This is a genomic window from Acinetobacter sp. SH20PTE14 (assembly GCF_021391555.1).
In the GTDB taxonomy this organism is placed as follows: domain Bacteria; phylum Pseudomonadota; class Gammaproteobacteria; order Pseudomonadales; family Moraxellaceae; genus Acinetobacter; species Acinetobacter amyesii.
Map to the genome: position 1 here is coordinate 3,165,829 of NZ_CP090067.1, position 57,671 is coordinate 3,223,499.

The 57,671-nt window shown below is 39.9% G+C and carries 45 protein-coding genes and 4 pseudogenes (1 of these 49 running past the window's edge); 21 read left to right on the top strand and 28 right to left on the bottom strand.

Features of this window, described 5'->3' with window-relative positions:
- A pseudogene (locus LXF01_RS15465) lies at positions 1 to 278 on the bottom strand (IS91-like element ISCR2 family transposase); its annotated part reaches 1,114 nt to the left of the window's first position; the annotation flags it as partial.
- Between the two features lie 52 nt (positions 279 to 330).
- Entirely contained in the window at positions 331 to 1,035 is a 705-nt protein-coding gene (locus LXF01_RS15470; protein ID WP_001067794.1) for an IS6-like element IS1007 family transposase, read from the bottom strand.
- Positions 1,036 to 1,130: 95 nt separating this feature from the next.
- Between LXF01_RS15470 and LXF01_RS15475 the strand changes: the two are divergent.
- The 5 genes and pseudogenes from LXF01_RS15475 to LXF01_RS15495 form a co-directional block, all read left to right on the top strand.
- Positions 1,131 to 1,802, top strand: a pseudogene (locus LXF01_RS15475) (copper resistance protein B); the annotation flags it as partial.
- A gap of 23 nt (positions 1,803 to 1,825) precedes the next feature.
- The gene (locus LXF01_RS15480) at positions 1,826 to 2,047 is read left to right on the top strand and encodes a hypothetical protein (RefSeq protein WP_058870629.1); all 222 of its coding nucleotides are present in this window, start codon (positions 1,826 to 1,828) and stop codon (positions 2,045 to 2,047) included.
- Between the two features lie 66 nt (positions 2,048 to 2,113).
- Positions 2,114 to 3,189 (top strand): annotated as a pseudogene (locus LXF01_RS15485) (IS3 family transposase).
- A 505-nt stretch (positions 3,190 to 3,694) separates the two neighbouring features.
- The gene (locus LXF01_RS15490; protein ID WP_058951564.1) at positions 3,695 to 4,165 is read left to right on the top strand and encodes a TIR domain-containing protein; all 471 of its coding nucleotides are present in this window, start codon (positions 3,695 to 3,697) and stop codon (positions 4,163 to 4,165) included.
- Between the two features lie 8 nt (positions 4,166 to 4,173).
- Positions 4,174 to 5,040: a DUF4231 domain-containing protein gene (locus LXF01_RS15495; protein ID WP_058952493.1), complete on the top strand. Its 867-nt coding sequence runs from the start codon at positions 4,174 to 4,176 to the stop codon at positions 5,038 to 5,040.
- 7 nt (positions 5,041 to 5,047) lie between these two features.
- Here LXF01_RS15495 and LXF01_RS15500 read toward each other — a convergent pair whose 3' ends face one another.
- From LXF01_RS15500 to LXF01_RS15545, 10 genes and pseudogenes are all read right to left on the bottom strand, one after another.
- On the bottom strand, positions 5,048 to 7,618 hold the full coding sequence (locus LXF01_RS15500) for an NACHT domain-containing protein (protein ID WP_233944676.1): 2,571 nt from the start codon (positions 7,616 to 7,618) through the stop codon (positions 5,048 to 5,050).
- Positions 7,619 to 7,775: 157 nt separating this feature from the next.
- Positions 7,776 to 8,708, bottom strand: a complete 933-nt coding sequence (locus LXF01_RS15505; RefSeq protein ID WP_180024592.1) for an IS5 family transposase — start codon at positions 8,706 to 8,708, stop codon at positions 7,776 to 7,778.
- 55 nt (positions 8,709 to 8,763) lie between these two features.
- Positions 8,764 to 8,952 (bottom strand): annotated as a pseudogene (locus LXF01_RS15510) (site-specific integrase); the annotation flags it as partial.
- A gap of 151 nt (positions 8,953 to 9,103) precedes the next feature.
- Positions 9,104 to 9,691, bottom strand: coding sequence for a single-stranded DNA-binding protein (gene ssb / locus LXF01_RS15515; protein WP_087554243.1), 588 nt, complete (start codon positions 9,689 to 9,691; stop codon positions 9,104 to 9,106).
- 71 nt (positions 9,692 to 9,762) lie between these two features.
- On the bottom strand, positions 9,763 to 10,368 hold the full coding sequence (locus LXF01_RS15520) for a hypothetical protein (RefSeq protein WP_228130655.1): 606 nt from the start codon (positions 10,366 to 10,368) through the stop codon (positions 9,763 to 9,765).
- Positions 10,369 to 10,495: 127 nt separating this feature from the next.
- Entirely contained in the window at positions 10,496 to 12,283 is a 1,788-nt protein-coding gene (locus tag LXF01_RS15525) for a site-specific integrase (RefSeq protein ID WP_151838364.1), read from the bottom strand.
- A 12-nt stretch (positions 12,284 to 12,295) separates the two neighbouring features.
- Complete coding sequence (locus tag LXF01_RS15530; protein WP_180024593.1) at positions 12,296 to 14,362, bottom strand: motility associated factor glycosyltransferase family protein; 2,067 nt, start codon at positions 14,360 to 14,362, stop codon at positions 12,296 to 12,298.
- Positions 14,355 to 15,485, bottom strand: a complete 1,131-nt coding sequence (locus LXF01_RS15535) for a tyrosine-type recombinase/integrase (RefSeq protein ID WP_151838363.1) — start codon at positions 15,483 to 15,485, stop codon at positions 14,355 to 14,357. The genes LXF01_RS15530 and LXF01_RS15535 overlap by 8 nt, the downstream gene beginning before the upstream one ends.
- 195 nt (positions 15,486 to 15,680) lie before the next feature.
- Positions 15,681 to 17,045: an MFS transporter gene (locus LXF01_RS15540; RefSeq protein ID WP_111884498.1), complete on the bottom strand. Its 1,365-nt coding sequence runs from the start codon at positions 17,043 to 17,045 to the stop codon at positions 15,681 to 15,683.
- A 155-nt stretch (positions 17,046 to 17,200) separates the two neighbouring features.
- Entirely contained in the window at positions 17,201 to 18,286 is a 1,086-nt protein-coding gene (locus tag LXF01_RS15545) for a DUF475 domain-containing protein (RefSeq protein WP_180024594.1), read from the bottom strand.
- 207 nt (positions 18,287 to 18,493) lie between these two features.
- Between LXF01_RS15545 and tenA the strand changes: the two genes are divergently transcribed.
- Positions 18,494 to 19,159, top strand: a complete 666-nt coding sequence (gene tenA, locus LXF01_RS15550; protein ID WP_078190526.1) for a thiaminase II — start codon at positions 18,494 to 18,496, stop codon at positions 19,157 to 19,159.
- 111 nt (positions 19,160 to 19,270) lie between these two features.
- Here the strand turns inward: tenA and LXF01_RS15555 are convergent, their stop codons facing one another.
- The 3 genes from LXF01_RS15555 to LXF01_RS15565 form a co-directional block, all read right to left on the bottom strand.
- Positions 19,271 to 19,993 (bottom strand): hypothetical protein, encoded by a 723-nt coding sequence (locus tag LXF01_RS15555; RefSeq protein WP_180024595.1) that lies wholly within the window; start codon positions 19,991 to 19,993, stop codon positions 19,271 to 19,273.
- 166 nt (positions 19,994 to 20,159) lie between these two features.
- Positions 20,160 to 20,498, bottom strand: a complete 339-nt coding sequence (locus LXF01_RS15560; protein ID WP_078190528.1) for a GlpM family protein — start codon at positions 20,496 to 20,498, stop codon at positions 20,160 to 20,162.
- Positions 20,499 to 20,632: 134 nt separating this feature from the next.
- Positions 20,633 to 21,016, bottom strand: coding sequence for a hypothetical protein (locus tag LXF01_RS15565; protein WP_180024596.1), 384 nt, complete (start codon positions 21,014 to 21,016; stop codon positions 20,633 to 20,635).
- A gap of 179 nt (positions 21,017 to 21,195) precedes the next feature.
- Here LXF01_RS15565 and uvrA point away from each other — a divergent pair, with 179 nt between their 5' ends.
- Positions 21,196 to 24,027, top strand: a complete 2,832-nt coding sequence (gene uvrA / locus LXF01_RS15570; RefSeq protein WP_233944677.1) for an excinuclease ABC subunit UvrA — start codon at positions 21,196 to 21,198, stop codon at positions 24,025 to 24,027.
- A 147-nt stretch (positions 24,028 to 24,174) separates the two neighbouring features.
- Complete coding sequence (locus LXF01_RS15575) at positions 24,175 to 25,035, top strand: AbiJ-NTD4 domain-containing protein (protein WP_233944678.1); 861 nt, start codon at positions 24,175 to 24,177, stop codon at positions 25,033 to 25,035.
- 201 nt (positions 25,036 to 25,236) lie between these two features.
- On the opposite strand, the gene blaOXA is transcribed toward LXF01_RS15575, so the two are convergent.
- Positions 25,237 to 26,088, bottom strand: coding sequence for a class D beta-lactamase (gene blaOXA, locus LXF01_RS15580; RefSeq protein ID WP_442781345.1), 852 nt, complete (start codon positions 26,086 to 26,088; stop codon positions 25,237 to 25,239).
- 201 nt (positions 26,089 to 26,289) lie between these two features.
- Between blaOXA and LXF01_RS15585 the strand changes: the two genes are divergently transcribed.
- Positions 26,290 to 27,099 (top strand): toxin-antitoxin system YwqK family antitoxin, encoded by an 810-nt coding sequence (locus LXF01_RS15585; protein WP_233944679.1) that lies wholly within the window; start codon positions 26,290 to 26,292, stop codon positions 27,097 to 27,099.
- Positions 27,100 to 27,158: 59 nt separating this feature from the next.
- On the opposite strand, the gene LXF01_RS15590 is transcribed toward LXF01_RS15585, so the two are convergent.
- Positions 27,159 to 28,865 carry a GGDEF domain-containing protein gene (locus LXF01_RS15590; RefSeq protein WP_233944680.1) on the bottom strand — a complete coding sequence of 569 codons (1,707 nt, stop codon included), beginning with the start codon at positions 28,863 to 28,865 and terminating at the stop codon, positions 27,159 to 27,161.
- Positions 28,866 to 29,964: 1,099 nt separating this feature from the next.
- On the opposite strand from LXF01_RS15590, the gene omp33-36 reads away from it, so the two are divergent.
- Positions 29,965 to 30,840: a porin Omp33-36 gene (gene omp33-36, locus LXF01_RS15595; RefSeq protein WP_233944681.1), complete on the top strand. Its 876-nt coding sequence runs from the start codon at positions 29,965 to 29,967 to the stop codon at positions 30,838 to 30,840.
- Positions 30,841 to 30,899: 59 nt separating this feature from the next.
- Here omp33-36 and LXF01_RS15600 read toward each other — a convergent pair whose 3' ends face one another.
- Positions 30,900 to 31,595, bottom strand: a complete 696-nt coding sequence (locus tag LXF01_RS15600) for an ion channel (protein WP_233944682.1) — start codon at positions 31,593 to 31,595, stop codon at positions 30,900 to 30,902.
- Between the two features lie 252 nt (positions 31,596 to 31,847).
- On the opposite strand from LXF01_RS15600, the gene LXF01_RS15605 reads away from it, so the two are divergent.
- On the top strand, positions 31,848 to 32,222 hold the full coding sequence (locus LXF01_RS15605) for a hypothetical protein (protein ID WP_233944683.1): 375 nt from the start codon (positions 31,848 to 31,850) through the stop codon (positions 32,220 to 32,222).
- Positions 32,223 to 32,311: 89 nt separating this feature from the next.
- On the opposite strand, the gene LXF01_RS15610 is transcribed toward LXF01_RS15605, so the two are convergent.
- Together LXF01_RS15610 and LXF01_RS15615 are read right to left on the bottom strand one after the other, a co-directional pair.
- Positions 32,312 to 34,027 (bottom strand): cation acetate symporter, encoded by a 1,716-nt coding sequence (locus LXF01_RS15610; RefSeq protein ID WP_233944684.1) that lies wholly within the window; start codon positions 34,025 to 34,027, stop codon positions 32,312 to 32,314.
- A 1-nt stretch (position 34,028) separates the two neighbouring features.
- A complete protein-coding gene (locus LXF01_RS15615; RefSeq protein ID WP_078190540.1) occupies positions 34,029 to 34,361 on the bottom strand; it encodes a DUF485 domain-containing protein in 333 nt (110 codons plus the stop codon).
- A 181-nt stretch (positions 34,362 to 34,542) separates the two neighbouring features.
- Here LXF01_RS15615 and LXF01_RS15620 point away from each other — a divergent pair, with 181 nt between their 5' ends.
- The gene (locus tag LXF01_RS15620) at positions 34,543 to 38,031 is read left to right on the top strand and encodes a hybrid sensor histidine kinase/response regulator (protein ID WP_078190541.1); all 3,489 of its coding nucleotides are present in this window, start codon (positions 34,543 to 34,545) and stop codon (positions 38,029 to 38,031) included.
- Positions 38,032 to 38,478: 447 nt separating this feature from the next.
- Positions 38,479 to 39,228 carry a hypothetical protein gene (locus LXF01_RS15625; protein WP_171525947.1) on the top strand — a complete coding sequence of 250 codons (750 nt, stop codon included), beginning with the start codon at positions 38,479 to 38,481 and terminating at the stop codon, positions 39,226 to 39,228.
- 167 nt (positions 39,229 to 39,395) lie between these two features.
- Here the strand turns inward: LXF01_RS15625 and LXF01_RS15630 are convergent, their stop codons facing one another.
- Positions 39,396 to 40,046 (bottom strand): response regulator, encoded by a 651-nt coding sequence (locus LXF01_RS15630; protein ID WP_078190543.1) that lies wholly within the window; start codon positions 40,044 to 40,046, stop codon positions 39,396 to 39,398.
- 374 nt (positions 40,047 to 40,420) lie between these two features.
- Between LXF01_RS15630 and msuE the strand changes: the two genes are divergently transcribed.
- From msuE to LXF01_RS15650, 4 genes are all read left to right on the top strand, one after another.
- Positions 40,421 to 41,152 carry an FMN reductase gene (gene msuE / locus LXF01_RS15635; protein WP_078190544.1) on the top strand — a complete coding sequence of 244 codons (732 nt, stop codon included), beginning with the start codon at positions 40,421 to 40,423 and terminating at the stop codon, positions 41,150 to 41,152.
- Positions 41,153 to 41,191: 39 nt separating this feature from the next.
- On the top strand, positions 41,192 to 42,298 hold the full coding sequence (sfnG, locus tag LXF01_RS15640; RefSeq protein ID WP_180127389.1) for a dimethylsulfone monooxygenase SfnG: 1,107 nt from the start codon (positions 41,192 to 41,194) through the stop codon (positions 42,296 to 42,298).
- 497 nt (positions 42,299 to 42,795) lie between these two features.
- The gene (locus LXF01_RS15645) at positions 42,796 to 44,214 is read left to right on the top strand and encodes a cryptochrome/photolyase family protein (protein ID WP_233944685.1); all 1,419 of its coding nucleotides are present in this window, start codon (positions 42,796 to 42,798) and stop codon (positions 44,212 to 44,214) included.
- 124 nt (positions 44,215 to 44,338) lie between these two features.
- Entirely contained in the window at positions 44,339 to 44,953 is a 615-nt protein-coding gene (locus LXF01_RS15650; RefSeq protein ID WP_180084424.1) for a riboflavin synthase subunit alpha, read from the top strand.
- Between the two features lie 71 nt (positions 44,954 to 45,024).
- On the opposite strand, the gene LXF01_RS15655 is transcribed toward LXF01_RS15650, so the two are convergent.
- Both LXF01_RS15655 and acs read right to left on the bottom strand, forming a co-directional pair.
- On the bottom strand, positions 45,025 to 46,203 hold the full coding sequence (locus tag LXF01_RS15655) for an acyl-CoA dehydrogenase family protein (RefSeq protein WP_233944686.1): 1,179 nt from the start codon (positions 46,201 to 46,203) through the stop codon (positions 45,025 to 45,027).
- A gap of 305 nt (positions 46,204 to 46,508) precedes the next feature.
- Complete coding sequence (gene acs / locus LXF01_RS15660; RefSeq protein WP_180022761.1) at positions 46,509 to 48,452, bottom strand: acetate--CoA ligase; 1,944 nt, start codon at positions 48,450 to 48,452, stop codon at positions 46,509 to 46,511.
- A 284-nt stretch (positions 48,453 to 48,736) separates the two neighbouring features.
- Between acs and LXF01_RS15665 the strand changes: the two genes are divergently transcribed.
- The gene (locus LXF01_RS15665) at positions 48,737 to 49,315 is read left to right on the top strand and encodes a DUF805 domain-containing protein (protein ID WP_233944687.1); all 579 of its coding nucleotides are present in this window, start codon (positions 48,737 to 48,739) and stop codon (positions 49,313 to 49,315) included.
- Between the two features lie 123 nt (positions 49,316 to 49,438).
- A complete protein-coding gene (locus tag LXF01_RS15670; protein WP_078193200.1) occupies positions 49,439 to 50,410 on the top strand; it encodes a mechanosensitive ion channel family protein in 972 nt (323 codons plus the stop codon).
- Here the strand turns inward: LXF01_RS15670 and LXF01_RS15675 are convergent.
- The 5 genes from LXF01_RS15675 to prfB all read right to left on the bottom strand — a co-directional run bounded on the left by LXF01_RS15675 (position 50,396) and on the right by prfB (position 55,474).
- Positions 50,396 to 51,106: a 16S rRNA (uracil(1498)-N(3))-methyltransferase gene (locus LXF01_RS15675; protein WP_180107794.1), complete on the bottom strand. Its 711-nt coding sequence runs from the start codon at positions 51,104 to 51,106 to the stop codon at positions 50,396 to 50,398. The two genes, LXF01_RS15670 and LXF01_RS15675, sit on opposite strands and share 15 nt — an antisense overlap.
- Before the next feature lie 324 nt (positions 51,107 to 51,430).
- Positions 51,431 to 52,711, bottom strand: coding sequence for a 3-deoxy-D-manno-octulosonic acid transferase (locus tag LXF01_RS15680; protein WP_233944688.1), 1,281 nt, complete (start codon positions 52,709 to 52,711; stop codon positions 51,431 to 51,433).
- Positions 52,712 to 52,798: 87 nt separating this feature from the next.
- Positions 52,799 to 53,887 (bottom strand): alkene reductase, encoded by a 1,089-nt coding sequence (locus tag LXF01_RS15685; RefSeq protein WP_233944689.1) that lies wholly within the window; start codon positions 53,885 to 53,887, stop codon positions 52,799 to 52,801.
- 37 nt (positions 53,888 to 53,924) lie between these two features.
- Positions 53,925 to 54,224: an ArsR/SmtB family transcription factor gene (locus LXF01_RS15690; protein WP_078190555.1), complete on the bottom strand. Its 300-nt coding sequence runs from the start codon at positions 54,222 to 54,224 to the stop codon at positions 53,925 to 53,927.
- 154 nt (positions 54,225 to 54,378) lie between these two features.
- Positions 54,379 to 55,474, bottom strand: a protein-coding gene (prfB, locus tag LXF01_RS15695; protein ID WP_111884474.1) for a peptide chain release factor 2 whose coding sequence is annotated in 2 segments (ribosomal slippage) — positions 54,379 to 55,401 and positions 55,403 to 55,474 — 1,095 coding nt in all. Because the reading frame shifts where the segments join, the coding sequence is not laid out codon by codon here.
- A 181-nt stretch (positions 55,475 to 55,655) separates the two neighbouring features.
- Between prfB and LXF01_RS15700 the strand changes: the two genes are divergently transcribed.
- Together LXF01_RS15700 and LXF01_RS15705 are read left to right on the top strand one after the other, a co-directional pair.
- Positions 55,656 to 56,504: a porin gene (locus tag LXF01_RS15700; protein WP_233944690.1), complete on the top strand. Its 849-nt coding sequence runs from the start codon at positions 55,656 to 55,658 to the stop codon at positions 56,502 to 56,504.
- A gap of 326 nt (positions 56,505 to 56,830) precedes the next feature.
- Entirely contained in the window at positions 56,831 to 57,616 is a 786-nt protein-coding gene (locus LXF01_RS15705; protein WP_180131179.1) for a putative porin, read from the top strand.
- The last annotated feature ends 55 nt before the right edge of the window (positions 57,617 to 57,671 follow it).

Sequence of the window (57,671 nt, forward strand, 5' to 3'; positions counted from 1 at the left end):
AAGCTCAACACCCACTGACGCATGGGTTGTTCAGGCAGTACTTCATCAACCAGCAAGGCGGCACTTTCGGCCATCCGCCGCGCCCCACAGCTCGGGCAGAAACCGCGACGCTTACAGCTGAAAGCGACCAGGTGCTCGGCGTGGCAAGACTCGCAGCGAACCCGTAGAAAGCCATGCTCCAGCCGCCCGCATTGGAGAAATTCTTCAAATTCCCGTTGCACATAGCCCGGCAATTCCTTTCCCTGCTCTGCCATAAGCGCAGCGAATGCCGGGTAATACGGCACTGTTGCAAATAGGGATCTGAGTCGATGATTTTCCCTTCAAAAAAGCTTAGAGACCGAAAACTCTATTTACTAGCCAAACTTCTCCTAGAATATTACCGTTATAAAATAATGAAGCTTGTCCTTTGCGTAGAGCACGCATAACCTCAATACCTTTAATTGTGGCATAAGCCGTTTTCATAGACTTGAATCCCAACGTAGCCTTGATGATCCGTTTGAGCTTGCCATGATCACATTCAATCACGTTATTCTTGTATTTAATCTGTCGATGCTCCAGGTCTTCAGGACACTTTCCTTCCTGTTTTAGTCGCGACAAAGCACGGCCATAGGTATGAGCCTTATCAGTGTTTATGACTCGTGGAATCTGCCATTTTTTGACATGATTCAAAATCTTACCAAGAAAACAATAAGCTGAATGGGTATTTCGTCTAGCAGAAAGATAGAAATCAAGAGTATGGCCACGTTGGTCAACTGCACGGTATAGATATGCCCATTTGCCATTCACTTTTACGTAAGTTTCATCCAGATGCCATAAATGTCGATCTGTAGGATTACGCCAATACCAACGTAAACGTTTTTCCATTTCTGGAGCATAACGCTGAACCCAGCGATAAATCGTGGTGTGATCGACATTCACACCACGTTCGGCCAACATTTCCTGAAGTTCACGATAGCTGATGCCATATTTACAATACCAACGAACAGCCCAAAGAATGATTTCACCTTGAAAGTGCCGACCGTGGAAGGGATTCATCTGCTGTATCTCGAAATAAATAAGATATTTAGCTTATCATGTCAGCCTATTTGCAACAGTGCCATATTATTTTGACTGCAAGAAAGAGATCAGACGGATCTCACGATGATCATCTTAAAGAACATGGCGGACAAATTTATCAAGTAACAAGACTTGAAAATGCATGGATGGTTGATGAAGACGGTAAGGGCAACCTAGGAACAAAGCTTGAAACTTTGATTGGAACAGATGAAAATCGTCTATTTATTGAAGCCAATTCGGAAAAGTCAGAAAGTAATGATCCAAAATATGCTGTATCAGCACTTTATAGCCGTAACGTAGCCCCATTTTGGGATATACAAGCTGGTGTAAGATATAGCGAAGATAAAAATAGCAGCAACAGTGATCGAGTTGATGGGGTTATTGGTATATTAGGTCTAGCTCCTTATTTCTTTGAAACACAAGCATATCTTTATGGCGGTGAGAATAATTTTTGGGGAGCAAGTTTTGAATTAGAACGTGATTTGCTTTTAACTCAGAAACTTATTACTCAACCTTATATCGAAGCAGATGTAATATTTAGCGATGATTCTAACTATGCTGCAAAATCAGGTTTATCAGAACTAAAAACTGGTATCAAAACCCGATATGAGATTACTAAGCGAATTAAACCTTTCATTGATGTTGCTTACCAATTTGAAAAAGGACAGAAAGCCACTTCTATGCAAGAGGCAACAGAGTCTGAAAAGGGATGGAAATATGGTGCAGGCATCGAATTAGTTTTTTAAAATAGTATGATTTGGATTCATGAATGGTAGCTTCGGCTACTATTCATGAATTATTACTATTTATTTTCGAATCTGTAAAACTAAAAAAGCTTAATTTTTGGTCTATTTTTATGCAGTGGTTAAAAACATGCTTAAAATTATCACTTATGAGAGTTTTTGATATGCCAACTAAAAAACCAACATCTGAGCGTGATATCGCTAAAGCAGCTGCTTATATATTGCAAGAAAGCTTTTTTAAAGGGTAATCCCCCCTAAAAATAATAGGATCTAAAAGTAGAATTTTCTCTTAAGATACGAGCAGGAGATTCTGCATGAAAACATCTAAATTTACTGACAGTCAGATCATGTCCATCTTGAAACAGGCAGAATCTGGCACACCTGTAGCGACCCTTTGCCGTGAACACGGCATGAGTAATGCTACCTTTTATAAATGGCGTGCCAAATATGGTGGTATGGATACATCATTAATGGCTCGACTGAAAGAGCTAGAAGCCGAAAATACCAGACTTAAAAAGATGTATGCGGAAGAGCGATTAAAGGCCGAAATCATCCAGGAAGCGATGGCAAAAAAGTGGTAAAGCCATCTTGCCGGCGTAAGATGGCACAACAGGCAGTTGCCCAGCATGCCATTAGTATTCGTTTGGCTTGTAAAGCATTTGGCATTAGTGAAACCTGCTACCGCTATCAAGCCAAACTCAGCGATGACAATGCACTCATTGCTGAACAGCTCATTGAACTCACTGAGGAAAATTCCGATTGGGGCTTTGGTTTGTGCTTCTCGTATTTACGGCATGTTGAGAGTTGCTGCTGGAATCACAAGCGGGTTTACCGCATTTACTGTGAGTTGGCACTGAATCTGCGTATTAAACCGAGAAGAAGACTAAAACGGCATGCGCCTGAACCATTGAAAGAACCAATCCGAGAAAATCAGGTTTTGTCATTAGATTTTATGCATGATCAGCTTTCCGATGGTCGCAAGTTTCGATTATTGAATGTGATTGATGATTACCGCCGCGAAGGCCTAGCCATTGAAGCAGGGTTCTCATTGCCCACAATCAGGGTTATTCGTACGTTGAATCAATTGCTGGAGTGGAGAGAAAAACCGTAAGTGATCCGATGCGATAATGGTCCCGAATTTATCAGTCACGAATTTGTGCGCTGGGCTACTGAGCACGGTATTCGTATTGAATATATTCAACCGGGTAAGCCACAGCAGAATGCGTATATTGAACGCTATAATCGGACCATACGTTATAGTTGGCTGAGCAAGCATTTATTTGATACTTTGGATGAAGTACAAGATTATGCAACAAACTGGTTGTGGCATTACAACCATGAAAGACCACATCAAGCTAACAAAGGAAAGCCACCTCTAATGGCTGCTTAACCTCTACTTTTAACTTCGGTTATTTATGGGAGGATTACCACACAAGTGATAAATTTCAGATATTTTTAGATAAATCTAGATATTTCCAATCTAAAAAACACACTGGAAGTGAACAACAATCAGATTTGTAGAAGTTAGAAAAAGTGGGGCTCAGCGGACGCTTACACAAAATAAATTATATATGCACTTTTAACTTAACATTTTTAAAGTTTAAAAAAATAGCTCCTCTTATTTACAAAATAAAAGGAGCTATTTTACTGTTTAAGAAACTGAATTTAAATGAATTTAAAACAATAAACCTTTAAACAACTTAACAAATTACTTGGGTATATGATCTAGAACGGAAGCGTCCGCTGAGCCCCACTTTTTCTAACTCTTTTATGCACTTAATACAATAATGTTAATTTTTTTGTCGTCTTAATTCACTTTTAAAACTCTTAAACTATTTGTATGAAAATTTTGTTAAGATTTTAATCATTTTCTAATCATCAAGGCTCATAAAATTATGGGGTTACCTCGAACTTTTGTTAGCTTCAGTAGTACTGATATTCATTACTACAGATTAATGCAGGCATGGAAAGCCAATAAGCACATAAATTTTAATTTTACTGATTGCCAATTACATACTGCTATACAATCGGTAAATGAAGCTTATATAAAAAGATTATGCAGAGAACGTATCAATATGGCTGGTACATTAATTGTACTAGTAGGAAAAGATACTTATTTGAAAAATACATTTGTTAAGTGGGAAGTTGAAGTTGCCTTAGAAAAAAACTGCCGAATCATTGCTGTAAATTTAGATGGATCACGCCAATTAAATTTCTCTACTTGTCCAACTTTTTTACAAGATATTGGTGCAGTATTTGTTCCTTTTTCAGCAGAGATCGTAGCCTATGCTCTACAGTATTGGGTTAAGCAGCCAAGTGGAAACTGGTATTACCCAGATTCTATTTATCAACAACTTGGATATTGAGAGTGAGTATGAAAGAGGAAGACTTTCCAGGTTTATTTCTAGCCGCAGATAAAGTAGCGAAAAATTATCAAGATAAATTTAAACTTGTTTTAAAAACAAATTTAATTACTTTAGTAATAGCTGCAATTTTATCCTTCATTCCTATATCACATTGGATAATTCCTTTACTACAATTACTTGTACTATTAACCACTTTATTGTGTTCAATATACTTAGCCACTCAAAAACCGGAAAAAATTTGGTATTCTGGCAGAGCTCTTGCTGAATCAATTAAGACATTAACTTGGAGATATATTAGTAAAGCAGAACCATTTAATAATGAAGATAAAGAATCTAAAAGTGAGTTTATTAAAACTTTAAATCAAGCAGTCCAGCAAAATCGAGAAGTCTGTCAAAACTATTCAAATCATCTTGGTGATGAACAAATCACTAAAAAAATGATCGAAATGCGTTCAAAAGATCTAAAGACAAGACAACAAAATTATCACCTATATAGAATTAAAGACCAGAACGATTGGTATTCAGCAAAAGCAAAATATAATCAAGATAAATCAAATTTTTTCTTCATAATATTGATTATAATGAATAGTATCGCAGTCATATTAGCAGCTACAAAAATAGCTTTTGCTGATATTACACCGTGGCCTACCGATATTTTTATTGCAGCAGCAGCAAGCATTTTAACATGGATACAAGCTAAAAGATTTTCAGAACTGGCTGCTTCATATACTTTAGCTGCACATGAAATTAATATTATCAAGTCTCAAGCATTAGATGAAATGAACGAAGACGAATTTTCTGTATTTGTTGGTGATGCAGAAAATGCCTTTTCTCGCGAACACACTCAATGGGTAGCAAGAAAAGACATATACTAAATACTTACTAAGCTAAGCTTTTTTGCTTTTTTCCTATTATATTTTGTTGTTGAATAGGAAGGCGCAGTAATTGAGAAAGCTGTTGTTTTTCCTTATAGTCAGTTGGAAACATATATATATGTTGTACTATTAGTTCTTTAAGAATTCTAAAGCAAACTGGATTACTTCTTAATTGATCCGCTGTATTAGAAATTTTTGACATATCTAGCTTTTTATTAAAATGTAGATGAATGCACTGGTTTAATAAAATTAAAGCCGGTGTTTCATTTTCTTCTTTAATATTATCATAAACTTCTAAAGCTTCTTTCGATCCGATCGAAGCTGCTATTTTTCTTATTACTGCTTGCATAACATTATATGTTAAATGTGTATAAGCATTTTCAGCATACTTTTCTATTTCTTTATTTGAAAGACTAGGGTTTTCAGCTAATTGTTGTGAAATTAACTGAACTATTTCTTTTTTAGCAATATCAGTAACCTGAATAAAATATTGTAAAAACCTTAACCCTGATTTAATACTTTTTATTGCTAAATCATTTAATGCTCTTCTTTTTAATGAAGCGTGTCTATTTCTGATAATTTGGCCAGAAATTTCCATCCCTTTAAAAGCCTTATTAATATTCGCTAATATATCTTTAGAAACATCTACATAATTTGCTTCAAGTTTATTAATTTCATGATTACCTGATCTTTCAGCTAGATCCAAATTTTCATTATGTTTATCACGCTCACTTTGAACAACTCTTTGTTCAATTATTATTTCAGGAATTTGTTTCATAAACTCATCCATAAATTTAAGCTGGGATTTTTCTAAAGAAGCCTCCTCATTAAAATCAAATAGTGACTGCATTATATTATTTATTTTGTCAAGAACCCATGCATCTTTAGTATGATGTGTTATAAAAATAAGAATGTTTGCAAAGTCTTCACGATGCATATTATCTATTAAGTAATCCACTTTTACTTTAGCTTCTTCATCCTCTGAAAATGATTCAGCAATTTTCTTACCTACAAAAAAATAGAATATATATGGATATTTAAATCCTGTATAAATACCATTTTTCATTAATATTGAATGTCCTACTAATTTCTTAAGAATTATTTCTTTATCTATATTTAGAAATTCTTTTTGATAATAAGAAAAAAATTCTTCAAGTTCATAAGCATTTAAATCTGATTCTTTAACAAATATTCTCCATGCTAATTCTGTTAATACATTTAAATACTTATCATATTCTCTTTCATTTATTTTTGCATTCTCAAATGACTGGTAAATTAATTGTTGATAACAATGACCATGGGAAGATAGCTCTAAATTTAAGTTTTTATGAGCTTCAAACATTTGAAGCATCATTAATATATATATTGGCTTTGATGGAACAATATTTCTTTTAACAATAGTATTAAGTCGTTCTTTTAAATCATCACATCTTTCATATAAATATTTTTCTTGAATAGTTTCTTCAATACCTAACGAAACCCATTTTTGAATTAGTTTTTCTCTTTTCTTATGCCCTAAGCCTAATATCTCTGCCTTTGTAAAATTTAAAAGAGGTGGTATATCATTAATCATTAATAAATATGAAATTTGAGATGTATAAATTTTCTTTATAAAAATTTTATTAAATTCACTTAAAAGTATATTGCGATATTTAGGATTTAAACCGATTTGATCAACATTATCTAATAATAAAATTGCTTTATTAGAATTAATATAATCATCAAAACTTAAATTGTTATATTGTTTTTTTAACTGTTTCTTAATTATTTCTTCCGTATTAGATTTTTTAATTTCCGCTGCACTTATATATAAAGGTAAAAAACCCTTAATAAGTTGATCTCTGTAATGATATTTTAGAAGTGATGATTTACCCTGTTGCTCTTCCGCTACAATTAATATTTCATCCCATTTTCTTAATACATCTCCTGAGTCATGATAAAATTTTAATTCATCCCCTATATTTTCATTTTTTATCTCTACATCAGGGGTAATAAAGATTTGATCTAATCCTATTTTTGTAACATTTCTATGGGTTAGAGTTATTTCAGTATCATTTAACCAATTTTCAATATCTGTAGTTATACCGATATTCTCTTCAGAATCTATAATTTTATTAGTTTTCATAATCTCGACTGGCTGAAAAGTAGTAATTACAGTATTAAGACCTTGCACTACATCCAACCAAGCCTCATCTGCATCATCCCATTTAGTAATAGGCTTTGCATCTGTTGGTAATGCTTGAAGCTCTGATAAATCAGAGTTCTTATTCCACATACTAGGTCTAAGAATTACTGGTATAAGTTGTGCTTTACCTTCCTTGTGCATTTTTAATGCGGTTTGTGCTTCTACTTCTATACAATAGTCTGAATCTAGAAAACTAGAACTAATTAAAAAAAGAATAATTGTGGAATTTTGTAAATTTTCTGATATTTCATTTTCCCAATTTGTGCCTGGTACTAATTTTCTATCGTTCCATTCTTCAATCAAACCAGTTCTTACTAAGGGAGATAAATGCTCTGTTAATGCATTCTTATGATCTTCATCTTTATGTGCATAACTAATAAAAATTTTAGCCACTAAACTACCCTCAACCCCATAAAAATATTGTTAAATTTTTCATCTATTCTATAGTATTTTTAGGCTTTGTTGCACAAACCTATCTGTAAAGGGTTTTTCAGCGATAGGCTTTTTGCACAAAGATTTGAAATGCAAAGCGCCCCTAATTGAGCTAAATTTAAGGCGTAACTTGGGTAAGTGGGCGACCTAATTCCGTAAATCTGTTAAGGACTGCTACACGTGCATGGATCTCATTCACTTGGCTATCAAAACTCCTTGCACTGAGTTTATCTCCTAATAATTTGATGCAATGCATCTTAGTTTCAACCAAACTTCGCCGATGATAGCCTGACCATTTTTTCCATAGTGTCCTGCCTAAACGTTTAATTGTTCGAAGTAATTCATTTCGCTCTAGCGAGCTACTCTTTGTATCTTTCCATGGTTTCGCATTTTTTCTAGGTGGAATCACCGCATGCGCTTGCCGATCTGCAATGACCTGACGGCATTGCTTGGTGTCATAAGCTCCATCGGTATAAACAGAGTTAATCTGCTCATCTTGTGGAATCTGATTAAGTAAATCACCAAGCACCTGTGAATCACTGACATTATTGGTTTTAAGCTGAACTGCTCGTATTTGTAGGGTTTTAGCATCTATACCAATATGAAGTTTACGCCATTGGCGACGATATTCAGATCCATGTTTCTTGCGTTTCCATTCGCCCTCACCTAGAAACTTCATGCCTGTAGAGTCCATGAGTAGATGCAGCCCATCACTACTTTTTTGGTAGCTGATTACAATATCAATATGCTTTTGTCTTCTACAAAGCGTGGTGTAATCTGGAGCTATCCAATTTAATCCGCAAAGTTTAATCAGACTTTGCACAAAGCCAGTGACCTTACGTAAAGACAGACGGAATAAAGATTTAATCATTAAGCAGCATTGGATGGCTGCGTCGGAGTAGGTTTGATTTCGCCCTTGTTTGCCTTTTGATGGCGCATACCATTGCGTAGCAGGATCAAACCAAATGGCAATATTTCCGCGATTCATGAGTGCTCGGTTATATGCGGGCCAATTGGTTGTGCGGTAGATTTTGTGTGCAGGCTTCTTCATTTGAAAATTATATCGCTGAAAAACCCTTTACAGATAGGTTTGTGCAACAAAGCCATTTATGAAAAATATGGTAAAGCAGTTCAATATCTTCAAGTACCGCAACAATTGTGTTAACCGAATGCCCTCTGTTTCTCAAATAAATCATCGTATAAAGATTTGGGTATGTTAGAGGGAGACCATTACTATCAATTAAGACAGCAAATCTTTCCCCACTATTCATGACAAATCTTTTAACTGAAAGCATAAATTTTACAAAAAGTCTAAGTATTAAATATATTAAATCATAATAAAAAAAAGTTTACAGAACTATTTTAGTATCTGTAAACTTTCTCTGTAACCTACTAAATATAAAGATAAATTTTATAAACTTTACAAAAATATATCTCTAGTGTGTCTCAGAACGGTAGATCGTCATCTAAGTCTGCTGGTGCTGGTGCTGGTGTCGGTGCAGGCTGTTGTTTCGGCGCAAAACCACCCGGGTTATTGTTGCCGTAGCTATTGCCTTGAGCCGGTTGATTATTACCATAACCACCTTGGTTGCCGTAGCCGCCTTGGTTTTGGTTATTATTATAACCACCTTGATTGTTGTTAAAACGTGGTTGATTAAATTCACCACCACCTTGACCTTGCTCACCTTGTTGACGAGCTGAATCTAGCATTTGCATTTGTTCGCCACGAATTTCTGTAGTGTAACGCTCTTGACCATTTTGATCCGTCCATTGACGGGTACGCAATGATCCCTCAATGTAAACTTTAGAACCTTTACGTAAAAATTGCTGAGCGATTTCGCCTAAACGGTTGTGCAACACAATACGATGCCATTCCGTTTGCTCTTTACGCTCACCAGTATTTTTATCTACCCAAGAATCACTAGTAGCTATTGAAAACTGTGTAAGTGAACCACCATTTGGGAAACTTTTGGTCTCAGGGTCTTTTCCTAAACTGCCAATCAGAATGACCTTGTTAACCGAACCTCTAGCCATGATAACCTCTTAATTTCAATACATTTAACACTTAACTGAACACACCATATTTATCGTGAAGCATAAGGCTATCAGTCTTCCTTAAAACTTCCTTTCATGGAAATGACTTTAGAACATTCTATCTCATTTTTCATTTTTTGAATTTGTTCTTTTGCAAACTCCATTTTCGGTTTTCCATGATGCTTTGCTTCAAAACTCTTTATTGTTTTATACAACTCTGGATGCCCTCTCCCTAAAAGTGGTGAATTCAATAAGAAAGCTAATATATACAAATTTAACTCTAAATCTTGTATTTGATTTTCATCATTCCGATGAGCTGTATTTTCAAAACTATTTTCTATTTCAACCATTTGAATCAAAAGTTGATTATTTTTCTCTTCAAGCTCTGTGATCCTCAATTTGAGCTCTTTATTTGTTTCAATTGATGTCTTTTTTTTACTGAAGTCATTTTTCGGCAGATTAGCAATCTTTGTATTTATCTCATCTATCAAAGTTCCATGGATAGGTTCTTTAGTAACAGCATTTTTTGCATATAACGTAGTTTTTCCTACTGGAGACCCATCTTCATATTTAGCATTGGCAATAATTTTAGCGTGAGTAATTTTTTTTTCACCATTAGCAACTAATTGGTTCAATGATTCTCTTACTGCTTTTTGGAATCTATCCTTACTATTCACCAAAAGTTATCTCTCTCTAAGACCTATCAGTTACTTCAAGTTATCTTTTATAGTATGCAACTATACTTTTTATTAACTGAAAATATATGCCTATTATAGCATTAAGTTGCTGCATGCCAGTTATTAGCTAAGATATGGTCTCTAATATTTTTTCGGCTTTTTTTAAAAAATTTTTTGAACTCTCAACAAGCTGTACATTTTTGCTTAATTCAACAACTTCTTGATGTAATTCAATTCTTTTTTCCCAATATGGTTTACGAGAATTATCTGTAGCAAAGTTCGGGCAATTCATACATATTGAGTCTTTTCTTTTAACAGGATCTAAACCTATCCCTTCAGTTCGACATAAAGCATTTTGCAAACTTGTATGATTTATAAAACAAAATCCATCAGCATGAGCTACCACACGTAAACCAGTATCTATTATGATTTCATCTATATGATCCGCAATACTCATAACATCAAGCAAGGTAGATTTCGCTTGAATAATGCGACTGTATCTTTCTAAAGTCTTACCCATTTTTCCTGCTACAACAATTTTCTTTTGAAAAGCTCTATTCAACAAATCAAAAGCTAAATCTTGCTCATTTTTCCCCATAAATTCCCAGACTTCTTCATCATCAGTATATTTCTGAGTAAAATTTAAACTATTATGTTTTAACATTAATCTTAATTCTTCAAGGTCACCAATTTCATACCTCCAAGTCCACAGCATCGAATATGCTCGCCTAAACATATGTGGTCTTATCTCAACTCTATTAAATTTCGCAGAATCTGCAAAATATCTTAAAACCACATACAAACCATTTGTCGAGAGATAGAAACTCTTTTTTCCTTGTCCATTTGCAGAATGACCAAAAGGCAATTTTAATAAAATAGTTTCTAATCCAGACTTTACTCTTGTGTATTTAGTTAATTCTAAGATCACGTTTAAAGCATCTTTAACTTCTTGAATGACTGCTCTTTCTGTTTTTTTCCCTGTGATTGTTTTTGCTGTTTTCATTTCTAAACCAACAAGAATATCAAGATCATTATTCAGCATATTGATAACATCATCCTCTCTTGTAAGAGACAATTCATGTTTTCTTTCAGCAAGTAAGATTAGTATTATTGTTATTGCTGCTCCATATAAGGCACGCACCTGCATTTGTACTTCACTAGTTTTAACCCCCATTAACTTATGAAACCGTACATTCAATGATGTATGAGCTACAGAAGTATCAGAATGCATTTCCATATATTTATCAAAAAGATGTAATATATTTTTAGACTCTTTTACTAATTTTAAAGCATGGTTTAGTAATCCAAATATTTCTTGAGGATACAATGTCGGCGTATGACCATTTTCAATTGAATAAGCTTTAGCTAAAGCTGTTACTTTTTTTGATTTAAATGGATTAAATGTAAAAGATTCACTCAAATATTCTCGATGAGTATAAGCATGTGAAATTACAATTAATTTATTCAAGACTGTACCTTCAGTCAGATTTTTTGAGGCAATATACTCTATAAAAGATGTTATATCTTCTTGTTTTACTTCAGATAAAGAAAAACATTTTCTTTCAAAACATAACCACTCATATAATTCTCGAATAGAACGACTAAAATTAGCTAAGGAAGTAGTGGTCTTACATTTATTGGTAGGGGCATTCATTATCCAATAAGCTAATTCCTTAGCAGCACTTTTCCAATAATCCCACCTATTAAAAATCCCAATGTATTGATTAGTATCAAAAATGTTCCAATTAACCGTATATTTTGAATTATCATCCGAATGAATATGAGGTTTTAACTTCCAAACATCATCTTCATAGTTATTTAATAACCAGGGTGTATGTCTTTGGACTAGTTCTTCATCCCTTTCAACAGCATTATTATTTTTTATAGAAAAAATGTGATCTCTAGACTGTTCCATTATAAATTTTCTTTAAGATAGTGGTGGAAGTTTAATTTGCTTAGCTAATTCCAAAGCATGTTTTTTATCTACCTCTAGCACCATGGCTATTAAGCTTTGAAACTTTACTAATCTTGGTATCCAATAATTTTCCCATCTTAGAAGATTGTCAAATTTTAACTCATCTTCAGCTTCTAGAATTGCCTGTTCCCACGCAATCCATTCTGCAATTACTTCATGATCTTTAAACCATATTCTTTTTGCTTCACAGTTGAGCCACTGATCAGCAGGCTCATCAAATTCTTTATTCTTTGTTTTATTCTTATGCTCCCTATCTCCATTTAAAGCGTTATCAACTAAGTAACGCTGGAACTCTTTTGATTTATTTAATAGGATTGAATTGGTATGGACACGTTCAGTATAAATTGCCGTAGTAGTAGAATGAGCATGATTCAATAATTTTTGAATTGAAAGTAGACTAGTTCCACTTAATCTTTCAATCAAAGCTATAGTTGGTCTAAAGTTTTTCCCCGTGCAATTCCCTTGTACTAAAGGAAAAATTGAAGGTGCTTCAGTTGCTAAATCTGCTAAAAATCTCTTAATAACATTAGTCACAGTTGATGGGTCTAATGTTCGAATATATTTATTATTATTAGGAGTAAATTGTAAGAATAGAGGGATATTTTTTTCAGTCAAAATAACTTTAATCTCCTCTCTATCATCCAAAGTCTTTAGAACATCCAACATTCTTTGAGCATGACTCCTACAACAAGAAATTAGTGGATCAGATTCATTTACATCTCTATATAAAGCGTTTCCTCTAAATTTTCCTAGATAAACGTTAACCTTCTCTTTGTTTGTACTTAATTTAAAACTATTTAGATAACAATAAAATGCTACAGAATCAACATTTGGAGCTAATTCTGGATGAGACAGCAACCCTACTATAAAAGGAGCTAAAGTATCAGGATGAGGGAAAAATGCAGCTCTAACTCGATTAGGTGTCCATTCTCTATATTTAAGGTAATCTACTATACCTTTTGGCCATTGAGTTGAATCAGGTAGAATACGTCCATAATGTACAAAAAGAACCGATAGAGCTAACTCGATACTTCGTGGGTCTCTCTCTTCAGAATTAAAATAATAATCTTTAAGTTCCTTAAATTTATTCTGTTCAACTAAAGACAGATTACTAATTGCTTTATTTAAAAGCTCCAAATCTCCAGTATATTTTTCAGCACCCTTAAATAAATTTTTAACTCTGCTAGTTTTCCAATTTATAGAACGAAAGAAGTCTTCCATACCTTTAGGCCAGCATTTGACTGCTGGAATATTGTTCCCAAATTTGGAATATAATATTTGAAGAGCCTCACTTAATGTTCGCTCAGGAATCTGAAAATCCCTATTAAAATCATGCACCTTACTTATTTTATCCAAGTTAAATTTATTTATATTATCAATAATTTCTTGTACTTTATCCCAATCTTTCTCCCATTTATGTATATCCTCGATAGCTTTAGCATGTATTAAATCAATTGAAGTTAAGCAATAACTTAAAGTCTTAGCTTCTAAAGAAGCTAACGAAAAAAAACTACTAATCTCTTCAATATCTAATTTATCGAAATTATCATCATTCTCTATATAATTCCGCGCTATATCAGCAAATGAAGGTATTGGCTTTTTTTCTATGTTCTCAAAATTTGGGGGAACAATAAAATCATCAATAATTTCTTTTGAAATTAAATAGTTAATAAAATTACATGCTATTGAATATTTTTGCCACTTAGTAGATAAAGTAATATCAGGATTAGCATCCAATTGATTCTTATAAAAGGTCATTGTTTTCTTATCAATTTTTGTTGAAAATTTAGAAACAATCATCAAAAAATATTTTAATATTAGGAACTGCTTGCTAGGTGCACGCCTGCCCTGAAGATAAGACTTAATTCCCGAAACTATTTCATAAAAATTATCTAATGTACTCAAGCCACTAAGATCATAGTATTTATTTCCAACTTTTATTTCTGCTTTTGGAAAATCTACAATTGGGTCACTTTTAGATTTTTTTAGAAAAATAGGGCTACGTTGTAACTTACTCATCGATACCCTCTCCCTCTAAATGAAGACGAGCTGTGTAAATATCGAGAGTAGATTCATGCTTATGTCTCGTAAGTAATTTCACGACTTGCTGAGGATTACTAATATGATCCGCTTTTGAAAAACCTTTTGATTGGTTGGTAGCAAAACGATGTCTTAATCCATGTGTCCATACATGTTGGTCTTCTGCGAGCTCTCCACTCTTCACGACCTGATGCCAAGCTGACTTAATTTGATTTGAAAGCGTTCGTGGATGAAGCGCTTGACCAGTTTTTAAGGAAAGAAATATTTCTTTAGCTGGATCGTATATTTCTTTTTCTAAAGATGCTTTTTGTCTAAATTTTTTGATAATCTCCTGTCTTTCAAAATCTATATAGTCTCGGGTTCTTTTCAATAAATCAGAATTAACAGGAATTGAATTTCGCTTCCCCCCCTTCGTCACAATTAAATAAATATAAAGATTTTCCTCATCTATCCTACTTCTTTCTATTCTCTCTCTAGTAGGGATTTGATCAATGTTTAAGGAACAAATCTCATGAGCACGTAGTCCAGCCTTTAGCGCCCAATCCACCATTAAACTAAAACGAGTTTCGAGCCTATTAGATTTGAAATGATTTACTGCTAATACTTTACAAATCCATTCTTCTTTAGGTGCAAGCTTAAGTGGAGACTTTTTCTTAGCAAAATGCTTAATCAATGGGTGAGTAACAGAATCTTCATCTGAAATTATTTGGATTTTGAAAGAAGAAGTAGGACCAATTAAATTTTTACAGTACCCGTTATCTTCACACCAAACTAAAAAATGAATAACAGTAGTTAAAATTTGTGAAATATAAACAGGGGAATTCTGATTTCTCTCTAGTATTTGATATGCATATGCTTCTAACCAAACATCATTAATATGATCAAAGGATGCTTCTGGATTTTCAACTTCGAGTTGAGAGAAAAAATCACATAAGTGTTTACTATACGTATGAAGTGTATTTTCACTCCACACTATCCTATGTGAAAGAAAATATTTTAGAACAAGACGATTGAGAATATGATGTATATTTAAAATTACAGGAAATTTCTTATAAGTAGTCTTACCAAGTGTTACTTCAGCTAACTTATCAATATATGCCATATATACACCTTCTCTTCTCCTATCGAACTACTTTGCTAGAGTATGTTCTATAGGAAATAGTATAAATGAATACATAGCATTCTTATAGTAAAATGTTAGAGTAAAAGATTAATGAGTAATAATGACCTTATTTACACCACGCATCAGACGTATTCTTCCTATTTGTTTCTATTATTTACTTTATAAGAGTTATGGTTAAATGGCTACCTCTTTCCCTAACAAGTGCGTTAAATGTTGTCGCGCAGATTCATCCATCTGCTGCTTATCCACTTTTACATAAGCCACTTGTTGGTCAGACATCACCACAACTTCTTCAATACCACGAATTGCTAAAAGCTGAGAAGTCCATTCATCCGTTTCTTTATCTTCAGGCAAACTGAAAACCATAGACGATAAATAACGCGGCTGAGCCAACCCAAAACTAATGATCAACCATAAAATGGCTAGCCCTGTCAGGATGCCCCATCCCATTGCCGTATCATTTAGCAACAGAAGTTGCCCACCAATCATACCACCAAAAAATGCCCCCAGAAACTGACTGCTGGCGTTCACCCCCATGGCAGTCGCTTTGGATTGAATTGGAGCTGCTTTCGATAACCATGACGGTAATAATGCTTCCATCACATTAAATGCAATAAAGAATAAACCTAAGCCTGTCAGCAAAATATATTTTGATTCGAAACCAAAAATTAAGATGCCCAATCCTAAAATAATGCCACCAATGGCGGTCAAGAAAATGCCACGCATTTTGCGATATTTTTCCGCCAAAATAATACTTGGAAATGCAAAAAACAGGCTCACGACCAAAAGCGGCAAATACACCAGACCATGTGAATGTAATGGAATATTGGCAAAGTCAATCAACTGAGACGGCACATAGATAAACATCGCTGTGAGCAGTAAATGCAATGAAAAGACTGAAACATGTAAACGATTTAGATCAGGCATTTTCAGTACTTGCTTTAACTGCGTCAGATAACCTTGTTGAAAATTTTTATGATGACGCGTTACTTTCGGTACCAATAGCAACATCGCAATCGCGGCAAGTCCCATGATGGTGGTCACCCAAAATAAACCCGAGATGCCGACTAAACCTGTGAGCCAAGGCCCAAGGCTGAACGCGACCACAAAGGACAAACCGATACTCATCCCCATCATCGCCATAGCTTTTGTACGCTGTTCTTCACGTGTGACATCGGCTAACAAGGCCATCACCACCGCTGACACAGCGCCACCACCGGCTATCGCACGCCCGATAATTACGCCATAGATACTATCGGACATTGCAGCAATTGCACCGCCTAAAGCAAACAACAGCAGCCCGATCACCACCAACGGTTTACGGCTATAACGGTCTGCAATCAAACTAAACGGAATCTGTAAAATTGCTTGGGTCAAGCCATAGACACCCACCGCTAAACCAATGAGTGCCGGTGTTGCCCCTGCATATTGCTGACCTGCCACAGAGAAAACAGGAATAATCATGAACAGCCCCAGCATACGTAAGGCGAAAATACTACTCAAAGCAAAAGTTGAGCGTCGTTCAAGAGCATTCATCATAGCTGGTTAAAAATTCATTAATCTTGGAATGGGATTATAGGACATTCAGCTTAAAGCGAAGCAGGATTTTTATTGATTTTAAATATCCTGATGATTGGACAAATAAAAAGCGCAGCTGACGCTGCGCTTTTTGGGAGATTTTAGGCAAATTTAAATTAGCCTAGATTTTCTTGACGCTTTTTATATTGAATTGAGGCAATCACAGCCCAAACAATAAATGCCACACCAATTAGACCCGTTACCACTTCAGGGACATGAAGACCTGTGCCACTCGCCAACATAATGAAGGCCAAAGCACCAATCGCATAATGCGCACCATGTTCAAGGAAGATATAAGCATCTAACGTGCCTTTATCCACTAAGTAAATGGTCATTGAACGCACGAACATAGCACCAATAGCAAGACCGAGCATAATGATTACCACATCAGAGGTAATCGCAAATGCACCAATCACACCATCAAAACTGAATGAGGCATCGAGTACTTCAAGGTAAAGGAAACCACCAAAACCTGCTTTGATCACGCCCGTCGGTACGCCATTTGCGTCATGTCCAACCGCATTACCGTTTTCATCGACTTCAGGTTCGCCACCCAATAAATGACTCAGTACTTGGACACCGATATATACCACGATCCCCCAAATACCCGCCATCACTACCGCTAAACGAGAAGCTTCAGCCACGTTTGCTGCCATTACCAATAACGCAATTAGGGCAATAAACACGGACATCGCAGGAACGTTTGCAAGATTAGCTAAACGGCGCTCTAACCAACGGAACCAATGGGTATCTTTCCCTTCATCTAAGAAGAAGTTCAGGAACACCAATAATAAGAAAGCACCACCAAAGGCCGCAATTTCTGCATGATGGGCCATCAATTTAGCTGAATACTGAATTGGATCATTCAACGCCAATTGCACCACTTCCATTGCACCCATGTCTGCAGTAACAGCCACGATCACAATTGGGAAAATCAGACGCATACCAAAGACAGCAATCACGATCCCGACGGTTAAGAAAATCATTTTCCAAAAATGATCCCAACCACGGAGTACAGATGCATTGACAACGGCATTGTCAAAAGACAAAGACACTTCCATCACCGCTAAAATGGCAGTGATGGTCAGTGCTGTCAGCATGGCTTGCACGCCTGCATTTGGGCCATGATTCAGCCCCCAATATGCAGAAATAGCAAGACACACGATCGTAAAGACGATTGAGAAACCAAAATGTTTCATCATGATAGATCGACCTATTCATTCAATAAGATTTCAAAATGAGGGAATACCCAGTTTGAAGCTAAGTTTATGGCGCAATTATGCCGCTTTTCAGGATTGAAACCAAAAATTATTCGTTACATTTTGAATAAACACTCTAAGATGGAGTCTCTCAATTACATCGCATCATGGTGTAGACCCGTCTTTCATTTTTAACGACAGGAATGTTCAATGCGTTTTTCTGAAGAAGTTTGGCAACGTAATACCGCGTTATATCAGCAGATACTCCATCTACCGTTTAATCAGGAATTGGCTCAGGGCAGCTTAAGCCGCGACGCCTTTTGTCACTATGTCATTCAGGATGCCCATTATTTATTGGCCTATGGTCGTGCACTTGCAGTGTGTGCAGCCAAGGCATTTGATGCCGACGATGTGATTCAGTTTTCTGAAGCGGCAAAAATTGCCATCGTGGTGGAACGCAGTCTGCACAATGACTTTATGCAAGGTTTCAACATCAGCAAAGAACAGTTTGAAAATACCCCACTGACCCTTGCCTGCCATCATTACACTTCATTTCTAACAGCGACAGCATGGTCAGAAAGTTACCCTGTGGTCCTTGCCTCACTCCTGCCTTGCTTTTGGATCTATGCGGAAGTCGGCAAAGCCATTGTAAGCCAATCTGTGCCAAATAACCCTTACCAAGCATGGATCGACACCTACTCAGGTGAAGACTTCAATACTGCTGTACAAAACGTGATTCAAACCATTGATCGAGTGGCAGCCCGCTGCGATGCAGATACACTTGAAAAAATGCATGCGGCTTATACGAACGGCGCAAAATTAGAATGGATGTTCTGGGACAGCGCGTATCAACAGCGGACATGGCCCGTTGAATAAACCTTTGATTAAATTGTATAAAAATTTAAGGATCTAAAATTACTTTTAGATCCTTTTTTTAATACGGTTGGATTTGGTGTTTAGAATGACCTTGCAAGATCATTCAGTGTATTAGCGTTTAAAACGATACCATCCGAGGAAAATCCCCATCGCGATAATCACCAAAAAAATCGCAAAACGTGCTTCACGCAATTCACTGCGCGCTGCTTTGCGTTCCTGCATTTCTTCTGAATGAAATTGTGATTTGATCATCGGATCAAGTTGAGCAATGGCCAATAAATCTTTGGGCTTTTCACCTTTACCTAAAATCAGATACAGCCCTTTCACCTGCATTTCATTGAGTTTACCCAGTTCAATATTCAGTTGAGTTGCTTGTGCATTATAGTCAGGCACCCAATCTTCGACGCGGGCATATACATGGGCACGACTGGTATCAAAGATTGATGCATCCTGCACTTTCTTGCCCGTTTGATCTTCCAGTTGCTCACTCAAATCGGAAAATTGGGACAGTACATAGTCTTTTTTCTGTGCCAACTGCACGCCGTCAAAAGCATACTCTTGTATTTTTTGTGCAGGATTATTTTTCAATAATAAGCCTTGGGGAACGACTTTAAAGTCCAATACGGTATTGTCAGGGACTTGGTTGGTTTGTAGCACCATATATACCACAGACCATAGCTGTTCATTTTGCGCGACCGCAGGCACGCTCACGCTATAACGCTGCTCGGCTACCGGGTCAATAAACTGTTCAAACGCGAGGATTTGACTGTCTTCAGCCCACAGGATTTGGCTTGAAAACATGAGGCAGATGATCACCCAAAATTGTTTTAACATTATTTGCTCTTATCATGATTATTTGCTGTTCTGTCAGAATTATAATTAAATATTCAAATACTTACATTTAAAATCACACATTTAACGATTGGAAATTCATCATAATTTTAGCCAAATCTATAGTTTTATAAATGATCTGAATCAGTACCGATATTGGCTTTGCTGCTTACTGAAAACTCTGCCATGCATAAATTAAAACAGCCGCAGCAAGTACCCAACTCAACGTTGCTACACTCAAACATGCCGTTAAACTCATACGTGTTGCGAGCAGGTACACCATCAACAAATAAATGAAATATGGGATGAGAGACCAGAGTCCAAACAGTGCTGTTTTTTGTAATGCGGCTGCACCCTGATCATTTGCAACAATGACATGAGCAATCAACGCAAAAGTCGGAAACAATGGAACCAAACCTGCAATATAAAACGCCTTACTTTTAGACAGCAAAGCAATTAATACCACAACAAAGGCACCCATTAAGCTTTTGAGAAATAAGGACAACATGGCATTCTAAAGTTTCGAGAAAACTGCATTTTACGCCTTTTCTGCGATAGTGCTGAGGTTTTCCAATGGATTGTTATGCGCATGACACAGGAGATTTAAACGATGAACTCAAAACAGTCACAGCGCTTTTATATTTATGCACCTTTACACCATAGGCTAGATGTAAAGCGCGCCTTTTGTTGCTCAGCCATTTGCTTAAACTGCGCTTGAACTTTTAAATCTTCAGCGCTCATCAAATGTTGATTGTTTTCGACAATCGCCAAAACCAAATCAAACTGTTGAGGAATTTTTTCGCAAGCCAGCTGCTTTTTTTCAGCTTCTGTTTTGGCTTGACCTAATTTCGCAATATACAGATCAATTTTTTCACTTTCGGTATTCAGCGCCAAAGTTGCTTGTTCTAAGCTGTCATATTTTTGCGCTTTCGGTGTGTGGTTCGGGGTACATGCACTCAAAAACATACTACACATCAATAAACCCATCACACCTAATGTTGGATTGAGATGAAGTTGCCATTTCATGTTAAAAGTCCTAGATTGCTGATTTGCAGATGTTTTAGGGCATCGGCACAGACAGCTATATTTTGATTCGGCCATTTTTCTCACAAAGTCACGCATAAATCTAGGTTTAAATTACACTTGAACATTTTTCATGCGCTATCATATATAGGTTTTTCGATGAATATTTTAGGACCCCTTGCATGAGCCAAAGCCATATCCGTATTCGAGGCGCACGTACCCATAACTTAAAAAATGTGTCACTCGATATTCCACGCGACAAGTTTGTGGTCATTACGGGTCTTTCTGGTTCAGGGAAGTCCTCTTTGGCTTTTGATACCTTGTATGCTGAAGGTCAACGTCGCTATGTTGAGTCCTTATCTGCCTATGCACGCCAATTCCTTTCGCAAATGGAAAAGCCCGAAGTTGACTCGATTGAAGGCTTGAGTCCTGCGATTGCCATCGAACAAAAATCAACGAGCCACAACCCACGCTCAACAGTGGGAACAATCACCGAAATTTACGACTATTTACGTCTACTCTATGCCCGTGTCGGCACGCCGTATTGTCCTGAACATGACCTCCCGATGGTGGCTCAGACTGTGTCTGAAATGGTCGATACCGTCAAAGGTCTAGAAGAAGGCACGGCGCTTATGTTGCTTGCCCCTGTGGTCCGTGACCGTAAGGGTGAATACACCAACTTATTTGAACAATTACAAGGTCAGGGTTTTGTCCGTGCCCGTGTCGATGGTGAAGTTATTGATATCGATACACCACCCGAATTAGACAAAAAGAAAAAGCACACCATTGAAGTGGTGGTCGACCGTTTTAAAGTACGTGATGATCTTGGCAACCGGATTGCAGAAAGTTTTGAAACGGCTTTACGCATGGGCGGTGATATTGCCATTTTGTCTTGGATGAAAGGCGAACAAGAAGACCGTGTCTTCTCTGCGAAACACTCCTGCCCTGAATGTGAACGTGCCGTAGGTGAACTCGAACCGCGTCTATTTTCCTTCAACAATCCATTCGGTGCCTGCCCTGTTTGTGATGGTTTAGGCACACGCAGCCATTTTAGTGCTGACAAATTGATTCCCAATAATGAAGTTTCGATTAGCCAAGGGGCGATTCGCGGTTGGGACCGTCAACGTCCGTATTACTATAGCATGATCCAAAAAGTGGCAGATCATTTTGGTTATTCTTTAGACACACCGTGGAATGAACTCGATGCCGACACCAAAAAGAAATTCCTTTATGGTACAGGCAAGGAAAAAGTTGACCTCAGCTATATTGATGAGCGTGGTCGTTCGCACAAACGTGTACAAGCGTTTGAAGGGATTTTGCCGCACTTAGAACGTCGCTACCGTGAAACGGAGTCGAACTATGTACGTGAAGATTTAGCACAGTATTTGTCAAATGCCGCATGTGATGCTTGCGGTGGCTCACGTCTCAATGAAATTTCACGCCATGTCCGAGTTAAAGATAAAACCATCGCGCAAATCACCAAGATGTCGATTGGCGATGCTGAAAGCTATTATCAAGACCTCAACTTAAGCGGTGCCAAAGGCGAAATTGCCGACAAGATTTTCAAAGAAATCCGTGAACGTTTGCACTTCCTAGTCTCTGTCGGTTTGAACTATTTAAGTTTATCGCGTTCGGCAGAAACACTGTCGGGTGGTGAAGCTCAGCGTATTCGTTTGGCTTCGCAAATTGGCGCGGGTCTGATGGGCGTGATGTATGTCCTCGATGAACCGTCAATTGGTCTACATCAGCGTGATAATGACCGCTTGCTTGAAACCTTAGTTCGCCTACGTGACCTTGGTAATACCGTGCTCGTCGTTGAGCATGATGAAGATGCTATTCGAGCGGCCGACCATATTATTGATATTGGCCCGGGTGCAGGTGTGCATGGCGGTCATGTCATTGCCGAAGGAACTTATGATGAAATTTTGGCAAACCCTGACTCACTGACAGGTCAGTATTTATCAGGCAAGTTAAAAATCGAAGTTCCAAAGCAACGTGTACAGCCACCCAAACCTGAAGAACAAATCAAGTTAATGGGCGCTGCGGGTCATAACCTAAAAAATGTCGACCTGACCATTCCTTTAGGGGTAATGACCTGTGTAACGGGTGTGTCGGGTTCAGGTAAATCGACCCTGATTAACCGGACATTATTGCCACTTGCAGCAACTCAATTGAACGGTGCAACCACACTGACTGCGGAAAAATTTGACTCGATTGATGGCTTACAGTTCCTCGATAAAGTCGTCGATATTGACCAAAGCCCAATTGGTCGTACACCACGTTCAAACCCTGCAACTTACACCGGTTTGTTTACCCCAATTCGTGAACTGTTTGCGCAAACACCTGAAGCTAAGGCTCGTGGTTATGCCGCAGGTCGTTTCTCATTTAATGTGAAAGGTGGTCGCTGTGAAGCCTGCGAAGGTGACGGCATGATTAAAGTCGCAATGCATTTCTTACCTGATATGTACGTACCTTGTGATGCCTGCCACGGCAAGCGCTATAACCGTGAAACTTTAGAAGTTGGCTATAAAGGTCGTAACATTTCTGATGTGTTAGAAATGACAGTTGAAGATGCAATGCATTTCTTCGATGCCATTCCTGTGATTCACCGTCGTTTGGAAACCTTGAACCAAGTAGGCTTGGGCTATATCCGTTTGGGTCAGTCTGCAACCACACTTTCAGGTGGTGAAGCGCAGCGTGTGAAATTGGCACGTGAGTTGGCGAAACGTGATACAGGCAAAACCTTGTACGTGCTTGATGAACCGACGACAGGTCTACACTTCCATGATATTGCCAAATTGCTCGACATCCTGCATGAGCTACGTAATAAGGGCAATACCATCGTGGTAATTGAGCATAACTTGGATGTGATTAAAACGGCCGATTGGATTGTGGACTTAGGCCCTGAAGGTGGTGCAGGTGGCGGTATGATTATTGCCGAAGGTACACCTGAAGTTGTTGCTAAGAATAAAGTGTCGCATACAGCGAAGTTCTTAAAGCCGATGTTGAAATAACGCGATTTATTGTACTTAATCCTCCCCAACCCTCCTTTAAAAAGGAGGGAGTTTCCATTACCAGCAAAATGCTGTTCCCCTCTTTGAAAAAGAGGGGTTAGGGGAGATTAAAAATAAAATATAAGATTAAAATTTTGGGGGGAAATAATGCGTTTTTCAGAGAGATATGGATATAAACCTGTTCGAGAAATTATTCAGAAAGAAAGTATTGATGATAACTTAAAGAATGCACTGTGGAATGCCTATCATCAAATCATCTTAGAACAAGGAAAATTTAGTGATAGTTTTTATCCATCTGTAAAAAATTACACTCTTTACCCTTTATTCAGATCATATTGGGCACATTTATTTAAAAAGCCAATTGATGAAATCCCTGATACTGTTTTAGATACTACAAACTTAATCCGTGATTATTTTTTCAAAAAATTAGAGTGGTATGAGATTTATGATTTTATTGAATTTACTATTAAGTATTTGCCAAACCAACTATTACAAGGCAGATATAAAGCAACTTTTATAAGCTTTATCAATAATGCTTTAGAAAGAGAAAATAGTGCTTATCGCATTATAAATGACGAAATAACACCAATTACATCCGAACAAGAAATCCAATCCATCGAAGAAGCTTTAGCAAAAACCAATCCATATTCAGGTGTTCAACAACATTTAAATCAAGCTCTCAAATTGATGTCAGATCGTCAAAATCCTGATTATCGAAATTCAATTAAAGAGTCCATTAGTTCCGTCGAATCTATTTGTAAGATCGTCACGAAAAATGATAAAGCAAGTTTAGGTCAAGCTTTAAAACTTATTGAAGATAAATATGGATTACATGAAGCATTAAAGAAAAGTTTAAGTCAACTCTATGGGTACACTTCTGATGGAGATGGTATCCGCCATGCCATGCTTGAAAAATCGAATTTAACTTATATAGATGCGAAATTTATGCTCATTGCATGCACAAACTTTATTAACTATTTAATTGATAAAACCAAAGATCAAAACTGAAATTCAATCACATGACGGCAACATGGATGTCGCCCGTTTGACTGGGGCAGCACGGATGTGCCCTCAGTCAAACAAAAGCATTTTGCTTACTTTTGTGCTTACAAAAGTAAGATAAATCCTACGCAATGGAAGCTAAAACCTAATGCAAAGCGAGGACGTGCCAATTCAAAATTCAAAATTCAAAATTCAAAATTCAAAAAATTAACGTAAATAATGAAACACACCCAACTTATCCAACACATCCAAAGTTAACTGCTTACGCTCCGCCACATCATCCCCTGCCGCCATCTGCATATTCAAACTAAACGCCGTGATCTTGCCATGACCATCATCCACCCAACCGGTATACCAACCGACTTGAGGTTCCACATCCATGCCCCAACCGCTCTTGGCATACAACTTTGCATCGCCACGACTTTCAATATAAAGCATGTCTTTGACTTGCCTTTGCACCGCGACACCAAACGGTAATTTCTCTGTCGCAAGCTGATACGCAAATTGAGCTTCTTGTTCAGGTGTAATCTTTAACGGCCCAACCAACCAAAAATGATCCACCTGTTTGCCAATATCAGCATTGCCAAAACCGACTCGTTTGACTTCTTGTTGCATTAACGCCAAACCTATTCGCCTTGCCAGTTCCTGATATACAGGAACCGCAGACGCTTGCATCGCTTCACCCAAAGTCAGGTCTTTTTCCCATGACGGGAAAGCACGTTTTTCACCTTTCCATTTAAAAACTTCAGTGGCTGTCGCCTTCTGATGCTGCAAACCAATTAATGCATTTAACATTTTAAAAGTAGATGCGGGAATGTATTCGGTGTGGGCACGCTGTAAGTCATTGCCATAATGGCTCAAACGCTGACCATCAAATGTGACAAATACCGCCTGTGTCTGTGCTTGATTAAATAAAGACGGAATCTCACTCACCCGTGAATTTGCTAAATTGGTTTGAGCGGTTTGTTTTAAGTGTTGAGATGAATCCAACATGCCTTCATTTGCTGTACATGCCGTCAAACTCAAGACAGTCATCAACGATAAATATATTTTTTTCATTGCACTATTTTTATGGTGTTTAAAGTCCATAGTATAAGATGAAGTTCAAACCTGAATTGTTTACTTTTCAACAGTCTTCTATCTGTCGAAAACTCAACGTATCGACTATTTATTTTTAAACAAAACATCCTTATGATGACGCCTATCGTGGACTCAACAACGAATATTTTTAACTTTTTAAAATATAAAAGCATACTAACAATGAATAAATTTATCTTAAGTTTCAGCCTCTTATTATTTCCAATTTATAGCTTTGCCGATGGCTATCTGAATGAATACATGGTGCTGTTTGTCTCACAAGAAGACCCCGATCTTAGCCCATGGAAAGATAAGCCGCAGTGTAAAGCCCTCAGTACCCCGACTTCACACAAAGGGATCTATGAAAATCAATATGTCTATGCCAATGGCAATGCCCTGACCACCATCTTTCTGAGCAACAGCAAAATTAAAAATGGTGAATGTGAACATTTAATTCACTTTCCAGATGGCATTCAAGGCTCAGGCGTATTTGAAAGTTTCTTCCCCAACGGCAAACCCCGTAGCCGTATTGCCTATAAAAATGGAGTGTACGAAGGCAAACTTGAGTTTTGGTTTGCCAATGGGATAAAAGAGCAAGAAAGTAGCATCAGCAATGGTGAATCTCAGGGGGATTACAAAATTTGGCATCCAAATGGGCAACTGGCTTTTTCTCAAAATTATAAAAATGGTCTCGAAAATGGCCTGCGCCAACGCTGGTACAGTAATGGTAAACCATGGACCTATGCCAATTTTCAGAACAATAAACTGATTGGCGAGCTGAAAATGTGGTTTGAAAACGGCAAACTAGAACGCCAAGGTTATTATCGTAATGGCGTTCGTCATAACAATTATAAAATTTGGTATGACGATGGGCAACCTGAAGCGGTGCTTCAGTACGATTTAGGCAAAATTACCCAAGCCCAGTGTTGGAATGAAGATGGTAGTCAAATGAACCAACAAGCCTGCAATAAATTATATAAAGATGAAGATTAATTGATTTTTCTGGCTAACTTTATGAATCTACCAAGCTATTTATGAATACCAAGCTGCGTTTAGGCTGAAACACGATCACGCCCCGCAGCTTTGGCTTTAAACAACGCTTGGTCTGCGCGCTCTAATAAATCGATCCAGCTTTCTGCGCCAACAGCAACACCAATACTCACCGTCACGATGAGATCGGCTTCGTCTTCTGCCAAATTGAAATTCACCTGCTGAATATCGTGCCGTATGGTTTCGGCAATGTGCTGGGCTTTGAGCATATCAATCCCTTCAATCAGGACTAAAAACTCATCTCCTCCATATCGCACCATCAAGTCGGATGAACGAATATGTTGGCGTAATTGATTGGCAACATGTTGAATCACCAAGTCGCCAACAATATGCCCATAACGATCATTCACCTGTTTAAAGTGATCGATATCAATCACGATCAATGCTGTATGTAAAAAACCTGAACTTTGGCTATCACGAAATTTAATATATTCATCTAAAGCAAAACGATTGGCGACATTGGTGAGTGAGTCGGTATTGGCAATATGTTTAAGCTGAAATTCAAAGGCATCACGTTGTTCCAGCATATTTTCAATATGCCGAATGGCGTCAAATAAACTGAGATAACCTAATTTGCTGGGCTCAATCACACCTTGATCAATTTGTCGGTGCCGAGCCAGCTTAAATAACTGATTACGTGCACGAATTAAAGGTTCAAACACCCATTTCTTGGCATAGAACATGGTTAATACAGCAGTCAGTAATGAAACGAGCGAGAGAAAAAGCGTAAAGATCAATTTATTTCGCGCTTCACGTCGTTCGTCCGCAGCCACTTTTAGGCTGTAATCTAAAATATAACTTTGCAATTCCACCACTGTGACAAATTTATCCACCATTGCATCAGTGAGCTGAGTACCATCCATGTGATAACGCTGATGTTGAAGACTTTTTTGCGCCAAACCATCGATAATCGGTAAACCTTTATCTAAAAATTCCGTCCGTACCGCATGATGTAACTGTTTAAACTCGGGTGTTTTATCATGTTCGGACTGCACGACATTGATCAATTCCCACAAATAGCGTGTTTGACGCTGGGTTTGTAAAGTCCGCGCTAAATTTTGCTCTGGAATTTCCTGTTGAAACGATACCGCAGCCATAATGTTTGATGCGACTCGTCCCGCCTGATCACGTAATTCTGCCAGTAATAAAATCAGCGTGTAATAATTCGATACGCGGGTATCTTTACCATGTGAATGATTGACCAATTTCTGCAAGGCAATATAGCTTTGATCCCAAGCTTGAAACATCGCCAAAATGGCATGATCCAATTTTTTAGCTTCACGCTGTTGTGTCGGCAGCGCAATATATTGATCGACCGTTTTGCGACCCTGCAACAAATACGGATATAAATTGGACTCTAACTGCTGGGCGATCGGTGCAAAGCCAGCTTCTTTTAAAACCTTCAGTGTGTCTTGATATTGCTGATCGACGCCTTGACGATATTCAGCCAACTCAATAATTTTTTGCTCGCGCTGCTCACCTTGACTCGACATTGCACTGTTAGCTGGCGCACGTTCGCGGGAAATTTGGTTGGTTAAATCTGCCACCATTTTCAGCATCTGAATTTCTTTCAGCGCTTCGGCACTTTTGAGGTAGTTTTGATTGCTGCTCACAATCAATGGAACACTGATAAATACGATAGACAAGACGATTACTAGCATCGCAAGTTGCAAGCGCTTACTAATATGCTCTGTTCGTAATGTTTCCATCTATTTTATGCCCCACACTTGTTGCATACCCCAACCCACTGCTCAACTAAACGCGGGAATATTTAAATTAATGATCAATAATTTATTAATTTGTAAAGTGAACATTTATACCTCTAAATTCTATACAAATGTGTTTAACCTGTCACATTTTTATCACTTTAAAACGAGATAATTCGCTAAAAAAAACAGCAACATATTTGAAAGGAATAAATTTTTCTATGAACTTGCTTAAATAAATATTTACAATTGCAATAAATTGGTGCAGAATGCACCGTATTAGGGCACACTAGATTTCTTCCTCAGCAGAATATTTTAGTTTCCCGAAAATTTTGGCTAAAAAATCCTGATTTTCCATGAAAATCAGGATTTTTTTTGTCTGTGCCTACAGAATTCGATGATAAATCCAATAGTTTACGCACCATAAAAGTGCATTTATTTTTATTCCGTAACCGTTTTATCTATAACCTTTGCGGTAAAGTTCCATTTTTAGACAAAAAAAAGCCCAACCTTGGGGAAAGCTGGGCGAATAAAAAACAAATGATGGAGAATCAGGGTCAAAGTCACACTTTTAAAATGTGTAACGACTCGATTGGCAAATTATGAATCAAATAAAATCTGATGTAAAGCCAAGTATTTCACAAGGATATTAAATTTATCACTAAGATATTCATTTAAGTGAAGTAGACCTCATATTTAAAACAAAAACGTCCATTTACTATGCAAATAAACAGTTTTTGCCCAACAATTCGGCAGTCAAAGCCGCAATTTATCGCTTCAAATGCGTGAAAAGCGTTAGAATTTGCCCTTCGGATTAAATGTTATTTTAGATAAAAAAAATACATTGATTGTTATTTTAGATCGAAAAGTTGTGTAATTTTTCAAGCCTATTTATTCGATTACGACTTTAGTCAAACTTATTTGATTGTTCTCAATGATTTTTTTTCAGTGACTTATTAGTTAGAGTAAAAACTGAATTTCCTATTATGAAATAAAGATCTGAGTCAGAGACTGAATAATAACCTTTAGGATCATTGACTTAATATATTGTTACAATACAATGCTCAACGTTTAATCCATTTGTAACAACTGGTAGAAAATCATGAAAAAACTCGGTTTAGCCACTGCTTTATTATTAGCCATGACCGGTGCTCAAGCTTACCAATTTGAAGTTCAAGGCCAAGCAGAATACATCGACACAACTGCAAATGACAAAGATTTCATTGGTGGTGTTCAAGGTACTTACTACTTCAAAAATGTTGACTCTACAAAAGGTCCTTTAGCAGAAGCTGCATTCTTAAACCAAGCTTCTAACGTATCTGTTGCTTACAACTACGGAGAAGTTGGTTCAAAAGGTACTGACGTAATTGCTCATAACTTTGGTGCTAAAGCTGAAGCTTATGTTCCAACTAAAGTTGTTCCTGTATATGCAAGCGCGTCTTACAGCCACACTATTCTTGACAGCAAAAACCAAAAATTCGCTGACAACAATGGCGACCGTTATGCTTTAGAAGTTGGTGCGCTTCCAACTCAAAACTTCTTAGTTGCTGTTGGTTACACTAGCGTTGCTGACCAAGCTGCTGTTGACGCGTTCAACGTTATGGGCAACGGTGTTGCTAAAGCTACTGCAGAAGCTGCGACTATTGGTCAAGACCAAGACGCTATCACTGCACGTGCTAAATATGTTGGCGCAATCGACGATACTAACATGGCAATTGGTTTCGAATCAGGCATCATCTACGGTGATGACACTGCTTACCAATTCAAAACTGATCTTTTCGTAACTCCTAAATTAAGCGTTGGTGCTTCTTACGCTGAATCTAGCTTTGCTGGTACTCCAGACTCAGCTTGGGGCGCGAACGTAAACTACTTCATCACTCCTGCTGTTGCAGTTGGTGCTAGCTATGTAAATGCTAATGCTGAAGAAGTTGCGCTTGACACTCAAACTGTTGGCGTAAACGCTAAATTCCGTTTCTAATTCATATTAGATACTGAATACCAAAAAGGACGCATTTGCGTCCTTTTTTTATTCTGCCATTATTTGTCTTTGGGCTCATGGCGTTCCGGTAAATGGGCAATATATTGCAATGCTATTAAGCGTGAAACGATGAGAGCCAAATACATCACCCCACAGAACATTTGAAGCATAGCCAAGACCCGTGCTGGCGCACTCACAGGCATGAGATCCGACAAGCCCGTGGCAGACTGCAAACTAAAACTTAAAAATAATAGATCTAGCCACGACTGCATACCCGGCTCTGCAGAATTCACAAAACTATCCGGATAAATCAGCTGACAAATACTATAGAGAAAGGCAAAACCCCATGCGATGAGGGTAAATACTGCCCCTGCTGCAAAAAGTTCATCTTTGGTTAAATAGCGATCGGCAAACATATAGCGCAATACACCATAGGCTGCACTAAAATACGCACAGGCTTCAAAACCATGCGCAATAATTTGAATATTCGGATGATTTACACCGAGCATAATCAAAGTAGAAAACAATACGGCACAGCCAACAAAACTCAGCCCAAGAATCGTAAACATCGGAGTTTGACGAATCACTTTGGCAATGATCAACAGCACCAATACCCCAAGTACCCAAATCAGCGCACGAAAAGACAGGCTTTCTCGGGTAATTGCAGTTAAAACCAAGATCAGAAACTGCACCAGTAACAGCCATGCTGAGGGCAAAAGTCTAAAGCTTTTCCAAAAATCCACGAATCCTTGCATTATTTTCAATCTCTATATTTTTATCATGCGCTGAAATGATCGATCTAAAGTATCATCAACTGATTGATTTTAAATTAGCATGAAGTAAGTTTCTTCTACTGCAAAGATTTGTTGAGCGTGACCTGAAAAACATCACATATGCATACTGTTCTGCCTCAATTTTTTGATCACCCATAAGACTCAAAAAGCCTATTGTAAGTTTCAGTTTTCAGGCGCACATTTAAAGAAATCTCCTGCGTGGTAGATTTCATTATGAAAAAACATCTCGTATTTGCGCCCCTCTGTCTGCTCATGCTCGCTGCCTGTACACAAGACAGTCCACTCCTCAAAGGCCATGAAAATTATGTGGGGACTTGGCAAAACAACCACAGTGAATTAGTGATCAAAGCGTCGGGCGAAGTCACGTATCATCATCAAGAACATACCGAAAAAAGTATTGCCAACCAAACCTTCATTGGTGCTGAACAGTCGCGAATAAAAGCCCATTTGAGCAGTTTTGGTGATCAGAGCTTTAGCATCGGTCAGGATAATTTCTCTCAACAATTCACCATTCAGCGCTCGCCTTATCAAGATGATCAAGGCCATTGGAAAATGTCGATCAATGGAGAAAATTATACACGCAAATAGGACAGAGATTTGTCTACAAACCTCTACGTCATATCATTCACTAAATATAAAAAAAGCCCCTTATTAGGGGGCTTTTTAGGCGATTCAGATTAGTGATCTGAAGCACCAGAGATACCAATACCAGTTTGTGAACGTACATACTGTGCATCGAATGCTTTACGCTCAGCTTGTGCTTGTGCTGAATTATCAGTCACAGAGAACAACCAGCAGCAGATGAATGCCAATGGCATTGCAAAGATAGCAGGACCATTGAATGGGTTAATTGGTGTTTCAGAGATTGCGAATGTATCTACCCAAACTGCTTTAGACAATACAATTAGAATCACAGCAGTTGCTAGACCAACCACACCACCAATCACCGCACCACGCGTCGTTAAACCTTTCCAGAACATCGACAATACAAGCACTGGGAAGTTTGCACACGCTGCTACAGAGAATGCTAAACCTACCATGAATGCAACGTTTTGTTTCTCGAACAAGATACCTAAAATCATCGCAAAGATCGCAAGACCTAAAGTCGCGATTTTAGACATACGAAGTTCAGATTCTGGCGTTGTTTGACCTTTCTTGAATACGTTTGCATACAAATCATGTGAAATTGCTGAAGCACCTGACAATGTTAGACCTGCAACTACTGCAAGAATCGTTGCGAATGCTACCGCTGAAATGAAGCCCATGAACAAGTCACCGCCCAATGCATCAGATAAATGCACCGCAGCCATGTTGTTACCACCAACAAGCTCTAGCTTGCCAGTTACCGCCATTTTCGCTACATCAAGGAATTGTGGGTTGTTTGAAACGTAAAGGATCGCACCAAAACCAATGATGAAAGTCAGTAGGTAGAAGTAACCAATGAAACCTGTTGCTACAACCACTGATTTACGCGCTTCTTTAGCATCTTTTACTGTGAAGAAACGCATTAAGATGTGTGGTAGACCTGCTGTACCGAACATTAATGCAAGACCTAGAGAGATCGCATCAATTGGGTTCGCAGCCAATTTACCAGGTCCCATAATGTTGCCCGCTTCTGCCAAAGTAACTTCGTGAACTTTAGAGAAAACTTGAATAGATTGTGAGAACATTTCAGAGAAGCTGAAGCCCACGCCTTTCATGACCATGAATGCCATGAAGGTTGCACCAGACAACAGCATCACTGCTTTAATGATCTGTACCCAAGTCGTTGCCAACATACCACCGAAGATTACATAGGCCATCATCAGTAGACCAACGATCACAACCGCAATGTTGTAGTTCAAACCAAATAGTAGTTTGATCAACTGACCTGCACCTACCATCTGTGCGATTAGGTAGAACGCTACAACCACCAGCGAGCTTACTGCTGCAAGTGTACGAACAGGTTTCTCAGCAAGACGGAATGACACCACGTCAGATAAGTTGAACTTACCTAAGTTACGCAGACGCTCAGCCACCAAGAACAGTACGATTGGCCAACCCACCATGAAGCCCAGTGAATACAGCAAGCCATCAAAGCCTGAACTGAATACCATTGCGGAAATACCGAGGAACGATGCTGCTGACATATAGTCACCGGCAATCGCTAAACCATTTTGGAAACCCGAAATACCACCACCTGCAGTATAGAAATCTGCAGTGTTCGTGGTTTGCTTCGCTGCCCATTTGGTAATAAACAAGGTCAAGCCAACAAAGATTGCGAACATGATAATCGCATGCCAGTTGGTTGCTTGTTGCTGTGCTTCACCTAAATCTGGTCCTGCCATTGCCATGCTTGACATGAGCAGAGCGGGAGCCGCCAGTGCTGTTGCTTTCAATGAATTCCATTTCATCTTAGTGAAGTCCTTTTTCTTGAGTAATTGCTTCTACTTCACGCATTGCTTCTTCGTTTAATGCATCTAATTTATTATTTGCAATGTACGAATACACACCACAGAGCAGGAATGACAATACAATAATGCTCAAACCTAATGGCATACCAATCGTGGTCACACCACCACTCACGGATTGCATCAAGAACTCTTTGTTATAACCTACAAGTAGCATGAAGCCGACATAGACCACCAACATGATGATCGTCAAAGTCCAGCTCAACTTACTTTTACGGCTAACCATTTCCTTAAATTTTGGATTCTGTAGAATTTGTTCTACCTGTCTCTCATCCATAATGTTCTCCTTACGCCGAACCTTGGCGCGCAATTTTCTAATTCGAATTATTTCGAAGCTAAACTTACCAATGTTCCTTATCTCTTGTAATTTAGACTTTGGTCGTTAAATTTTGAGCAATAACCTCCCTAAGCCTATGGATGCGTTATCATTAAGCGAGAATTAATATGCTGCAGGCTCTATGAATAGTTGGCTTATCGTCGGGGTATTGGCCCTTTACATCGCATTACTCTTTGTATGTGCATTCTTTGGTGAAAAGCATGCCAGCAGGCTCAGTACTCGCGGCAGAATGCTTCTCTTTAGTCTAACTTTAGGGGTTTACTGTTCATCTTGGACGTTTTATGGCGCAACAGGTGCCGCGGTTCGTGAGGGCATTATTTTCCTGCCAATTTATCTGGGACCGCTACTATTTGTTGCGCTCGGCTATGATATTTGGCGACGTTTAGGGCGTGTCCGTCAGCATCATGCCATTTCATCGATTGCCGACTTTGTAGCAGCACGATATGGTAAAAGTGGCCCCTTAGCATCACTGGTAACGATCCTTGCCGTAATTGCCATTATTCCCTATTTAGCCTTGCAGCTACGTGCGATTGCCTTAAGTGCAACAGTCATTTTAGAACCGACCGCTGGTCTGACAGGTACCACCAATAGTGTGCTGTTTTTGACCGGTGTATTGGCGATTTTGGCGATGATGTTTGGGACACGACAGATTGCCAATACTGAACAGCACGGCGGCTTAATGTTGGCTGTGGCATTTGAGTCTTTCGTCAAGCTGTTTGCACTACTTGCAGTCGCATTTTTCTTTGTTTTTGAATCACCTGAAAACATGGCGCAAATCAGCCATGACATCAACACTACCTTTAAAGATGTCCAGCTCAAAGGTGTGCCAGAAAGCTTCTGGATTCAAACTTTATTGGCTGCTTTAGCGATTATTTGTTTACCACGTCAGTTCCATGTCGCGGTGGTTGAACTGCGAGATGAAAAGCATATTCGTGGTGCTCGTCGTTGGTTCGCCATTTATCTGATTTTAACCATTATCGCGATCATCCCGATTGCCAGTTGGGCGCTGCATGCAGCACCGGCTTACTTGGCAATCCCCGATGTTGCCGTGCTCTCACTGCCTTTAAGTTATAACCAAGACTGGTTGACCTTACTTGCGTTTCTCGGCGGGTTTTCAGCTTCGACAGGTATGCTGTTGGTGTCGTCAGTGGCCTTGTCGATTATGCTCAGTAATGACTTGATCATGCCTGCACTGTGGCGTACACGCTTATTGTCACGTCATGACAAACGCCTACCACTCGTACTGAAATTCACACGTCGTGTGTGTATTTTAGCAGTCATGTTATTGGGCTTCTTGTTCTTCCATTTCTTCAATGACATTGACCAATTATCAGTATTTGGTCTATTGGCCTTCAGTGCTGTGGCACAGTTTGCACCGGCGCTAATTGGTGGTTTATATTGGCGCGGCGGAAGTAAGCAAGGTGTATATGCGGGTCTGTTGGTCGGTTTTGGCATGTGGGCTTATACCCTGTTATTACCAACCGTATTACGTAGCCTACCTGAACAATTTAAAACATTTACCGAAAATCTTTTAAGTCAGGGTCCGCTAGGCTTGAGTTGGTTACGTCCTGAAGCACTGTTAGGGTTTGAATCTTTCGATCCACTTACCCATGGCGTAGTTTGGGCGCTCGGTTTAAATATCACCCTCTATATTTGGATTTCCCGCGTCTTCCGTCCAAGTGTTGCCGAGCAAATTCAGGCCGAAAGTTTCTTTTATTATGAAACCAAGCCGCTCCCTGCTCAAAGTACATCAAACGACATCAGCTATATTCACCATGATGTGGCGCGTCTAAAAGTAGGTGATTTGATTACTTTGGCAAAACGTATTACCGGTGAAGGTCCAACCATGCGTGCCTTCAACCAGTTCTGCGCACAAAACAATGTCGTTTTAAATGAAAATAGCAGCGCCAACGGCATGTGGTGGCGTTTTACCGAACAATATCTTGCAGGCACCATCGGTGCTGCATCTGCCCGTACCTTACTCACCACAGCCATGGTCAATAATGGTTTAGCACTCGGTCAGGTCGCCAATATTCTTGACCAAGCCTCACAGTGGCAGCGCTTTAACCAAAACCTGATCATGACCATGATCGACCATATGACTCAAGGTGTGTCCGTGGTTGATGAAAATATGTGTTTGGTGGCATGGAACAATCAATACCTCAAACTGTTTGATTATCCAAAAGACATTGTCTACGTCGGTTGCCCAATTTCAGACTTAATTCGTTATAACGCTGAACGCGGCGAATGTGGTCCCGGTTCAGTCGAGGAACATGTGCGTAAACGCATGCATTGGATGCAAGTCGGCAGCGCACACGAATTTGAACGGATTCGTAAAGATGGCCGTGTAATTCAGATGCGTGGTAATCCGATCGAAGGCGGCGGTTTCGTCACGACCTTTGCCGATATTACCGCTTTCCGTGAAAATGAAGCCTTGCTTGAAGGCCGTGTGCAAGATCGTACCCAACAGTTGGCAGATGCCCTGTCTGAACAACAATTGGCACGTGAGCAAGCCGATAAAGCCAATATGTCGAAAAGCCGCTTTATCGCTGCTGCAAGCCATGACTTATTGCAACCGATGCATGCTGCGCGTCTGTTTAGTACAGCCCTCGAGCAAAGCGTACAAAATGATGATGATCGTAAAACGCTTCAGCAACTAGATCGTGCATTGCATGGTGCGGAAAGTATGCTCTCTGCCCTCTTGGATATTGCACGACTCGAAGGTGGAACCATTCAACCGAAACGTCAGCCCTATCCGCTGCATGACTTACTCAGTGATCTTGAACTGCAATTTAAATCGATTGCAGCACAGCGTAATATCAAACTGACCGTACACGATGCTCAGTTCTGGATTGACACGGACCCACAGTGGATTCGTCGTATTATCCAAAACTTCGTCAGCAATGCCCTACGCTATACGGCGCGTGGTCGTGTTGTGGTGGGTGTGCTACGTTCAGCACGTCCGGGGCATATTCGTATTGGCGTTTGGGATACAGGTCCTGGGATCGCGGAAGAACAGCGCATTAAGTTGTTCCAAGAGTTCGAACGCTGTGGACACACCTCTCCATGGGGTGAACAGGGTCTGGGCTTAGGTTTAGCCATCGTGCAACGGATGACCAGCTTACTCGACTACCCAGTACATGTGTTCTCAGAACTTGGTCATGGTTCATGCTTTATGATTGAAGTCCCTGTAGTCGCTGCGCCAAAAGTGGTCGCTGCACCGACCCAAGCGGTTCCGCTGAAAACCAAAGCCTATAAGATTCTGTGCTTAGACAATGATGAAACCATTTTGGAAGGGATGTCGACCTTACTGACCAAATGGGGCTATCAAGTCTTTAAAGCCACTGAACCTGAACAGGCCATGGAGTTGATTCAACAAGAGAATATTCAAGTTTGGTTGGTTGACCAACATTTGAATAACAACAAGATCGGTCTCGACTTTATTTTAGATAACCGTCAGGAAAATGTCCCTGTGGCACTGATTACTGCAGATTCTGATCCTGAACTACCGCAACGTCTAAAAGAGTTAAACATCGTCTTACTGAAAAAACCGTTGAAACCGGCTTCACTCCGTTCATGGTTATCTGGTTTGAAGATTTCAAATCAGTAGCGCTGTTACAGGACATCTCTCTGTGAAAAATAGCCCATTTCATTCACATGAAATGGGCTTTTGTTTACCTTGTTCTTACTTAAACTTACCTAAATGGCAAAAAAATTTGTCTCAGCGGCAAGATCATTCAAAATAGCCCCGACATTTCGTCTATTTATTAGCCATAAATATCAAATTTAGATTGCCTATGGCAAAAAATATCGAATGCATGAGTGAACACTTGTACACTTAGTTACAATTAAAAATCTATTTGATTTAACTCAGTATTTTATAGGTTAAAATAAAAACTAAAACTTTAGTCGTATATTTAGCTGCCGCCGTTCGTTTTAAAAATATTCATAAGAAGTTGATCAGTTTCAAGCCAATTCAAGAAGCGTCATAACTCAACACTTGAGAAGCTGATCTCCCCCGCATATTAGGAGTGATCTTGTGAATATTTCAGAAACAATGCCGCATGGTTTTGATCAAAATCTACAGTTTCATCGTCAATATGGCGCCAATGCCATTTTGCCAGAGATCGACTGGCGTCAATTATTTAAGTTCAGCAAATTAAGTGATGTGCAAGTCGAAGCGTTGGAAACACTCTATCGCAGTGCCGTTCCTCTTGCGTTACAGGTATTTGACGAACTGAATTTTGATGTCTTTGCACCGAATGCCTACAAACCCCAAGGTCTTGGCTTATTCGATCGACTGGCAGAACAGGAAGATCTACTACTGCAAAATTTAGAAGCAGAATCCAATGGCTTAGGTTTGGACACCCGTCATCAGATTTGGAGCATGCTACTGCGTGGTGGTGCGGTCTTAGTATTTAAAGCTTGGCTCGGTAAAGTCAAAACCGACAAAAACCAGTTGGATAAAACACAGTTTGATGAATTATCCGATTTACTGTTTATTAAAACAGCGCCATTTGAATTGGCACAACGTTTAAATGTTGATGCCAACTCCAAGCAAGACCATATCTTCCTGATGTATGACAATGATGTTTATCTAGACCGTTTTAACAGCTTAGAAACTGCAGCCCTATTTGTAGATTTAGGTGTTTATGATGCTGCCTTTTTGAGTTTACGTGATGACCGTGTCGCGGATTATCTCAAAGCGCGCGGCTATGTGTCCGATGAACAAATTGATGAACTGCAATGTGCGCTCAACCCTTTGTACTGTACCGATCTGACGCCTAAGCAAGACTATATTGCTTAAGTTGAAGTGGTTTGTTTAAGTCATTGTTAAGTTGCATTACTCTATTGCTTTTAAACCGCATGTAAAGACCTAACAGCATTTACACCGAAATGATCTAGCGCCAGCATTAGTGCTTAAACAGAAAAAAAAGACCTCCATCGTGGAGGTCTTTTTTATGGAAAAAATCCTTAGATTTTCTTTTCTTCAATATTCAATGCATTAATTGCCAATACAGCTTGGGTTCGGTTTTGTACGCCCAACTTACGGAAAATTGCCGTCACATGTGCTTTGATGGTTGCTTCAGACACATCCAACTCATAGGCAATTTGTTTATTCAACAAACCTTCCGCCACCATCATTAACACGCGGAATTGTTGCGGTGTTAAAGACTGAATACGTTCTGCCAATGCCGTTTCATCTGCAGCACGTGGGTCAAAGTTCATGTTGGCAGGTAAATTTGGTGGCAACCAAATCTCGCCTTCTAAGACTTGACGAATCGCTTCACCAATATGGCTTGGATGCGCAGATTTTGGAATATAACCCATCGCGCCATGTGCAATCGCACGTTGGATAATCGACGCTTCTTCATGCGCAGAGACCACAATGATTGGAATCGATGGATATTGTGCGCGAATATGTACCAAGGCAGAAAAGCCTGAAGCACCCGGCAAGTTTAAATCCAATAACACAAGATCAGGCTCAGGGCCATTTTCAAGACGTTCATAGCATTCATTGACTGCTGCAGTCTCATGAATTTGCGCCTGAGGCAAACTATAACGAACCGCCTGAATTAAAGCATGACGAAACAGCGGGTGATCATCAACGATTAAAATATTCATAAGCAACGTGAGAGATCTTGTGCACAATGACCCTATTCTAACCACACATGCTATGTGAAGGATATGCAAGAACTTATTTTTTTGCATTTAAAATGTAGATTTTCACCTAAAATGCGTCTTTTTTCGCATTTTCTATAAATCTTTAAATCTAATCATATTTTCATATAAATTTTATCAACACAGTAAAAATGCTTATATCTAAGCATTATATGTTGAAATATCAACAGTTTAAAATTTGAAGTTTCACGAATCTTGTGGTTTTTCCAACATATCTAAAAATCAGATAACTTTTCTGATTTTCGTTATTTTACAGTGATCCACCCATCGGGATTAATAAAAGGCATTCCGAGAAACCACACTTTTAGGTTTAAAAAATGTCTCAAGTTAATCTACAAAAACCCCTGAATATTGTTGCTGTGTCAGGTGGTCTAAACAATCCATCTAAAACTGAAGCTTTGGTACAAGCCATTGTTGATGAACTCGGTGATGCAACTCCAATCAATGTGCATTTTATTAAGTTTAGTGAAATTGGCAATTTATTAGGTGGCGCGATTTACCGTAACCAATTGCCACAACGTGTACAAGACGACCTTGCTGCCGTTGAAGCTGCTGATGCGCTGATTGTTGGAACGCCAGTTTACCGTGCTTCATTTACAGGTCTGTTTAAACACTTTTTTGACTTTGTCGAACAAACTGCATTGGTCGATGTACCTGTCTTGCTTGCAGCTTCGGGTGGTTCTGAACGCCATGCCTTAGTGCTTGAACATCAACTGCGTCCATTATTTAGCTTCTTCCAAGCGCAGACATTACCAATCGGAGTCTATGCAACAGACCGTGATTTCACCCCTGAATACACCATTCATAGTGAATTACTCCGTGACCGCATTACTTTAGCTGTAGCACGTGCACTGCCGATTTTGGAATGGGCTCCAGCCAAAGGTCAGCGTGCTGAAGTGGTGAAAGCCAAGTCTCAACAAGCCAACCAAAACTTGGGCATTAATAAGCAAATCGAGCAAGAAGAAGTCCTTCCTTCTGCAGCCGTTCCAAGTTTGGATGCTGCTGAAGCTCGACTGCATAGTAAAAAGCCAAAAACGCAAGTGGCCTAAACACCACAGCATAACAATTCGATCCCGAGGGTTTGCAAAATGTCAGTACAAGAAAAAAACATTACATTTGCGTATTGGGTACCAAACGTCAGTGGTGGTTTGGTGGTCAGTAATATTGAACAGCGTACCGATTGGAGCTATGACTATAACGTGCGTTTGGCACAAGCTGCAGAAAAAAGTGGCTTTGATTATGCGCTGACTCAAATTCGTTTTACCGCAGGTTATAACGCGGAAAATCAACATGAGTCGGTGAGTTTCAGTCATGGTATTTTGGCCAAAACCGAAAAGCTCAAAGTCATTGCAGCGATTTTACCCGGCCCTTGGAAACCAGCTCTGGCTGCGAAACAATTGGCGACCATCGATCATCTTACCAATGGCCGTATTGCGATTAATGTCGTGAGTGGTTGGTTCCGTGGTGAGTTTGATGCGATTGGAGAAGAATGGCCCGAGCATGACCAACGCTATGCGCGTTCTGAAGAATTCATTCGTAGCCTAAAAGGCGTTTGGACGCAGGATAACTTTAGTTTTGATGGTAAATACTATCAATTTAAAGACTACACTCTATCTCCGAAACCGGTGCAAAAACCGCATATTGAAATCTTCCAAGGTGGCAGTTCACGTGCAGCACGTGACATGGCATCACGTGTTTCCGATTGGTACTTCACCAACGGCAATAGCCCTGCTGAGTTGAAAAAGCAGATCGATGATATTCGTGAAAAAGCCAAGGCCAATAACCATCAGGTCAAAATCGGGGTGAATGCCTTCATCATTGCCCGAGATACGGAGGAAGAAGCCCAAGCGGTGCTTCAAGCTATTATCGACAATGCCAATACTGAAGCGGTCAATGCCTTTGGCGATGCAACTCGTGAAGCAGGTGCATCCACCAAAGAAGGCGAAGGTAACTGGGCAAAATCTACTTTTGAAGATTTGGTTCAATACAACGACGGCTTTAAAACCAATCTGATTGGCACGCCACAACAAATTGCCGAACGCATTGTGGAACTCAAAAGTGTAGGTGTCGATTTGGTTCTCTCAGGTTTTCTCCACTTCATTGAAGAGGTGGAATACTTTGGCGAAAAAGTGTTGCCATTGGTTCGTGAACTGGAAGCTCAACAGCAGCAAGTTGTGCAGGCTAAATCAGCATAATTGTTGATGCAGTCACAGCTCATGTAATCAGCATAATAATCACAACCGGCTCACTTCACTTTCCTCCCCTAAGGCTCGGCTTAGGGGATTTTTTATCTCGAGTACCATTTAAAAACATGCTCTGATTCTAGAAAAATGAGCTGACCTGTAGACAAAGAAAAAGCCCGACATCCTGTCGGGCTTTTTCTATATGGATACTTAAGCATGACTCCTGTCTTGCTTCACAGTCCTGATGGTGAACACTTTGTTATTGTTTTATGTTCCGGAACGTCCTGTTCCTGTATGAGTTCATCTTAGGTAAAATTTAAAAGTGCGCCTAGCGTCAAAAACTTCGTTGCTTGTACGCTTAAGCTGACAGAATTGTGCGCAATCGGTTAAGTTAAACGATAGATATTATATGGTTTTTTATTAAAATCGATATTTTTTAGATGATTTTATCACCAATTGACACCCCCGTAATTCTGGTGATATTTCCAACAAAACAAGAGGCAATAAACATGCAACTGGTTTGGTTTCGACAAGATTTAAGACGACATGACCATAGCGCACTGTGGCAGGCGACACAGTCTGGTCCAACGATTGCCTTTATTGCGCTTTCTCCTGAACAATGGGCAAGGCATGATGATGCCCCCATTAAAATCCATCGCTATCTTGCCCAACTGGAACTTTTGCGACAGCAATTGGCTGAACTAAATATTCCACTGATTATTCAGCATATTCCCCATTGGTCAGACATCGCCACTGAGCTATTAACCTTATGTACTCAGCTCAATATACACACTGTTCATGCACATATTGAACATGGTGTGAATGAACTTAAACGAGATCGCGAAGTACAACAGTTATTAGAACAGCAGCACATCTCTGTTGAGCTGTACCATGACCGCACCCTGTTTCCTGTTGGCAGTATTCGCAATCAATCTGGACATCCTTATCAAGTTTTCGGTGCATTTAAGAAAAATTGCTACGAAAAATTGAGCATCAGTCTGCCTACTTGTTATCCCACTATTGAAGCCCAAGCGGCTCTCGAACCGCATCCGCTGTGGCAAAATCAATTTGATTTAAGTCCTTTTTATCCCACATCGCTGTTAGCTACTCAAATCGAGCTTTGGCCGATTGGAGAAGATCACGCACTACAGTGCTTAGATGAATTTATTGAACAACATCTGCATCGTTATGCTGATGATCGGGACTTTCCTGCGCTCAATGGAACCAGTCGAATTGGCATGTATTTAAACTTGGGCATCTTGTCTATTCGCCAATGTCTGCAAGCCCTGTTTCGTGAACAAGGCGGCTATTTCCAGATCGACCACAGAGGACAACAAACTTGGCTCGATGAGCTGCTTTGGCGTGAATTTTACCAGCACATTTTATTTGACTACCCGCAAGTTTCTCAGCACCAGCCGTTTCAAACCAAAACCTTAAAAATAAAATGGCGCCATGCACCACAAGACTTTGCTGCGTGGCAATACGGCCAGACGGGCATTCCGATCATCGATGCAGGGATGCGTCAACTACTGGCTACGGGTTGGATGCATAATCGGGTGCGGATGATTTGTGCCATGTTCCTCAGTAAGAATCTACTGATCGATTGGCGGTTGGGGGAACAATGGTTTATGCAGCACCTTGTCGATGGCGACTTAGCGGCCAATAATGGCGGTTGGCAATGGTGCGCCTCGACGGGTACAGATGCTGTACCTTATTTTCGGATTTTTAACCCGATCAGCCAATCTCAGAAATTTGATCCGAACGGGGATTATTTACGTCAATGGCTACCTGAACTGGCAGATTTGGATGCCAAACAAATTCACCAACCCTTTGCCAAAAATCCTCAACTGGAATTGAATTACCCTCAACCGATCGTCGATATAAAGCAGTCTCGCTTAACTGCAATTGAAACATTCCGAGCATTGTAGATATTGCCAAGATCGAACTGTTAGAGATCAAAACACTGTACTGAAATGGTCACTGTAAAGCATAGCCGAGCGTTCGTTTTGTCCCTACAATACAGAAAACGCAAATCATTTTAGAGACGCTCCCATGTATACAGGCATCGTGCAAGGTTTAGAAAAAGTCTTAGAGATTCGTCAAGGTAATGGCTTCACAACCTTGGTGATTTCAAATCATCAGAATTTTTTTCATGATGTCTTTATCGGGGCAAGTGTGGCGATTAATGGCGTGTGTTTAACGGCCACACATATTGATTTGGCAGCTAACCAAGTACATTTTGATGTCTCAGATTTGACCAATCAACTCACCACGTTAAAAGCACTCAAGGCCGGTGATGAAGTCAATGTCGAACGCTCAGCCAAAGTTGGGGCAGAAAATGGTGGTCATAATCTGTATGGTCATATCGAAGGCACAGCCACGATCAAAAACTTAGAGCATCGCGGGGAAACCTTTCATCTCGATATTCACATTCCGGCAGGCAATATTAAATATTTCTTTCTCAAAGGTTTTATTGGACTCAATGGTTGCAGTTTGACTGTGAACCGTGTTGATCGTGCCAATAGTGAAATTTCAATCGATCTTATTCCTGAAACACTGCGCCTCACTACATGGAAAGATGTCCAAGTCGGTGATGCCGTGAATTATGAGATTGATCAAACAACGCGAACCTTAGTCGATACCTTAGAAAATATTCATCAGCGTTAAATCGACTGACAGCACATTGCAAAAAAGCCTCCAAAACGGAGGCTTTTTATTGGCTCATGTGCAATATACGTTTAAGAATAAAAACTTGGATCTGGCACTTTCGCTGTGAGCACCCATTCACCGACCTCCTGATATTTATAATCAATCGGATCGTGTAAGGTTTGGGTACGTACATTGCGCCAGAAGCGATCTAAATTCAATTTGGCCGTCGTGGCACGTGCGCCCATCACTTGGAAAATATTTTGCGTAATGTACAGCGCACTATTGGTGGCCGCAATTTTGGCTGTTGCAATCGCAATAGAAACTTCTCCACGTTGTTCCGCCGTTAAAGCTTCACCAATCTCCCAAGCCCATTGCAAACGCTGAACCGCTTTATCTGCCAATAAACGTACACTTTCTAATTGCACATAAAACTCAGCAAAATGCTTTTGAATAAATGGGTCATTCACTGCATTTTCAGCTAAAGATTTTGACCATGCTTTTTGGCTTTGTACCGTCTGTTTTGCTGTTTCAAATGCCCCTTCGGCTACCCCCAAGAACATATGTACAAAGATCAACTGTGCAATCAACGGACGTAAACTCGAATACGGTGTACTTAATGGGCCTGGGTTCAGTAGTAATTCATCTTTGGAAATTTTAACTTGTTCAAAATGGCTACTTCCACTGTCGGTTTGACGTTGTCCCATATTGTCCCAATCGCCGAGAAAACTGACGCCTTCACGTGCTGTAGGAATCACCCCGATCAATAATTTTCCATCTTCATTGAAGCCAGAACACAGCAAAATGTCTGAATCCATAGAACCCGAACAAAAACTTTTATCGCCATGAAAGACGTATTCGTGTTCAGACAGTTGCGTCGCTGTAGTACGACGGTCTAAGGGGTTTAGGGTGTTGCCCCAAAATAAATGCTCACGTGCAGTCTGTTCAAACCACGGGCCATATTGCTCGGGCTGCGCGAACAACTGTACCGTTGCAATTAATAAATGATGGAAACCATAAACATGCGCCAATGAGCTATCCACTTGAGCAATGGTTTGAATGGTTTTAAAAATCGTCTGCCAATCTGCACCCTGTCCACCGTATTGCTGTCCAATGGACAATGCAAGTAAACCACTTTGACGAATCAAATCACGTTCAGCTTTGGGATTTCCCCCCTGCTTATCACGCTGAGCAGCCGTCGTGGCAAATTCTGCCGCCAGTTTTTGGGCAATATCGATCGGATCTTGAGTGAATGGAGTTGAAGCATTCATATGTCTGTCTGATTATTCTGTTACCGTTTTAGCTTAACAAAGTAAAGGCATTCAGCTTATCTCAATGCCTGCAGTCTATATCTGTAAAATCTATATCTAATGAAATCTAAGTCACCAAGATTCAGGCGACTTATAATTTGATCATTTTATACGTCGTATTTAGGATGGATAAAATGCATCATGAACGTCCCTTCATCCTAATCAACTTTTATAGGAGAAAGGACGTTCATTATTGCTTTAATAATCCTTCATATAAGCCATAGTGAACTTTCATCAGAACGTGATCACTCACGCTCAAATTGTTCTTATGACTTCGGATAAACCGTAGCAATCAAATGTTCAACCACTTGAGGTTCTGCCAAGGTCGAGGTATCACCTAAAGAGTCCAACTCATTAGCCGCAATTTTTCTTAAAATACGGCGCATGATTTTACCAGAACGGGTTTTCGGTAAGGCCGGCGCCCAATGCAATGCATCTGGCGTTGCCACTGGTCCAAGGACTTTGCGTACCCAAGCCACCAGTTCCTGACGTAACTCATCCGTCTCAGCTGTCCCTGCTTGTAGGGTGACAAAGGCGCAAATCCCCTGTCCTTTAATATCATGCGGCATACCCACCACCGCAGACTCTGCCACAGCATCATGTGCAACCAACGCACTTTCAATTTCAGCCGTTCCCAATCGGTGTCCTGAAACGTTCAAGACGTCATCCACACGACCCGTAATCCAATAATAGCCAGACTCGTCACGACGTGCGCCATCACCTGTAAAATACGTCCCCGGATAAGTGGAGAAATAGGCTTCAATAAAGCGCTCAGGATCACCCCAAATGGTTCGCATTTGTCCCGGCCAAGAATCCTTAATCACCAAATTGCCTTCTACGGCACCTTCAAGCTCATTGCCTTCAGCATCGACAATCGCAGGTTGTACACCAAAGAATGGACGCGTCGCTGAACCCGGTTTTAAATCGGTTGCTCCCGGCAATGGCGTAATCATGAAACCACCCGTCTCTGTTTGCCACCATGTATCCACCACTGGGCAGCGGCTTTCACCTACCACGGTGTAGTACCAATTCCATGCCTCTGGGTTAATGGGTTCACCCACCGAACCTAGTAAACGCAGACTACTGCGGTCACTTTCTCGGACAAAGGCATCCCCTTCTCGCATCATGGCGCGAATTGCAGTCGGTGCCGTATATAAAATAGTGACGTTGTGTTTATCAACAATATGTCCGGTCCGAGCCCAACTTGGATATTGTGGTACACCTTCAAACATCACGGTCGTGGTGCCATTCGACAATGGCCCATACAACACATAAGAATGTCCTGTAATCCAACCAACATCGGCAGTACACCAAAACACATCATCTTGTTTTAAGTCAAAAACTTCACGGAAGGTACAATTCACATAGGTTAAATAGCCGCCTGTGGTATGCAATACACCTTTCGGTTTTCCTGTCGAACCTGATGTATACAAAATAAATAGCGGGTCCTCGGCATTCATGGGTTCAGGTGGACAAATATCATTGACCGACATGATTTCCATGTGATACCACAGGTCACGATCTGCTTTCATTTCGATCGGGTTACCTGTACGGTGCACCACAATGACATTTTGAACCGAAGATGTGCCTTCAATGTCGAGTGCAAGATCGACATTTTCTTTGAGTGGAATGGGCTTGCCACCACGCATCCCACAATCCGCAGTAATCACGACTTTCGCCTGACTATCATCGATACGACTTGCCAATGAGTCTGGTGAGAACCCGCCAAAAACCACGCAATGTACTGCTCCAATTCGGGTACAGGCCAACATAGCAATAGCCGCTTCTGGAACCATTGGCATATACAGCACCACACGGTCGCCTTTGCCCACGCCATGTTTTTTTAACACATTGGCAAAACGGCAAGTTTCATCATGCAATTCTTCAAAAGAAATAATTTTATGCCGCGAAGGATGATCCCCTTCCCAAATAATGGCTGGTTTATGTGGATGTTCTTTTAAATGTCGATCGAGACAGTTGGCACTGACATTCAGTTCACCATCAGCAAACCACTCGATCTTAAAATCATCTTGCTTAAAATTTGTATTTTTAACTTGGGTAAACGGTTTGATCCAATCGATCTTTTGCGCTTGCTCCGCCCAAAACTCATCTGGTTGTTCAATCGATTTTTGATAACGCTCAAAGTACTCCGACTCGTTGATGCGTGCGGTTTTTTTGAAACTTTCAGGTACTGGATAGATCTCTTTCATATTGTATTTTCCTTGATCTGATTCATCTCATCACGAGATGCCATGCCACATTTCTACTTTTATAATTCCTACATCACAGCAGTATGGCGATTAATTTTTAATCGCAGCAATCATGCTTTGGTCGTATTATTCTTTCCCATTTAAAGCACATCTATAAGCAAAATTTCAACAAAAACATGTTTTAATTCAGTATCTGACCAGTTCAATTAAACCTATACTGCAAAGGTAATTTTACTCAGCACTCCGCTTTTTTATTCTTTCATATACGTTGAGTTGATCCGATCATGAACACCAATGACTCTTCTTTCTTTTCCCGTCAGACGACCACTACATCGGATAATCCCCTGAAACCTGATGGACGTTTTGGTCGACTGAGCATGATTGGTTGGTATGGCTTTCTCAATATCATCAGCTTTTTTGCCATAATCGCTTTAAGCCTTGCCGTGGGTATTTTCAACATCAATACCATGGCGTTAAATGAGCAATTTGTTGGTATATTCACTGGGATATCTGGCCTCGCCTATTTGGCGATTATTATTCTCTATATCTATTTCTATTGTGTCTTTGTCGTGCGTCGGCTGCATGACCTCAATAAAGCCGGTTGGTTGCTACTATTATTATTTATCCCCGTGATCAATCTTTTCTTTATCCTATATTTATTATTAGCCTCAGGTACACCGACCGTAAATCAATACGGCGCGCCACGCCCTGCTGCAGTTTGGGAAAAAATTCTGGCATGGTTGATGATTTTAATCAGTGTCTTGTCGCTCTTGGCTACAGGTAGCATCACCTCGTATATGATGGGTAGCGGTGAAATTGAATCGCCGACAGAAATCATTCAACAAGGTACTGAATATTTCTAAGCCACTGACCGAATCTGAGCCTGTCTGAATTTTGATACATCTGTTCACAAGCCTGTAAATGAGGGTTATTTTCGCCACTAATTTCAGGCAAAATAGCGAAAAACCGGAACATTTGGAAAACTCGTGGCTGAAAAAGAAAATGCCCTGAGTGATGTCACTCAAGGCACGACTCAACTTTTGCAAGAGGCAACAGAAAAAACCGCACAAACCGTGCTGGAACATACCTCTAAATATAATGACGCATACTCAACGATCGATAAATTTGTCGATGGATTTTGGGAACGCCTGCCATATATTTGTATCGCATTAATTGTTTTTACGATCTTCTATCTACTGTCTAAACTCTTTAGATTCTTTGTTCGTAAAGCGCTCACTGACCGTTCTTACTCAAAACAAAATCTAGTTTTGGTCCTGAACCGTGTGGGTAGCTCAGCCATTATGTTCTTCGGTTTCCTAATTGCAATGGTCATTGCGATCCCAGGTTTCACACCGGGTCAGCTCATGAGTGCATTGGGGATTGGTTCGGTCGCAATCGGTTTCGCGTTTAAAGATATTTTCCAGAACTTACTGTCGGGTATTTTGATTCTCCTCGGTGAACCGTTTAAAATCGGTGACGACATTATTGTGTCAGGCATGGAAGGTACGGTTGAAGATATTCAGATCCGTGCAACCTTCCTACGTTCTCCAGATGGTCGTCGTATCGTGATTCCAAACGCGACGGTTTACACCAGTGCGGTAACGGTGAATACCGCTTATCAACGTCGTCGTTGTGAATTTGTGGTGGGTATTGGTTATGAAGATGACATTCAAAAAGCTAAAAATATTGTTTTGGCTATTTTGGACAAAGACCCAACGATTTTGAGCCAACCTGCGTTTACCGTAAACGTGAATGCTTTGGCTGATTTCTCAGTCAATCTGAATGTCCGTTGGTGGGTAGATACCACAGAAACCACCACTGCGAACTCGATCAGTGAAGTGCAAGAACACGTTATCCAAGCATTCAATCAAAATGGTATTTCAATTCCTTACCCTGTACAGGAAGTGAAAGTTTACCGTGGTGATCAAGCTGAGACAGAAGCTTCAACAGCTAAATAATCGCCCTAAAACGTACGGAATCACAGTTTCTGTCCGGATAATTCGGTTGCCTAAGCTGACTGCTTGGCAACCGTTTTTTATGAGCAAATCGACCTCATAAGGGATAAATCCACCTTCAGGCCCAATAATGATCGTACATCCATGTTGAATCCCTGCAGGCATCACATCTTCGACATAAGGGTGCGCCACATAAGCCGGATAGTCCGAGGAGATCATGCTCGGTAAAACATCCTCTACAAAGGGTTTAAAGCGTTTATACAATTCAATTTTGGGCGCAATGGTGTCACCTGCCTGCTCCAAACCCAACGTCACATAGTGATCGAGCTGCTGTAAAAATGGTGTCTGCCAATAGCTTTTATCCACGCGATAACTGTGCAGCAAAATGATTTTTTCTACGCCTAAGGTGACGGCATCCATGATCAGACGGCGCAACACTTTCGGACGAGGCATTGCCACAATTAAAGTCACCGGATGCTTTGCAGGTACTTCTTCTTCTTGTAATGGTTTAAGTTGAATGCGCTCATCACTGATACTGACTATTTGGGTTAAATAGCGTTTTCCTTCCCGAATACCGACTTTGAGTGTATCGCCCACCTGTATATTCACATGGTTTTTTAAATGCTCAATTTGACGTTTGGCGCTAATACTCCAAAGTTCAGATTCAGTTTGACGAGGATCAAGCAAGACGATGTTCATAAAAATTCTCTTACCCAGTTCAATTGGATACGCGAAAACGTCATCCACAACGGTTCAAGGCAACACTCAATAGAATCACTCGAGTTTCAGCGATTATTTGTTAGACATAAAAATTCGACGCGTTTTGTCGGTGAGGTGCATTGCACCACCAGATGATTTCCTTGCGAAGCTTCGCATCCCATTTTGCCAAATGAGAAACAACGTTTCGTAAGAGTACCTTCAGCCGAAGGCTAACACCTTTCTTCAAAACTTAGACGTAAGACTCCGTCGAGTCTATTCATAAATCTATTTAAAATATCCAACAATTTAATTCATTGTGAAAAATCAAAGGTACTGATCAATCACCTGAATATGCTTTTGCAGCGACCCGGTATTCTTTTGCATAATCAGCTGAGCTGCATCATTTAAAGCCCGCGCTTTCGCAGTATTTTGAATGATGTCAACCAATGCACTGGCCGCCTGCTCAAAATCCTGCACAACCACAACCGCATGGGCCGCTACAAACTCATCCACAATGGTTTGGAAGTTAAAATAATGCTGACCTAATACTGTCGGGACATGCAGCGTGATAGGCTCCAAAATATTATGTCCACCGCCCGGTTCATTTAAAGACCCGCCGACAAAGCAGGCCTGACTCATTGCCAGCCAAAGCCATAACTCACCCATACTATCTGCCAAATATACCTGCGTTTCAGGCTGAATGGTTTGCTTTAAACTGCGGCGCTGTGTACGTAAATTCAATTTCTGCGCTTCTACAAAAACTTCATCAAAGCGTTCAGGATGACGTGGTACGACGATACATAACAGCTCAGGCTGTTGTTGCAAAATCGGCTGCAGTGCCGCGAGCAGTTTTTGTTCTTCTGGTGCATGCGTACTGGCAATGGTGATGATCTTACGCTCTTGTAAAGCCCAATCTTTTCGTAACTGCGCTGCTTGTTGCACAAAGCTATCGGGCGCATGAATATCAAACTTGATACTACCGACGACCTGACTGGTATGCGGGTTTGCACCCAACCCAATAAATCGCGTTAAAGTTGCCTGATCTTGCGCCAATAATTGTTTTAAACTCTTTAGCATCGGCTGCGTCAAACTCGGGACTTTGCCATAACCCTTCGCCGATTTTTCAGATAATCTGGCATTAATCAATAAACACGGAACGTTGGCCTGATCGGCTTCAATCATCAAATTTGGCCAGAGTTCAGTTTCGACCAGAGCCAACATTTTCGGTTGATATTTTTCGATAAAACGACGGACTAATTTTTTTTGATCTGCCGGCAAATACACGGCCTGAAACAGTGATTCATACGGTGCTTTTAAAAATAATTGTTTCGCACGCGCTTGTCCGGTTTTGGTGGTATTGGTGACTAAGACCGGATGACCTGCTTTGAGATAATGTTCAATCAGCGGCTGTGCAGCGTTGGTTTCTCCTACGGAAACCACATGAAACCAAATTGCATCGCGGTTTTTAACCGGCTGAAATGGCCCAAAGCGCTCAAGACACTCTTGCTGATATAGTTGGAGATCTTCAGCACGTTTTTTGAGGCGCCATTGATATAGCGGCTTAATCAGTGCCAAAGCTGCGTTATACCAAAAAGGAGTAGTCAAATTATTACGCTCAAAAACGGTTTGAATCGGCAGAATATATCAGAGCATTATCCACATGTTAATGGATAATGCGTATTCAAGTGTCGATTAATAGGTTGAACGACCTGAACCAAATTTATTTTTCATGCTTGGATAATCAATATAGCCTTCGGCAACATCTGTTCCAATCATGTTTTCCAACTGCAATTCATTCAATGCAGCATTCGCTAGCAAACGTTCAAACAAATCTGGATTGGCAATATAAGCTTTACCAAAAGACACTGCATCGGCTTTACCAGAGGCCAATAAATCTACAGCATCATCACGGCTTAAACGCATATTGGCAATGTACGGCACACCATTTGAGCGCTGTTTCAGATAGTCACTAATACTGTCATCCGCCAGATATTCACGAGTAAAGAAGAATGCAATCTTCCGCTGCCCCAACTGCTCTAAGGCATAGCCAAAGGTTTCACGTGGATCATGATCACCCATATCGTGCTCATCACCACGCGGTGCAAGATGCACACCTACACGACCTGCACCCCACACTTCGATCAGCGCATCCACCACTTCGAGCAATAAACGTGTGCGGTTTTCGACAGAACCACCATACTCATCTTCACGTAAATTGGTTTTGCTTTGTAGGAATTGATCGATCAAATAACCATTGGCCGCATGCAATTCCACACCATCAAACCCCGCTTCTTTGGCTTTGATCGCAGACTGTTTGTATTGTTCTACAATGCTTTTGATTTCTGCAATCTCTAATGGACGTGGCACGACATATTCGCGTTTTGGGCGAAGCAGACTGACATAACCCGCCTGTTGTACCGCACTGGCAGAAACTGGTGTATCACCATTCAAAAGATCGGGATGTGAGACACGTCCGACATGCCACAATTGTGCCACAATTAAACCTTGCTGTTCATGTACGGCTTGGGTCACCAATTTCCAGCCCTTAACTTGAGCATCGGTAAATAAACCCGGCGTCTGCAAATAGCCATTAGCTGCTTCTGAAATGACTGTTGCTTCTGAAATGATTAATCCAGCACTTGCACGCTGTGCATAATATTCAGCCATCATCGGCGTTGGAACACGGTCAATGGTTGCACGACTACGGGTTAGTGGCGCCATTACAACGCGATTTTTGAGGTGTAAATCACCCAAAATGAGAGGAGTATTAAGTTCAGCCATATATGTCTCGCCTGACACTTCAAATGCAAAAAATGATTTAAAGTGAGTTCTGCAGATAATCAATATATTGCTGAATGAGTTCTTCATTGCGTGAAAAATACGACCATTGACCATATTTCTCGGCTTGAATTAAGCCCGCCTGTTGTAACACAGACAAATGATTAGACATCGTAGACTGCGAAACATTACCGAGTTTTTCGATATTGCCAGCGCATACACCACGATTAAAGCCGCCACATTGTTCTTCTGACAAAAATTGTTCAGGTGTTTTTAACCATTCCAAGATTTGACGTCGAGTCGGATTGGCAAGTGCTTTAAAAATTAAATCAATATCCATAATTTAAACGGGTTTAATTAAATAAAAATTTGGACAACAAAGTTCTATTCAGCATCTTGAATACACTATATCGTATTTTTTCGATTTTTATATCGATTTTTTTAGATATATTGATCAAGAACAGATAGAACTTTGTTTTCTATATAAATTTAAATTACAAACCTTGTTTGAGGCTGGCTTCAATAAACTTATCTAAATCACCATCAAGTACTGCGCCGGTGTTTGAACTTTCCACACTGGTACGTAAGTCTTTAATACGCGAGTCATCTAAAACGTATGAGCGAATTTGGCTGCCCCAACCGATATCTGACTTGGTATCTTCCAACGCTTGTGCCGCATCATTACGTTTTTGCATTTCAAGTTCGTACAATTTTGCACGTAGCTGTTTCCATGCATGGTCACGGTTGGCGTGCTGTGAACGTTGGTTCTGACAAGCCACCACAATCCCTGTTGGAGCGTGAGTTAAACGTACCGCAGAGTCTGTTTTGTTAATGTGCTGACCACCCGCACCAGATGCACGATAGGTATCAGTGCGTACATCAGCTGGATTGATTTCAATTTCAATATTGTCATCAATTTCAGGCGATACAAAAACCGCTGAGAATGAAGTATGGCGACGGTTACCCGAGTCAAAAGGTGACTTACGGACTAAACGATGTACACCAGATTCTGTACGTAACCAACCATATGCATACTCACCTTCTACACGGATGGTTGCAGACTTGATCCCTGCCACATCACCATCAGACTCTTCCATCACTTCTGCTTTAAAGCCATGACGTTCAATCCAACGTAGATACATACGCAGTAACATGGATGCCCAATCCTGTGCTTCAGTACCACCAGAACCTGCTTGGATTTCGACATAGCATGGGTTCGGGTCCATCGGATTACTGAACATACGACGGAATTCTAATTTCGCAAGTTCTGCTTCCGCTGAAGTTAACTCTGCTTGCACATCCGCAAGTAAGCTTTCTTCTTCTGCTTCAACCGCAAGATCCAGCATCGCTTGGGCATCTTCTAGTTGAGTTGAAAGCCCTTCGAGCACGTTAATGACGTTTTCGAGTTCACCTTTTTCTTTTGCCATTGCTTGCGCACGGCTTTGATCATTCCAAATTGCTGGGTCTTCCAGCTCACGTAGAACCTCTTCTAAACGCTCTTTTTTCAGATCGTAGTCAAAGATACCCCCGTAATGTTTGACCACGGTCGTTTAAGTCTTTTAGCTGTAATAGATACGGATTAATTTCCACGTGAATTACTCTCAATCAAAAAATTTGGCTTAAATAGCCGCCTATTATATCACAGAGAATTTGCACAGATTCAGCCAGATTGATCATCCAAATCATTGACTTCAATGCACATAATATGAACAATACGCTCGCGTTACTATTTATTACATTTTATTTACAACAATAATGTTTCGAGGGTTTTATGAAAAAGACATTACTTGCACTAGGGTTAGCTGTTATCACTTCATCAGCTTTTGCTTATGATGGTCAAGTTGATGGCGGTTTTACTTATACAGATTGGGACAATGACATCGTAGATTCAAACGGATTGTTCAACTTACAAGGCACGTTATATTTAGACTCAGTAAACCCTAAAAATGGCCCATTAAACGAAGCTGCATTTTTAGGTCATAACAGCAATATTTATGCTAAATATAGCTATCAATATTTAGATACAAAAACAGTTGATGTATCAGATTATTTTCCTGTTTCAGGTCCGCTTGCAGGCAAAGCAGAATATGACAGCCACCATATTTCATTAGGTGCTGAATACTTCTTTGAACAATTCTACTTTAATGGTGAATTAGGCTACAAAGAAGAAAAAGCTGAAGTAAAAGTTGCTGGTATTTCAGCAAGCGAGGACTATGATTCAACAACATACCGCGCATTAGTAGGTTATTTACCTGTCTCTAACCTTTTACTTGCTGTTGGTATTGATGGCTATCAAGGCGACAATGATGAAGACGAAGACAACCGTTTTGCTGTTAAAGCAAAATATGTTGCGCCGTTGAACAATGGTCAATACATCAACCTAGAGGCAGATGGCGCTTTTGGTGATTTAGACTCTGTTACGATTGGTGCAGACTACTACTTCGACCAAGCTTTTAGCATTGGTGCATCTTACAACATCGAAGATGATGGTGATGAAGACACGGATTACTTCGCTATCCGTTCAAAATACTTCCTTAACCCGAACCTAGCAATCGGTGGTCAAGTTGGTTTTGGTGATGACGTTCAAGCGTTCAACATCAATGCAACTTTCCGTTTCTAATTTCGTTTGAATTAGAAATTTGCATTAAAAAAGCACCTCAATTTTGAGGTGCTTTTTTCTTTTGGATGTAATATTTACTTTAAAAAAAGTCCAGTTATTGACCAAATAATCTACAAATTCATAATATCTACACAGTTTTAATAAAACAAAACATTAATAATAATTATATATTTTTCAATATCTTAAATAATTAAAATTACATAAAATTACCGAATACACAGTTCTGCAACTTTGCAGCGATTGACCATCTTTAAAAATTCTCTAGACTAAAACTTGTAACAAAAAATGTATTAAATTTAGCCAAACAATTTAGAGGGGTAGTTTCCATGAAAAAACTCGCAATTGCTTCAGCACTTCTTTCTGCACTTGCTATTACAGGTACAGCTCATGCTTATCAAGCAGAAGTGGGCGCTTCAGCTGGTTACATCGACCCAGATAATGGAAGCTCTGGCAGTGAATTTGGTGTAAACGGTACTTATTACTTCAACCCTGTTCAAACTCGTAACGCTCCTCTTGCAGAAGCTGCATTCTTAAACCGTGCAAGTAACGTAAATGCACATGCAACTTTCGCTGACCGTGGCGATGTTGACGACAATACTTATGGCGTAGGTATCGAATACTTCGTACCAAACTCAGATTTCTATGTATCTGGTGATGTAAGCCGTAATAATGTCGAAGTTGACACTGCATTCGGCACAGTAGACAACGATACAACTTATTATGCAGCTGAAGTGGGTTACCTTCCTGCACCTGGTTTCTTAGTTGCTGCCGGTCTAAAAGGTTGGGACAATGACGATGACGACGGTGTAGATCCAACACTTCGTGCAAAATATGTCACTACACTAAGCAATGGTAAAGACATCAACCTTGAAGCGGGTGCAGCATTCGGTGATCTAGATGAATTCAATCTAGCAGCGGATTACTTCATCGACAAAACATTCAGTGTTGGTGCTGACTACTACAACAACGATGTCACTGATCGTAACGAAGTAGGGATCAATGCACGTAAATTCTTCAACCAACAAGTGAGCCTTGAAGGTCGTGTTGGTTTCGGTGAAGTTGGCAACAATGACTACAATTCATTTGGTGTAGCAGCGAAATACCGCTTCTAATCCATTGAAGTCAAAACCATAAAAAAACCGCTCTTCTGAGCGGTTTTTTTATTTG

Coding starts and splice junctions, on each gene's coding strand:
- LXF01_RS15470 (WP_001067794.1), bottom strand. CDS start 1,035: ATGAATCCCTTCCACGGTCGGCACTTTCAAGGTGAAATCATTCTTTGG.
- LXF01_RS15480 (WP_058870629.1), top strand. CDS start 1,826: ATGGTAGCTTCGGCTACTATTCATGAATTATTACTATTTATTTTCGAA.
- LXF01_RS15490 (WP_058951564.1), top strand. CDS start 3,695: ATGGGGTTACCTCGAACTTTTGTTAGCTTCAGTAGTACTGATATTCAT.
- LXF01_RS15495 (WP_058952493.1), top strand. CDS start 4,174: ATGAAAGAGGAAGACTTTCCAGGTTTATTTCTAGCCGCAGATAAAGTA.
- LXF01_RS15505 (WP_180024592.1), bottom strand. CDS start 8,708: ATGAAGAAGCCTGCACACAAAATCTACCGCACAACCAATTGGCCCGCA.
- ssb (WP_087554243.1), bottom strand. CDS start 9,691: ATGGCTAGAGGTTCGGTTAACAAGGTCATTCTGATTGGCAGTTTAGGA.
- LXF01_RS15525 (WP_151838364.1), bottom strand. CDS start 12,283: ATGGAACAGTCTAGAGATCACATTTTTTCTATAAAAAATAATAATGCT.
- LXF01_RS15530 (WP_180024593.1), bottom strand. CDS start 14,362: ATGAGTAAGTTACAACGTAGCCCTATTTTTCTAAAAAAATCTAAAAGT.
- LXF01_RS15535 (WP_151838363.1), bottom strand. CDS start 15,485: ATGGCATATATTGATAAGTTAGCTGAAGTAACACTTGGTAAGACTACT.
- LXF01_RS15540 (WP_111884498.1), bottom strand. CDS start 17,045: ATGATGAATGCTCTTGAACGACGCTCAACTTTTGCTTTGAGTAGTATT.
- LXF01_RS15545 (WP_180024594.1), bottom strand. CDS start 18,286: ATGATGAAACATTTTGGTTTCTCAATCGTCTTTACGATCGTGTGTCTT.
- tenA (WP_078190526.1), top strand. CDS start 18,494: ATGCGTTTTTCTGAAGAAGTTTGGCAACGTAATACCGCGTTATATCAG.
- LXF01_RS15555 (WP_180024595.1), bottom strand. CDS start 19,993: ATGTTAAAACAATTTTGGGTGATCATCTGCCTCATGTTTTCAAGCCAA.
- LXF01_RS15560 (WP_078190528.1), bottom strand. CDS start 20,498: ATGTTGTCCTTATTTCTCAAAAGCTTAATGGGTGCCTTTGTTGTGGTA.
- LXF01_RS15565 (WP_180024596.1), bottom strand. CDS start 21,016: ATGAAATGGCAACTTCATCTCAATCCAACATTAGGTGTGATGGGTTTA.
- uvrA (WP_233944677.1), top strand. CDS start 21,196: ATGAGCCAAAGCCATATCCGTATTCGAGGCGCACGTACCCATAACTTA.
- LXF01_RS15575 (WP_233944678.1), top strand. CDS start 24,175: ATGCGTTTTTCAGAGAGATATGGATATAAACCTGTTCGAGAAATTATT.
- blaOXA (WP_442781345.1), bottom strand. CDS start 26,088: ATGAAAAAAATATATTTATCGTTGATGACTGTCTTGAGTTTGACGGCA.
- LXF01_RS15585 (WP_233944679.1), top strand. CDS start 26,290: ATGAATAAATTTATCTTAAGTTTCAGCCTCTTATTATTTCCAATTTAT.
- LXF01_RS15590 (WP_233944680.1), bottom strand. CDS start 28,865: ATGGAAACATTACGAACAGAGCATATTAGTAAGCGCTTGCAACTTGCG.
- omp33-36 (WP_233944681.1), top strand. CDS start 29,965: ATGAAAAAACTCGGTTTAGCCACTGCTTTATTATTAGCCATGACCGGT.
- LXF01_RS15600 (WP_233944682.1), bottom strand. CDS start 31,595: ATGCAAGGATTCGTGGATTTTTGGAAAAGCTTTAGACTTTTGCCCTCA.
- LXF01_RS15605 (WP_233944683.1), top strand. CDS start 31,848: ATGAAAAAACATCTCGTATTTGCGCCCCTCTGTCTGCTCATGCTCGCT.
- LXF01_RS15610 (WP_233944684.1), bottom strand. CDS start 34,027: ATGAAATGGAATTCATTGAAAGCAACAGCACTGGCGGCTCCCGCTCTG.
- LXF01_RS15615 (WP_078190540.1), bottom strand. CDS start 34,361: ATGGATGAGAGACAGGTAGAACAAATTCTACAGAATCCAAAATTTAAG.
- LXF01_RS15620 (WP_078190541.1), top strand. CDS start 34,543: ATGAATAGTTGGCTTATCGTCGGGGTATTGGCCCTTTACATCGCATTA.
- LXF01_RS15625 (WP_171525947.1), top strand. CDS start 38,479: ATGCCGCATGGTTTTGATCAAAATCTACAGTTTCATCGTCAATATGGC.
- LXF01_RS15630 (WP_078190543.1), bottom strand. CDS start 40,046: ATGAATATTTTAATCGTTGATGATCACCCGCTGTTTCGTCATGCTTTA.
- msuE (WP_078190544.1), top strand. CDS start 40,421: ATGTCTCAAGTTAATCTACAAAAACCCCTGAATATTGTTGCTGTGTCA.
- sfnG (WP_180127389.1), top strand. CDS start 41,192: ATGTCAGTACAAGAAAAAAACATTACATTTGCGTATTGGGTACCAAAC.
- LXF01_RS15645 (WP_233944685.1), top strand. CDS start 42,796: ATGCAACTGGTTTGGTTTCGACAAGATTTAAGACGACATGACCATAGC.
- LXF01_RS15650 (WP_180084424.1), top strand. CDS start 44,339: ATGTATACAGGCATCGTGCAAGGTTTAGAAAAAGTCTTAGAGATTCGT.
- LXF01_RS15655 (WP_233944686.1), bottom strand. CDS start 46,203: ATGAATGCTTCAACTCCATTCACTCAAGATCCGATCGATATTGCCCAA.
- acs (WP_180022761.1), bottom strand. CDS start 48,452: ATGAAAGAGATCTATCCAGTACCTGAAAGTTTCAAAAAAACCGCACGC.
- LXF01_RS15665 (WP_233944687.1), top strand. CDS start 48,737: ATGAACACCAATGACTCTTCTTTCTTTTCCCGTCAGACGACCACTACA.
- LXF01_RS15675 (WP_180107794.1), bottom strand. CDS start 51,106: ATGAACATCGTCTTGCTTGATCCTCGTCAAACTGAATCTGAACTTTGG.
- LXF01_RS15685 (WP_233944689.1), bottom strand. CDS start 53,887: ATGGCTGAACTTAATACTCCTCTCATTTTGGGTGATTTACACCTCAAA.
- LXF01_RS15690 (WP_078190555.1), bottom strand. CDS start 54,224: ATGGATATTGATTTAATTTTTAAAGCACTTGCCAATCCGACTCGACGT.
- LXF01_RS15700 (WP_233944690.1), top strand. CDS start 55,656: ATGAAAAAGACATTACTTGCACTAGGGTTAGCTGTTATCACTTCATCA.
- LXF01_RS15705 (WP_180131179.1), top strand. CDS start 56,831: ATGAAAAAACTCGCAATTGCTTCAGCACTTCTTTCTGCACTTGCTATT.